Raw genomic sequence first — 57,671 nt, forward strand, 5'->3', positions numbered from 1 at the left:
CCTAAAATATCCCCTGCTCTTAATTTTTGTTTTTTTCCACCATTTATAAATATTGTTCGTAATCCTGAATCAATTTTATAAGATAAATCATCTTCAATTTTATCAATACTTTCATCTTCAATATCTCTAAAAGTATCTTTAATAAGTTCTACCCTATCAAAATCATTTGAAGTATATAATGAAACTGCAAGCCCACCTTTTCCAGCTCTTGCTGTTCTTCCAATTCTATGTGTATGAATTTTTTCATCTAAAGACAAATCATAGTTTATAACTAAATCAACATCATCAATATGTAAACCTCGTGAAGCTACATCAGTTGCAATTAAAATAGAATAAGATTTATTTGAAAATAAGATTATTGTTTCATCTCTTTGTTTTTGTTCCAAATCTGAATGAAGTGTTAGCACATCTAATCCTAAAGCATATAAATCATCAGCTAACTCCTCACATTTTATTTTCATATTACAAAAAATCAAAATTGATTTTGCTTTGTTTGATGAAATAAGTGCAGGAATTAAAGCAGTTTTAGTTCCCTCATTAACTTCATAGAATTTTTGTTTTATATGTATTTTCTCTTCATTTTCAACTTTTACTGTAACTGGATTATTTAATACATTTGAAGCTAATTTTTCAATATTTTTTTCATAAGTAGCTGAAAAAAGAAGTGTTTGTCTCTTTTTTGGTAAAGTATCAATTATTTTCATAATATCATCATAAAATCCCATATCAAGCATTTTATCTGCTTCATCCAAAACTAAAGTATTTAAATTTTCAAGATTTATATTATTTTCTTCTATATGTTTTAACACACGCCCTGGAGTTGCCACAATTATGTGGGCTTCATGACTTAAAGATAAAACTTGAGGTTTATATGGAGTTCCACCACAAAGTGTAAGAACTTTTAGATTGTGTATATGTCTTGATAATTTTCTTAATTCTTGAGCTATTTGATTTGCTAATTCTCTTGTTGGCGCTATTATTAAAGATTGTATTCTAAAATTTTTGATATTTAATTTATTTAGTATTGGAATACAAAAAGCTACAGTTTTTCCAGAACCTGTTTTTGCTTGAGCTATTAAATCACTATTATTTAAACTTAAAGGTAAACTTTTTTGTTGGATTGCTGTTAATTTTGTGTAACCTAAAGAGTCTAAGTTTGTTAAAAAATCTTTTGGAAGATTTAAGTTTGAAAAATTTTCGATTAAAATGGGAAAGCCTTTATAGTTTTTTTATTTATTATATCTAAAACTATAAAGTACTTTTGTGTATGTATTATTTTTTTTCTATTTTTTTAAAAATATAAGTTATTAATAAAAAAATCACAAGAACTATTCCTAATCCTATATATTTAAAATCATCACCTAAACTAAGGATATATTTTCCTGCTGTAAAACTTAAATATCCAACCACACAAGCCCAAAGAATGGTTGCTAGTGAGTTGTAAACTGCAAATTTTGTTGCAGAATATTTTGTAAGTCCCATTGCAAGTGGAATTAATGTTTTTATTCCATAAATATATTTTTGTACAAAAACTACAAAAGAGCCATATTTTCTCATCATTAAATGGGCAAGAGCAATTTTTCTACCATATTTTTTCATCATATCTTTTGCATAATTTTTATTTTTTCTAGCTAAAAAAAATAAAAACTGGTCACCTAAGAAGTTTGAAACGCCAGCTACTAGAATTGAAATATAAATATTTAAATCACCAGAGTATGATAAAACTCCTGCAACAACCAAACCTACAAATCCACCACCAAAAGAGTATAAGAATAGAGCTAAATAACCCCAATCTCGTATAATATCTTCCATTTATTTATGCCTTTATTCCAAAAAATTCTAAGGCATCTATAACATCATCATTTTCAATATCAATTAGTTGCTCTTTTATATTTTGTTTTGCTTTATTTATTATGTACTCTTTAACTTTTTGTTTTACATCACTTAAATCATTAACTATTACAAAACCACTAAATTGTATTTCATTATCATAACAAAGTAAAACACCATCACACGATTTTTCAATAAATTCACTGATTTCTCTATAATTAATCTCTAAAGCGCTTGCATTCCAACCATAATCTTCAAGTTCTTTATCTTCAAATATTTCGACACCATCACTTTGGTGATCAAAATAAAGCATAGTTGTTTTATTCATATCTATAATATTTTGCCAATTTGAAACTGGCTTTATTTTGCAAATTGTTCCTATGATATTTACTTTATAATCTGCAAAAAGATGTGAAGCAATTGCTTTTGCATCAAGCATTGAAGATAATTGTTTTACTTCGTGATTCCGATAAATTACAGCTTTTTTCTTTACTTCTTCCTCTTTTGTAAAAATATTTCCATCTACATCAATAATAATTGGAGTTTTTGAAGCGTATAAATTTAAAATGTATGTAATATCAATATTTAATTCTAAATCTTTAATATTTATTTTTCTCATTTCTATATAATCCTATTTATAAAATGTTCCGATTTTATCCAAAGTTTTATTAAATCTAAAATTTTGCCGATAAATTTGTCACCAAAAGATAATATTTATTCTATATACATTTTTTTCATACTTATTTAAGATAAATAATATATAATTGGGCGCTTATATAAGTTACAAAGGCTTTTGTTGTGTTGCTACAAAAATTATTAAATATTTTTTTCAATAAAAATAATATTAAAACTATTTTTTTAATTGATATTTTATATATGAAAGATTTAAATGCTATTTATAATTTTAAAAATGGTGATTCAATAATAAAGCAACTAGATAACATACTCACTCACAAAACAAAAGCACTAATCAAAAAAGTTTTAAAAAGAAATGTCAAAGTAAGAATAAAAAATATTCACACTGACGTATTTGAAATATTAATCTACGATAATCTTAGTATTGAAGAAATAATAAAAATAAAAAATCTCATTTATGAAAATGTTGTTTCTAATAATTTTCAACTTTTAGATAATTCTTCAACAATAAATATAGATGTTACTATTGGCTGTGCAAAAAGTAGTGATAAAAATCTTAAAATTTATGCAGAAAAAGCACTTCATAATGCAAAAATAAATTATATTCATTACACATATTATGACTCTTTTTTATATCAAAACGACTTTATAAACGAAAATCTTCTTGAAATTTTAAATTATAATATTGATAATAATTTAGTTGAACCATATTTTCAAGCTATTATGGATAATAATACAAATCAAGTAGTTAAATACGAAGCTTTAATGAGAATATTTGATAAAAATGAACATATAATTATGCCTAATATTTTCATTCATAAAGCAAAAAAATGCAGACTTTATAATAAACTTATGGAAATTTTGATTGATAAAATTATCATTTATATTTTAAAATACAAAATTCATGTGAGCATAAATCTTGATTATACAGATATATTAAATCCACAAATAAAAAAGACTCTTCTTTCTAAGATAAAAAGTAATAATATTGGAGAGTATCTCACCCTTGAAATACTTGAAAGTGAGAAAGTAAATAATTTTGATATGGTAAATAATTTCATAAATGAGATAAAAAAACTTGGTGTAAAAATTGCAATTGATGATTTTGGTACAGGTTTTTCTAATTATGAAAATATTTTAAATTTAAATATTGATTATATAAAAATAGATGGTTCACTTATAAAAAAAATAGATGAAGCTATATATTTAAACCTAATAAAAAGTATTGTTTTATTTTCAAAACAACAAAATATAAAAGTAGTTGCTGAATTCGTATGTGACTTAAAAATTCTAAGATATGTAAAAAATGCGCAAATTGACTATTCTCAAGGTTACTATATTGGAAAACCTAAAAGTATTCAAGAATTATTTGGAGAACTAAATTGAAACAAGAATTAAAAAAAATAACAGATTTAACAATAAATGATCTTTTAAATAATAATATTATCCTTCCCTCAACTTATTTTGATAGATTTAACTATCATGCAAAAGAGTTAGAGATAAATTTAGATGATGAAAACTTCAAAACTGAAATTCATCAGTTAATATCAGATGATTTTCAAACCATTGAAAAATATATGGATATTATCGCAAAAAGTACGGTGTTATTGCAAGAAAATACAAAAGATGCAACAAATGCTGTATTAAATAAAGATGTAAGTTCATTAGTTGATATTTATAAAAAAATGCTTGAATTAGAGCATGAAGTAAAAAATCTAAATGACAAACTTTTTTTAGATGATTTAACAAATACTTTTAATAAAAAATGGATTTATAGAAAATTTTTAGATGAAAATGCAAAATTCCAACAATATGGCCTTTGTGTTTTAACTGATGTTATTGATTATTCATATATTCAAAAAGAGTATGGTGAACTATTAGCAAATAACTTACTTATTTTTGCAGTTAAGTTTATGAAACAAAAATTAAAAGATGAAAATATTGATTTCAAAATAGTAAGATACAATGAAAATAGGTTTCTAATTTTTATCGTAATTGAAGAAAAAGAAGATAAAAAAAGTATTATTGATTCTATCCTCAATTTAGAACATTTATTGTCAAATACTACTTTAAAAAGTAATTCAGGACTATTTATAAAAGCTAAATATGAGTTCAAAATTTGCTCATTTGAAAAAGCAGAAGAATCAAAAGAGGTTTTTGAGAAATTATTAACTCATAAAAAAGAGAAATAAAACTCTTTTGACTTTTGAATTGCTTCTGCATAAGATATTTCTTCAAATCTTATTTTAGTATTTACTTTAGCTTGTGATAATTTAAAACAATCTAAATTTAAAACAACTCCAATTTTTGGGTAACCACCAATTGTTTGTCTATCTTTTAATAAAACTATAGGTTGCCCATCACTTGGGATTTGAATACTTCCAAAAGCAATACCTTCTGATATTATTCCATTTATATCACATTTGATTGCTTCGCCACTTAATTTACATGCCATTCTATTAAAATCATTTGTAACTAAATATGTTGAATTTAAAAATTTTTGCTTCTCTTCTTTTGAAAAATGATTTTCTTGATATGAAAAGATTACTCTAAGAGTTAACTCATCTTCATATTTTGGAATAAACTCATTTTTTAGGCGAACAGTATGAGTAGAAACATAATTTTCAAAAGGTAAAATATCACCTTTTTTTAACTTATTCCCATCTATTCCACCAAGATTTTCTTTTATTGTAACACTATTACTTCCAAACTCTTTTTTTATATTAAAGCCACCAAAAACAGCTAAATATACCCTATTTCCAGATAAGATTTTCCCAATTTTTATAATATCACCATTTTTAATATTGTGACTTCTCCAAGAATCTTTGGGAATATCATTTATAAAAAATTCACAACTAGCACCTGTAATTGCTATTTGAGTATTTGAATTTGCTTTAAAAACTACATTTGAAAATGCAATTTCTAAAATATTTGTATCTAAAGAATTTTTCAATAACTGATTTGCACAAAAATAAGCATATTCATCCATTACACCACTTGAAGTTACTCCAATATGGGAATATCCAAATCTTCCTTTATCTTGAATAGTTACAAAAAGAGGATTATTTATAACTTCTAAGCTCATAAAATACCTCCTTTATTTAAAAACTCTTCTTTAGAAATAGGATTGAATTTTACTTTATCTCCCACATTTAAGGGTGATAAATTATCTAGTTTTTTATCAAAAAGCTCAAAAACAGTTTTACCTACAATATTCCAACCTCCTGGACTTTGTTGGGGATAAATTGCAGTTTGTGTATCTGCAATTGCTACACTTCCTTTAGGAACTATTTTTCTAGGAGTTGAAAGTCTTGGCAATGCAATTCTTTCATCCACACTTGCAAGATATGCAAAACCTGGCAAAAATCCAATTGCATAAACATCATAAAGTTTATTTGAGTGAATCTGTATAATTTCTTCAATACTTAGTTTTGTTTTAGAACTCATATCAATTAAATCAAATCCAACTTCAGTTCCATAATAAACATCAACTGTAATAATCTTTTCATCAAAATTCTCTTGTATATCTAAGTTTATATTTTGCTCTATTATATTTTTTAAAGTTTCGAAATCATATTTAAAAATATCAAAAGTAATAAAAATAGAAGTATAAGATGGAATGATTTCTATTAGTCCATCAAGGTTTAACTTTCGTAAACTATGATAAATCTTTTTAATTTTAAGTGCAATATCTTCATCTATTTTATCTCCAAAATAGATAATCAGCGAATCTACATTTACTATTCTAAAAATCATTAGTACAAAGCTTTTCTAAGTAGTTTAATAAATTCTAAGGCTTTATCATTATCCCCATGGACACAAACAGAATCAGTTTTTAAAAATAGTTTTTGACCATTTACACTATATAAATAACCTTTATCTTTTAGATTAACTATTCTATTTACAACTTCTAATTCATCATGAAGTACAGCATTTTCATCCATTCTTGAAACTAAAGTTCCATCATCGTTGTAGTTTCTATCTGCAAATACTTCAAAAAGTAATTTCATGTCATAAAGTTTTGCTGTATATTCATACTCTTCATTTTTTGGACCGGATAAAACCATTAATTTAATATTTTTATTAAATGATGAAACCGCATTTAAAATTGCTTTAAAAATATTCTCATCTCGCATCATATCGTTGTATAAAGCGCCATGAGGCTTCACATAAGAAAGAACTACACCGTTTGCTCTACAAAAAGCATTTAGCGCTCCTAGTTGATATAAAACCATAGATTTTATCTCTTCAAGGGAACATAAAACTGTTCTTCTTCCAAAACCTAATAAATCATTATATGAGGGATGTGCACCAATAGATACATTATATTTTTTTGCTAATATTACAGATCGGCTCATTGTAAGTGCATCACTAGCATGAAAACCACAAGCTAGATTTGCCATATCAATAAGTGGCATAATTTCTTCATCATTTCCCATCTTCCAAATACCAAAACTCTCGCCCATATCACAATTTAATTTTATTTTCATATCATCGCCTTGCATTAATTTACTCCTATTTTATCATATAATTTGGTAAGAAATGCACGATTTGTGGGAAATAAGTTATCAACACAACCGCAACAATCATTAAAATAAAAAATGGTAAGGTAGCTTTTAGTATATATTCTATTCTTTCACCACTAATAGATTGTATTACAAATAAGGAGAATCCAACAGGTGGAGTAATTTGAGATAACTCAACCATAAATACTAAAAATATACCAAACCATAAAGGATCAAATCCAGCAAGAACAATAATTGGCAAAACAATTGGTAAAGTCATAACAACAATAGAAATACCATCAAGTATCATTCCAAGAAAAATATACATAATTCCAATGATTAAAATTAACATCATAGGAGTTAATCCTAACGTTCCAATATATTCACTAATAGCTCTTGCAATTCCTAAAAAGCCTATAACTTGAGATAAAAATCCAGCACCAACAATAATAAAACTTATCATTACAGATGTTTTCATTGTGTTTAATAATGCGTTTTTAAATACTTCTAAAGAGAAACTTTTGAAATAAATTGCTAATATAATTGAACCTAAAACACCCAATGATGCAGCTTCTGTAGGAGTTGCAATTCCTCCATAAATAGAACCTAAAACTACAGTTATTAAAGATAATATTGGGAATAACTCTTCTAAAGATTTTATAAAATCTTTTAATACATACTCATTTTCATCAGTTGGAACTACACTTTTATCTATTTTTGAAACAATCATAATATAAAATGAATATAAAGTTGCAAGCATTAAGCCAGGTAATATTCCTGCCATAAATAACTTTCCAATAGAGACATCAGACAATACACCATAAATAATCATAATTAAAGATGGTGGAATTAAAAAACCAAGTGTCCCACTTCCAGCAAGTGAACCTAATGCCAAAGATTTTGAATAACCTCTTTTTTCAAGCTCATCAAGCGTTATTTTTCCAACTGTTGCAGTTGTTGCTGCACTTGAACCTGAAACTGCTGCAAATAAAGAACAAGCAGCTACATTTATATGTAATAATTTTCCAGGAATAAAATTTAACCAAGGCATCAAACCATTTAAAAGTTTAGTTGAAATTGATGATTTATATAAAATCTCTCCCATTAAAATAAACATAGGTAAAGCAGCTAGTGACCATGAATTTAATGAATCATACATAGATGAAGCCAATAAATCCCCTATCTTATCATATATTGAAATCATAGGTGGTAACTGTGAATCAAAAATCAGCATAGCCACAATTCCAGTTAAAATAAGAGAAACTCCAATCCAAATTGATGACAATAAAAAAACAAACATTACAAATACTATAACTATAGATAAAATTAGTGGATCACTTATCATTTTTTAACCTTCTTAATACAAAAACTAAAACACTTAAAATAAAAATTAATATTCCCAAAGGCATAACTAATTGAGTCAAATATAAGGGAGTTGCTGAAACTGACTCTGAAAGCATATCCATAGAATAAGAGTCATAAGTAAATAATATCGTTCTATAAAATGCAAAAAGTAAAATCACAATCGTAAAACTTCCAGAAACTACATCAATCAATCTATTTGATTTTTCACTCATTTTTGAAGTAATAATATTAATTCTAATATGGGCATCTTCATTAAATGTATAAGCCAAACCTAGAAAAATTGAAGCTAAATATAAATATCCACTATATTCATCTGCAATCATTGTTGACATATTAAAAAAATATCTAATAAAAATTTCTGTTAAGATTAACAATGTTAAAGAAACTAAGGCAATTGCGCCTAAATAAGCTCCCCACAATGAGAGCTTATTTATAAATTTATAAAATATTTGCATTTGCTTACTTTCTATATTCTTTGAAAATTTCTTTTGTTTCATTATCAGCATCTGTCAAATATTCATCTAACATTTTTGAAGCAATTTTATTTAAGTCACTTTTTAATTGCTCACTTGTTTCTGAAATTTTCATTCCATTTTGAGCCATCATATCAAGAGACTCTTTGTCTTCAATTTTTACAGCTTCCCATTGAGTTTTTTCTATTTCTGCTGCTGCTTTTAACATAGCATCTTGTTGAGTTTTGTCCAATGAATTCCAGTAATCAAGATTTATAGTAACTGCTTGTAAAGGATAAGCATAATTTATTTTTGTGTAGTTACTTAATACTTCCCAAAATTTACCATCTTTTCCCGATGATGATGAAGTAATAACAGAATCAACCATTCCTGTTCTTAAAGCTGAATATACTTCTCCCCAAGGTAAAGCAACAGCATTTCCCCCTGCTCCATTTACAAAATCAGCAGAATTTTTATCATATGTTCTTGTTTTTGCGCCTTTAAAATCTTCTATAGATCTCATTTGTTTATTTGAGTAAAAACCAGAAGCTGGCCAAGTTACACTATATAAAAGTTTTTGATTCCATTGTTTTGCAGTTTTTTCATAAGCTGGTTTTGAAATTTGATAAAGTCTATAAGCATCTTCATAAGATGTAGCAATAAAAGGTAAAGCAGATATTCCAAAAACTTTCCCTCCACCTGCTGTAAATGGAATAAACATATCAGTCATGGCAACTGTTCCATCTTTTACAGCTTTTAAAGGATTTCCTTTGATTAAAGAAGAACCTGAGTGAATAGTAATATCAACACTTCCTTTTGTATATTCTTTTACTAAATCAGCATATTTTTGAGCACCCATTGTATGAAAGTTTGTAGCTCCATACTTCGCATTTAAATTCATCTTCACATCAGTTGCGAGTAAAGCACTTGCTAGTGTTGCTATTATTAGACATTTTTTTAACATGTTAAACTCCTTGGTTTTATTATAAAAACATCATAATAATTTCAAGTGAGTAATAGGTGAGTTTTTAAAATTTATTTAAAAGAAGTTAGTTTATATCCCTCAAGTGCTATATTTGTAATTAAATCTTTTGGTAATCGCTGTCTTAACTCTTTAATAAAAGTTTTTAAAGCACTCATACTCATAGTTTTATCTTTCCAAATATACTCTTCAATCATTGCATAAGTTAAAATCCTATTTTTATTTTCATGTAGCAATAATAAAAAATCTTTTTCTCTTTTTCTCAAGCTCACAACCTCATCTTTATAATAAAGTTCTCTATGTTTTAAATTAAAATAAATATCTTCACAAAACTTTATTTTATTTTCTAATCTATTTCCAAAAGCTTTTATTATTCCTTGAAGTAGAGTTTCTGCTGTTACTGGTTTTAAAATATAATGATTAATATTTAGATTTATTAAATTTAAAAGATATTCTTCACTTGAATAGGCAGTTAACATAACAATAATTGTATTTAAATCATCTTTTCTAATATCTTGAACCATTGAAATACCATTTTTTTTGGGCATCTCAATATCTGAAATTATAATTGTTGGTTTATGTTCATAATATAAAATATATCCATCATCTGCATTTGAAGCTTCATAAACTTCTGCAAAGTAGTATTTTAAAGTATTTACTAACCTTTTTCTAATTCCCTCTTCATCTTCTACACACAAAAGAGTATAATTTTTTAATTGTTCAATAATATCATCCATTTTAAGCCTTGATTTTTACTTTAAACATTGCGCCATCACTTGTGTTTTCAACGCTTAATTCTCCACCCATATTTTTTTCTATAATCATTTTTGACATATAAAGTCCAAGTCCTGTACCTTTTAGACTCTCTTTAGTTGTAAAATATGGTTCAAATATCAAATCCATATATTCATTTTCAACTCCACCTGCATTATCTCTTATTATAACTATTGAGTAACCATTTTCATAATCAACTTCTAATTCAATTCTTGGATTTTCTATATTTCTTTGAATTAAAGCATCTTTTGCATTTGACATTAGATTTAATAACACTTGAGCAAATTCTCTTTTATATCCATAAATTTCACAATTGCATCTGATTTTTCTATGTAAAGTTATATTATAGTTTTTAATTGAAGCACTAATTAAAGATATTGCTTCATAACAAGAGTCTTCAATATAAAAATATACTTTTTGTTTATCAGGTTTAAAAAAGTTTCTAAAATCATCTATTGTATATGACATAAATTGAATTAATTTATTTGATTCTTTTACAGATTCTAAAATCATATTATCATCTACTTTTTTAAATTTTGTGGCTGTTTCTAATTCCATCAAAATTCCAGCAACTTCACTTAATGGTTGTCTCCATTGATGAGCTATCATAGAGAGCATTGTTCCCATTCTTGCAAGTCTTGATTGATGAAGCATTGCTTTATCTTTTTTTTGAACTTCTTCAATTGCTCTTTGTACTTTTAACTCTAAGTTTTTATTTATATCTTCAAGTAAAAGCTCTTTTTTCTTAACATTATCTTGATACTTTGCAAAAACTTCAGTAATTTTTTTTGACATAAAGAACGAGATTATTCCAATAAATAAGATGATTAAAGAAGATATAAAAACAACAAGTCTGATATATTTATCAATTCGCTCTTCTAATAACTTTTTATTTTCGTAAATTGATTTTTGAATATCATCAATATAAAGTCCAGCACCAACTACCCAATTATAATTTTTATAAAGTCTGAAAAATCCAAGTTTTTTTGAGAAATGTAACTCTTGTGGTTTTTGCCAATAATACTCTATAAATACACCATCTGTTTTTTTTATAGATTCATCAATAAATTGTTTTGTAATTAAACTTCCCATAGCATCTTTTAAGTCTATATCATAGGTATTAAGGCTCTCTGGTCTAAAAGGGTGTGCTTTTAAATAATAGTTTGTATCATGTATCCAAATATATCCATGTTTACCATATCTAATAGTTTCTGTATATCTTAAAATCTCATTTTGTAGTTCATCTTGAGTTAATTTTGTATTATGATTTACATGGTATTCAATATAATTCACTATATTGTCAACCTCTTTTTTAAGAATATTCTCTTGTCTTTGAATATATTCTTTTTCTACTCTAATACTCTCTTCTTCAAAATAATTATTTTGATTCTGCACAAAAAAGTAGATTGTAAAAAAGGCTACTAATATTACTGTTATTATAGGTGTTAGAATAATAAGTTTTGGTATATTTCTTTCTGAAAACAAAAAAGACTCCATATTTTAAAATTACTCTAACAAATCTGGGTGAGATAAAAGTGAGTTTATATGATATTAATATTGATACATATGATACTTTTTATTTTCTGCTGCTTTTCGCTCTTCAATTTTTTTATAAACATCTACTGCTTTTTGTTTTTGTTCAATATTTACCTCTTTTGTTTTGTACTCTTTTATGATTGAATCTAAAACTAAAATATAAACTATTGAGTTTAATTTTAAAGAGTCTTCATTTCTCATTAATTTATCTAAATCAATAGCATAAACTGCTTCTGAAAAAGTAAAAAATAGTCTTTGCTTAATATCTTCAAGTCTATATGAATATCCTAAAATTATCAAAAAATTCTCTTCAAACTCTTTGTCAAATTCTAAATTTTTCAACTCTTTTGCAAATGAAGAGATTTTTTCTTCATATTCATTTGCAATCACTGGTGCTTCAACTATTTTATTTTTAAAACCATAAATAAAATTAGCAATTTCGTTAATTAGTTCGATTTTGTATCCTTTTTTCACAATCATTACATAGTAGCTATTATATAATGAAATCTATAAAATACAAAACATTAGGGAAAATTATGAAAAAATCAATTATCGTTTCAACATTACTTTTAACTTCAACACTAACTTTTGCTTTTGATTTAGCAAGTATTACAAAAAGTGTAGTAGATTCCGTTTCAAAAGAGAATTCAACAACTTCAACTCCAACAACAGCAACAAAAACTGACCTTTCAGATTCTACAGTTTCAAATGGATTGAAAGAAGCTTTAAAAACAGGAGTTACATTTGCAGTTGAACAATTAGGTTCAAATAATGGTTACTTAAATAATACAACAGCAAAAATTCCCCTTCCTAATAATCTATCAAATGTAGAAAAAGTTATAAGGTCAGCAGGTGGAGGCAAGATGGCAGATGAGTTAATAAACTCAATGAACACAGCAGCCACAAAAGCAGCTCCAAAAACAGCTGAAATTTTCATGGCCGCAATTGATAAAATGACACTTACAGATGCTCAAAAAATCTTATCAGGTGGAAATGATGCTGCAACAAATTATTTTAAAGCTAATACAACAGAATCTTTGAAAAAATCAATAACTCCTATTATTCAAGAAACAATGAAAGAGAACAAAGTAGCAACTTATTATGATGCTGTAAATAACTTATACAAATCAAATGCAAAAGGGTTAGTTGATAATAGTGGAGTTATGGGAATGGCAAAAAGTTTAGGTGTTGATTCTTATATGCCTGGAAATTCTGATGAAAATTTAGATGATTTTGTTACAAATAAAGCAATAGAGGGATTATTTGCAATGATAGCTCAAAAAGAAGCAGCTATTAGAACAAATCCAGTTGAACAAACAAGTTCAATACTAAAACAAGTGTTTGGGAAATAAGATTTTATCTTAATCCCCACTTTGTAAAGTAAAATAACTTTTCATTGCGTTATTTTTTACTAAACTAAGATTTAAACTCTCAAAATCTATTGGTTTTCTCTCAAATTTATATTCATAAGTTTTATGAAAATTTTTCAATAAATTTTCATAAAGCTCACCTTTAGTATCAATAATAAAAATCTCTTTATCTATTTCATAAATATAAATAATATTCAAAATGAAATAGTCATTTATCTTATAAACTAAAAATTCATAATGTGAAAACTCAATTTGTTCTAATAACTCCATTGATTTTGCTTTTATATTATCTTTTAGTAAATCTTTGAAAAAAGATAAGGCTTGACCATTCCATGAAATATCATCTTCTGTATGAATATATTCAATATGTAAGTTATCTGCTTTTAGAGTATAAGCTTCTAAAACATACGAATCATATCTAGTTTTTGTCTCTACATTTTGAATTGGGAATTTATAAAAAGTATCTGTATCAATTTTGAATTTTAAATCATTTTCTTCCAGACTAAAATATGGTCTTGATAATTTTTTAATTGATTTAAAAACTGATGTGAAAGTATCTAGAAACAGACCCATTTTATTCCTTTTAGTTTATTTTAAGAAATGTACTTTAGCAAAATAATTTCTTTATTTCAAGGATAATAGTCATAAATTGTGTAAAAAAAATTAAATTTTATTATTTATTTGCAAAATCTACCAATGCATCGCCCTCAAGTCGATACCCAACCCATTCATTTAAAGCAACAGCACCAAGACTTTCATAAAACTCTCGTGATGGAGTATTCCAATCCAAACAAGACCACTCAAATCGCCCACAATTTTCTTCAATAGCTTTTTGTGCCAAAAATTTTAAAAGAGCTTTTCCCGCACCTCTTTTTCTTTTTGATTCACTAACATATAAATCCTCAAGATAAATACCTTTTTTGCCAAGCCAAGTTGAGTAATTGTAAAAATAAACAGCAAAACCAATAGCAATTCCATCTTCTTCACAAATCAAAGCATATGCTGTTGCATTTGAAGAAAAAAGTGATTCTTCAATCTCTTCTACTGTTGTTTTTACTTCATTTGGTGCTTTTTCGTAAATAGCTAGTTCCATTATAAAATTGAAGATTGTTTGAGAGTCTGTTGGGGTTGCATTTCTTATTTTTAGGGGCATTTTTATTTTCCTTTATTTTGGTAAGAGTCCCATTAATCCATTAGTAATTTGACTTAAATTATTTCCTGTATCAATTAAAGTATTTAATTTTTCTAATATATTAATAAATTTCTCACTAAGATTTGATTCTTTAATATTCTCACTAAATTTTTTATCCATAAAATTATGACCTAATACAATTTCTAATGATTCAACAATTGGAGATATACCCATGATTTTATAATCATCAATTGAATCAATTATTTTTTTTAAATAACTCAATAGATATCTTTTAAAATTTATATCTAATTCTAAACTCATAACTTCTTTAATTAAATCATTTACAGAAATTCTAATTTCATCAAGCTTCATTTCTTCAATAAGATCTGTTTCATATTCATAATCGAGCAATGTTGCGAATAATTTTATATAATTTATTATCTCATCACTAATATGTTGATTAAAAGTTGTCCATTGTCCACTTAAATTTTGATTATATAAAGCATGATTTATTACTGAAATTGATTTATTACATATTTCTAAATGTTCTGGATGATACCTTTTTACATCTTCTAAGATATTACTAGGTAAATTCATAACTTTACTTAATTTACTAAATAATAATTGTTCATCTCTATTTTGAATTTCTAATAAATTAAACCATGAATTCTTAGTATTATCACCATTAGATAATTTTTTACCTTTCTCTAAAATAAATAATAATCTTCTAGCTGGATTATCTTTTGCCATCTTTATTTCCCCATTTTTGATTACATTTTATTATTAAATAGCTTAAATAGTGATAGAAATATATATTATCTAAAAGAGCTAGTTGTATGTAGATTCAAGGCGCAAAGAGTTTTTTTTGATTGAGCGTACATGAAGTACGTGATTGAGAAAAAAACTATTTGCAACGCCGAAGATGCGTGCAAATAGTTCTTTTATTTTATAAAGCTTTAGCAGTAATTCTTGATAATCTTTTCGCAAACGCTACAGTATCAGTAATTTCCATACCTTCAGATAATTTCGCTTGGTCTAGTAAAATCCAAGATACATCTTCGATTGTTGATTCATCAGGGCAACCGTTTAATTTTTTTACGATTTCATGCTCTGGGTTGATTTCTAAGATTGGAGCTGATTCTGGCATTGCTTGTCCCATTGCTCTGAACATATGAGCCATTGCTGCCATTTGTGCATCTGCTGCATCTTTTACCACGCATGATGGAGACTCACTTAATCTATTTGTAACTTTTACATCTTTAACTGCATCACCTAATTTATCTTTGATTTTTTTAGTGATGTCTTGGAATTTCTCTTCAACTTCTTTTTTTGCTTCTTCTGATTGCTCAACTTTTGGAGGTTCACAAGCTGTGATGTCTTTGAATTCCCAATCTTTATAAGCACCAATTGTTGGAGTGATAATATCATCAATTTCTTTATCATCTAAGATTAAAACTTCGATATTGTTTTTGTTATAAGACTCTAAAAGTGGAGAACTTCTTAAGATTTTTTCATTATCTCCAACGATATAGAAAATTGCTTTTTGTTCACTATCAGCTCTTTCTTTATAAGCTTCTAATGAAGTCATTTTTCCAGCTTCAATTTTTGAAGATTTGTATCTTAATAATTCTAAAATTGTCTCTTTATTCATATGGTCTTGATATACACCCTCTTTTAAAGGTCTGATATATTGAGCTACAAACTCAGCATATTTTTCTTCATCTTTTGATAATTTTTTGATTTCAGCAAGGATTTTTTTAACGCTTCCTTGTTTGATATTTGCTAAAATTCTATTTTCTTGTAAAATCTCTCTTGAAACATTTAAAGGTAAATCTTCAGAGTCAATAATACCTCTTACAAATCTTAAATAAGTTGGTAATAACTCTTTTTCATCATCAGTGATAAATACTCTTTTAACATACAGTTTAACACCACTTTGGAAATCTGCTCTATACATATCCATAGGTGCTGTTTTTGGGATGTAGAAAAGTGTTGTATATTCGTTTACACCCTCTGTTTTTGTATGAATTGTAAGCATTGGCTCGCTTGAGTCATGAGAAATTGATTTATAAAATTGATTATAATCATCTTCTTTTAATTTTGATTTTGGCTGCATCCAAAGAGCTGTTGCTTCATTGATTTTTTCGTATTTTCTCTCAGTTGTTTTTGCAGCTTCTTTGCCTGCTTTTTTGTCTTCTTCACTTAAAGTTTCAGTCACTTCTTCGTTGTAATTTAAGAAAATTGGATATGCAATATGATTTGAATATTTTCCAACAATATTTTGAATTCTGTGTTTAGATGCAAACTCAGATACTTCATCATCTTTTAATTTGATATAAATAACTGTACCATTTGACTCTTTTAGAGCTGGTGCTAAATCAAACTCACCTGTTCCATCACTTGACCATTTATACGCAGTTTCTTCACCAGCTTTTTTAGAGATAACATCTACTTTATCTGCTACCATAAATACTGAATAAAAACCAACCCCAAATTGACCGATTAAGTTTGAATCTTTTTTTGCATCACCAGTTAGTGCTTCAACAAATGATTTTGTACCTGATTTTGCGATTGTTCCAATAGAAGCTATTAAATCAGCCTCGTTCATACCAATACCATTGTCTGAAATTGTTAAAGATTTATCAGCTTCATCAAAAGAGATATTAATCTCACCTTTCCAATCTGCGAATGCTTCTTTTAAAGACTCATCAGTTAGTCTCACATAGTTTAGTTTGTCGATTGCATCACTTGAATTTGATACAAGCTCTCTTATAAAAATCTCTTTATTTGAATATAAAGAGTGTGTCATTAAATGTAATAATTGTCCTACTTCTGTCTGAAATTGATGTTTTGCCATTTCTAATTTCTCCTATAATTTATTTAATTTTAGAAGAGAATTTTATCGCAACTTTATAAAAGTAAGCTAAAGTTTTTATTAAAATTAGCACTTTTTACATAAGAGTGCTAAAAATAGTTTTATATCTCTTTTGCCTGAACACTATTTTTTCCAAGAAACTCTTTTTCATTTGCATTTGCAACTATTAATTTTGCTATTGAATCAGTTGCTATTGCTATTTCGTGCGTTTTATTAGAAATAGAAGTATTCTCTTGAGTTTGTTGTTCAAGAATTGTAACTGAATCATTTATTTGTTCAATACTTGAAAGTTGTTCTTTACTTGTACTTTCAATATCTGAGATTAATTGGATGGTTTTTGATATATTATCATTTAATCCTGCGTATCCATTTATCATTTTTTGAGCAATAGTTTTACCAATATCAGCTTTTTGTGTTGCATTTTCTACTAAAGTTTTTATCTCACGGGCAGCTTCGGCACTTCTTGAAGCTAAATTTCGCACTTCAGCAGCAACAACTGCAAATCCTCGTCCTGCTTCACCAGCAGTTGCTGCTTCTACTGCTGCATTTAATGAGAGAATATTTGTTTGAAATGCAATTTGGTCTATAACTGAAATCGCATCGTTAATTGCACTAACTTGCTCATTAATATCGTTCATTGCAACTGTTGTTTCATTTGATAATTTTTGACCATCATTTGCTGAATAATTTAATTCTTTTGCATAAGATGCCATTTTTATTACATTATTTGTATTGTTTTTAATATTATTTGTCATCTCTTCAAGAGCCTGAGTTGTTTCTTCAAGAGCCGTTGCTGAATGACTTGCATTTTTATTTAATATATCTACATTTTTAAGTAAAATATCACTACTTATATCTAGTGCTAACCCATTAGATTTATTATCAAGTAACATACTATTTATTATTTCTGCTAATGAGTTTAATCCATCTACTGTTTTTCCTGTTTGATTTTTTATTCTATATGTAAAATCAAGTTTTTGATAATATGAAAGTGCTGTTGTTATACTATTTAAATCTTCTGCAACATCTTTTGCCATGGCATCTAACATTTCATTAAAAATCATTTTAAGTTCTTCTAATCCAACATTATCAGTAGATATATCAACTTTTTGTTTTATTTTTCCCTCTTTAACAAGAATTGCAACTCTTTTTACATCTTCAATTAAAAAACTATCTTGTTCAATTAATGATTTTGTTTTTAATATATTTTCATTTACAATTTTAGACATACTTCCTATTTCATCTTTTGAATCAATTGGAATTAATTCTGAAATAGTTGATTCTTTATTTAAATATCTAAAGAAATTCATAAGACCTGATTGAAAAGTGTCAATCAATTTTGATATATTTCGTGGAATAATAAATCCTATAACTATTATAAACACCAAAATAGATAATGAGATTAATATAGTTAGGTTACGAATATTTTCATTTAAAGTTGCAACTTCTTGACCAATTTTTTCTTGATCTTTTTTAATAGAAAGTTTTATATCTTCAGCTAATTTCGACATAACGAGCTCTATTTTGCTTATTCCCTCATCTATTACATTATTTCTTTCTGTAATAATATTTTCAATTTGATTTACACCATTTTGATAAATCATAATAAATCTTGTTGCTAATTTTAATTGAGATTTAATTGAAGAATCTTCAATACTATCTTGGATTACTACTAATTGTTTACTTAATAACTCAAATTTACTTTGAACTTCTTTTAAATCTTCAATAGAATAAGAATAAAGATATTTTGTTGTATATAACCTTGCTAAAAGTAATTGATTTATAGCTTCTGCTGTTTTAAGTGATGTTTGAAAATCTGTATTTTCTTTTAAATCATTTAAAATATCCATCAAATATTTTTCAATTCTTTGTGAATTTTGCTCTAAGTTTTGATTTATAATATCATTTCTTTCTTGATTCATTGAGCCAATTAAAAAGAAATTATTTTTGTATATATTTGCATTTTTTTCTAATTCTTTTACTAAAAGAGCTCTAGTTGGCTCTTGAATTTCTACTTTTGCTTGTTCGAGGCTTTTAATCACTTTATTCAAATTCTGAGTAAACTTTTCACTTTGTTCTTCACTTGGATTTGCTAAATAATCTTTTACATTTATACTAACTGTTAGCATATTTGATTGTACTTGTCCAGCTAAAACTGTATTGTTAGTCATTTCTCTATATTGAGTAAAACCATTTGCAACTTTTGTAATACTAAGAATACTATAACTACCTAATATCAAAACTAATATTCCCACTATTAAAAAAGTACAAATTAGTTTAGTTTTTATTGTTAAATTTTTCATTTATTTTCTCCGATTATGAATGAGTAATAAAAAGTTATTTTTATAATTCGAACATTTGTACGAAATACTATCCTTAGAATTTTTAAATTACGCTTAAACGAATCTAAATATAAAGATGAGAAGATTTACCAATAATATCAAACCTTTCTTCATTAAGAATATATTAAATTTACAATTGTATAATTTTGAACATTTGTTCGATTATTTTCAAATAATAGAATGAAAAGTTTATTAACACTGTAATATTTATTGTCTTGAAATTATTTAATACTAATTTTAATATCTAAAATATTTTTATTTACAGTAAGTGACACTAAATGCAAAAATATATTAATAAATCATACTTACTAATATTATTATCAGTTTTATCAGCAATTGCACCTATATCAATAGCAACATATTTACCTGCAATGCCATCAATGGCAGAATATTATAATTTACCAATTTCGTATATAGAATTAAGCTTATCAATTTTTATGTTTGGATTTTCTCTTGGACAATTATTTGGAGGCCCAATTTCAGATAGAAAAGGTAGAAAATTTTGCTCATTATTAGGTTTATTTGGGTTTTCGTTTTTTAGTTTTTTAATAATATTTAGCACAACTGTTTATGAGCTTTGGATATACAGATTTTTAGAAGCTTTTTTTGCTGGTTTTATAGTAATTAATGCAACTGCAATTATTAGAGATTTATATTCAGGGAAAGAAGCTGCAAATTATTTTTCACTTTTAGGAAGTATAAGAAGTATTGTTCCTATGGTTGCTCCAATGATTGGGGCTTTAATACTATTTTTTGCTCCATGGAAAGGTATTTTTGCTTTTTTGACTATTTACTCTTTATTTCTTGCTTTTTTGATAATCAAGGATTTAGAAGAGACTTATACTTATACAAAAAGAAAAATTATTGAATCATATATTAGTGTTTTGACTCATAAAAAAGCAATGATGATGATGTTTGTTTTAGCTTTAGGGTTTTCGAGTATGTTTTCTATTATCACAAAATTATCTTTTATTTATATGGAACATTTTCATGTGGGAGTAAATCTTTTTTCTGTTTATTATGGATTAAATTTTGTATTATTAATGACCTTAGCAACACTAAATACTAAATTCATAAAATATTTTTCACAGCTAAATATATTAAAAACTGCTGTAAGTGTTCAAATATTATTTGCAGCAATATTTACATTTTTTTATGAAGATCTTACTTTATATTCAACAATTATTATTTTGGGAATTTACATTGCTATGAATGGTTTAATTTATGGAAATGCAACTTCTATGGTTTTAGAGAATTTCTCTAAAAATGCAGGTGTTGCATCTGCATTAATTGGAGTAATTCAATTTGGAATGGCTTCTATTATTTCATCAATAATAGTCTCTTTTCATGGACAAACCCTGCTTCCTATTGGAATAGGAATGCTGATGATTTCATTAACTTCAATACTAATATTAAGAAAATACTAAATTTACAAAAAGGATTATTATGGAATATCGATATATTGGAACAAGTGGATTAAGAGTAACTCCAATTTGTTTAGGAACTATGACTTTTGGACAAATGTCTAGCAAAAAAGAGAGCTTTAGAATTATGGATAAAGCCTATGATGCAGGAATAAATTTTTTTGATAATGCAGAAATGTATCCAGTCCCTCCAAGAGCTGACTTGGTTGGTTTATCAGAAGAGATTATGGGTGAATGGATGAAAGACAAAGCTCGTGAATCAATTATTGTAGCAACAAAAGTTGCAGGTGCAGCAAATGGAAGATTCGCAGCTCCTGTTAGACATGGCTTAACTGCAATTGATAGATTTCATATTGAAAGAGGAATTGAGGGAAGTTTAAGAAGATTAAAAACTGATTATATCGACCTTTATCAGGTTCATTGGCCTGATACTGTTATTCCTTTAGAAGAGTCTATGGAAGCTATGGATAGATTGGTAAAAGCTGGAAAAGTAAGATACATTGGAGCTAGTAATGACACAACTTACGGTTTAACAAAAGCCACAGAAATAAGTAGATATAAAAACTTTGCCAGATTTCAATCTATTCAAAATAATTTTTCATTAAATGAGCCAAGATTTTTTGATGAGCTAGCAGAAGTTTGCAGAAAAGAAAAAATATCTTTACTTCCTTATTCACCACTTGCAGGTGGTGTTTTAACTGGGAAATACCAAAATGGGGTTATTCCAAAAGGTTCAAGATTTGAAGAGTATTTAGCTTTAAATTTACCTAGATTAAATGCAATGAAAAATAGATTTATTAATGAAAAGACTCTAAGTGCAACTTCACGATATATGCAAATAGCTCAAGAACATGGTATGAGTGTAACAACACTTGCAGCTGCTTGGAGTAAACATTGGGATTTTGTTGCTAGTACAATTATTGGTGCTAGAACTGCTGAGCAATTAGATGAGAGTTTAAAAGCTTTAGACATAACTTTAAGTGATGAGATTATACAAGCTTGTAAAAAAGTTCAACAAGAGATAATGTATCCTATGGGATAAATTATCTTCTTGATTTTTTAATATTGTTGAAGTAGTTTAATTGCATCAGATGTCTCTTTTGCAGCCTCTAATAATAAAGGTAAAACTTTTTCTTTTAATGTTTTTGTGTTTTTATAACTTAAATGAGAACCTATATTCATAGCTCCTATCATTTTATTATCACGATTATAAATAGGAACTGCAAGAGAGACCAAACCATCTTCTATCTCTTCTTCAACCATTTGATAACCTTGGTTCTTTTCAGAAATTATTTGATCATATAACTTATATGGATCAATAATACTTTTTTCGGTATGGGCTTTTAAAGGTAGATGTAAAATATATTCATATAACTCTTTTTCTTCCATATGAGCCATAAAAAGTCTACCTGTTGCTGTATAAGCAGCTGGTAATCTAGTACCAACATGAATACCCTCATTTAATATTCTTGTAGCTGCTATTCTCATTATACAAATAACATTTAAGCCATCTAAAATAGAAATTGAACAAGATAGTTTGCAAGCGTCAACTACTTTTTTAATATTTTTATATGCCAAATCTGTCCATGGAAGTGAAGCAAAATAACTATAACCTAAATCTATAACTTTTGGTGTTAAAGAAAAATAATTATCATTTTGTGTTACATAACCTAAAGATTCTAAAGTTAATAATAATCTTCTAGCACTTGCTCGCGTAATATCAACTTTTTTTGCAACATCTGATAAAGTCATACTTGTATTCTCATTATCAAAAGCTGTTATAACACTTAAACCTTTTATAAAGGCCGTAACTATCTCTTTGTTGTCTGATTCATTATCAATATTATCATTCATCTTTTTAATTTTTTTCCCTCGCAATTAAGATACCTCCTGAAATAATAGCTAAAATCCCAATAAATCCCAAAATATTTGGTAATGCATCTCCTAAAATTAAACCAATAATTAGTGAAAAAACAATTACTGAATAACCAGTAGCTCCCACAATACCTGCTCTTGTTACTCCATAAGCTTTTGTCATATATACTTGTCCTAAAGATGCAGTAAGTCCCATAGCAAAAATATAAATCCAATCTGATAAATTTGGCATAATAAATTCACCCATCATAAAACTAAAAAAATCACTTTGGTAATAAGCAGATAAAAACATTGAAATAATAGGAACTATTGTTCCTATTCCCATAAAACTTAATACAATTGTACGAGTATCGTAATAACTTCTAAGCTCTCTTATACTGGTAAAAGCAAGAGCCGCACAAACTGCATTCAAAAGTCCAAAAATATGGGCTTTTTCAAAAATTAATCCATTTGGTTGCATTACCATTAACATTCCTACAAAACCAATAAAAATTGCAAACCAACCTTTTATACCAATTTTTTCCCTTAAAAACCACAAAGCAAAAATTGCCGTAAAAATTGGAGACATTCTTGAATATATCACAGCATCAGCAAGGGTAATATTTGCAATATTATAAAAAAAACTCAACATTGCAATTAATCCAACCGTTGCTCTAAAAAACAAAAGTAAAGGTTTCCCGCCACTTTGATTTAATGGTGATTTAAAAAAAGTCATCAAAATAAGAATAATACCTATGAAATTTCTGAAAAAAACGATTTCAATAATAGGTAAATGATTTGATAATATTTTTGCAATTGCACTCATAAATGATAAGCAAATTGAAGATATTAACATGTATAAAACACCTTGATTTATTTTTTTATTCACAAATTCAACTCCATAATTTGTGGGATTATATTTTAATTTTCCTTAATATAGTATCTTATACGAACATAAGTTCGTATATGGTATAATAATATAACAATTTGTTACAAAAAGGAGTAGATTTTGAGTATTTGGAAAAAAGAATTTTCATTAGAATCAATTAATGCAATGTCAAAAGATACAGCAGCTGAAAGTTTAGGAATAACCATTACAAATGTTGGAAATGATTATATTGAGGGGGAGATGCCAGTAGATAAAAGAACTCATCAAGTTCGAGGTCTTTTACATGGAGGTTCATCTGTATTATTTGCAGAAACATTGGGAAGTATTGGAGGAGCACTTGCAGTTGATGATAATCACACAATTGTAGGATTAGAAATAAATGCAAATCATATTGCTGGTGTTTCGGATGGTAATGTAGTTGGAATTGCAAGACCTATTCATATAGGTAAAACAACTCAAGTTTGGGAAATACGAATAAATCATAAACAAACAAATAAAGCAGTTTGTATTTCAAGAATAACTTTGGCTGTGATTGATTTAAAAAAATAGTTTTATAAAATATAAGCATTTAAAAATGCTTATATTTATATTAATCTAATACTATTAGTGCATCTAAAGCTAATACACCATCATATCTTGCAATAAGAGGATTAATTTCAATTTCAGATATTCTGTCATTTGAAACAATTAAATCACTTATTTTCATAACAACTTGTGCAATTGCATTTACATCAACTGCTTTGCTACCTCTAACACCTTTTAATAAAGCTGTAGATTTTAATGAATATATTGATTCAATAATTGCATCAATACCTAAATCAGGAGTGATTAAACAATAATCCTTTAATGTTTCAATCCAAATACCACCCACACCTACTAAGACAACAGTGCCCCATTGTTTATCTCTTCTTGCACCAATTACTATTTCAAGAGCTGGTGTTTCCATTGATTCAATTAAAAGTCCATCTACTTCAACACCAAGTGTTGCCATGTCTTTAGACATTTTAGTAAAAGTAGTTTTTAACTGTCTATCATTTTTAATATTTAATAAAACTCCACCTGAATCTGTTTTATGAGCTAATTTTGCAGCTTGTGCTTTTACAACTACTGGATAAGATATTTCATTTGCAATTGTAATTGCTTCTTCTGCATTTTTAGCCAATCTTCCATTAGGAATGCAAATACCAAGTTCTTTAAGAATCTCTTTACCTTTATACTCAACAACATTTCCACTTGGTAATGTTTTTAATACTTCAAGAGGCTTTTTAACAATTTCTCTTCTTTGTTTATTTCTGTTTATACATAATTTATTCAAATTTGATAATGTTCTAATAGCACTGCTTAAAGATTTACCAAAAACAACACCATTTTCTCTAGCAAGTTTTTCAAACTCTTCTTCAAATTTACCAGATTCATTTAACGCAACATAAATAGAAGGTTTTTGTGGATTTTTCTTAGTATTTTCAATAAATCCTTCCAAATATTTTAATTTAATATCTAAACTTTGGTCAATTGGTAATATAGCTATTGTACTTCCAATTTTTGGTTCACTTGATAATAATTTTAATCCATTTCCCACTAATGATGGATCTTTACTTGTTTCAATACCTAAATCAAGAGGATTTCTTGCTGGTAAATATGTAGGTAAAATCTCTTTTAATTTCTCTTGAACATCTGATGAAAGATTAGCCATAACTAATCCATGGTCTTCAAAATGATCAGAAGCAATTGCACATACAGCACCTGAGTGAGTAAGTAATCCAATCTCACCTAAAACTGGTTCTGGAAATCTTAATAAGAGTTCACTTAAAGTGATTAATTCTTCTAAACTATCCACTATCGCAACACCTGCGTTTACAAGTTTAATTTTCATTAAATCATAATCAGCTGTAAGTGATCCAGTATGAGATTGAGTAATACTTCGTGAAGCTTCACTTCGTCCTGAATGCATTAGAATGATATTTTTATTTTTTTCATTTGCTTTTTTAACTACTTCAAGCAATTTTTTTGGATTTTTAATCTCTTCTGCATAAATAGCAATTGCACTTGTATATTCATCTTCAATAAAAAAATCTAATACATCTGACAATTTTATATCTGCTTGATTTCCAATTGTTACTGAATATGTTGTTGGTACACCTCTTGTTCCCAATGATTGACCAATAAACATACCAATTCCACCACTTTGAGTTACAATTGCAACTCCTTTTGAACCTGATTTATCGAAAGGCACTTGTTTTGGCATATCAATAATAGCTAAATGAAAATCATCAATATAATTAAAATATCCAATACAATTTGGACCAATCATTCTTATATTATTTTCATAGGCAAATGCACCTATTTTTTTTTCTAAGGCAAGACCTTCTTCACCCAATTCTCCAAATCCAGAAGATAAACAAGTAGCAGTTTTCACATCAATTTTTTTCAAATCAACTAATGCGTCATAAACACTATTTGCAGGTATTGCTAATATTCCTAAATCAATACCTTTAGGAAGTAAATTAATATCAGTTAGAATTTTTATTCCATCAATATCACCTTCATTACGACCTAAAAGGTGAATTTCACCTTTATAGCCATTTCGTAATAAATTATTAATTATATTTCTAGCTGAAGAACCCATTTTTTCAGATGCTCCTAATATCACTACTGATTTAGGATTCAATAATGAAGATATAGAATTCACTGTATCTTCATTTGTTAATATATTATTTTTCAATTATCTCTCCTTCATGAAAAATTAAAACGGATAATGTCTATTTCCAGATGCTTCTACAGTAACCCATTTTAATTCTGTCATCTCTTCAATTGAAAAATGTCCACCTTCTCTACCCATACCACTATCTTTTGTTCCACCAAATGGGATATGAGCTTCATCCATAATTGTAGGCCCATTAATATGTACCATTCCAGCTTCAATTTCTTCAGATAATTTCATTGCATTTGCTAAATCTTTTGTAACAACTGCTGAACTTAATCCATAAACTGTATCATTTGCCATAAGAATTGCATGGTCAATATTTTCAGCTTTTAAAACTGTCGCAACTGGTCCAAAAACTTCTTCTTGGAATATTCTCATATTATCAGTAACCCCTGATAAAAGAGTTGGTTGATAGAAACAACCTTCATGTGAATATCCAGTTAATACTTTCGCACCTTTACTAATTGCATCTTCAACTAATCCATCAATAAAAGCACATTGAGCTTCTTCTATTAGTGGTCCAATTATAGTTGTTGGTTCTAGTGGATCTCCAACTTTTAAATTTTTTACTTTTTGAGTGAATTTTTCACAAAACTCATCATAAAGTCCTGCTTCAACAATAATTTTTGAACCAGCCATACAAATTTGACCTTGGTGAATAAATACACCAAAAGCTGCTGTATCAACTGCAAAATCAACATCTGCATCATTTAAAATAATTAAAGGACTTTTCCCACCTAATTCTACTGTACATTTAGTAAGATTTTGTGCAGCTGATCCTGCAATTTTTCTACCAACTTCAGTTGAACCTGTAAAAGTAATCATTTTTACTCTTCTATCTTTTTGGAATGTTTCACCTAAAACTGAACTTGAACAAGGAATAACATTAAATACTCCATCAGGAAGCCCAGCTTCTTTGAAAATTTCTCCAAAAATAAGTCCACAAATAGCTGTGCTACTAGAAGGTTTTAATACAAAAGTATTTCCAGCAGCCATAGCAAAAGCAAACTTTTTAGAAGCTAATCCCATTGGTACATTAAAAGGTGAAATCCCAGCAACAACACCTAAAGGTCTTCTTATACTATAAGATAACATTCCTGGATGATTTGTTGCATGAGTTTGACCAGAAACTCTAATCGCTTCTCCTGCTGCTGTTCTTATAATATCAGCAACTAATCCCATTTCAAACATTGCTTTACCAAAAGCAGAACCAGATTCTGTGGCTAAAATTTCTCTAATTTCATCACTTCTTCTTTCAAAAATATCAGCTGCTTTATTTAAAATAGCTTCTCTTTCTTTTGGCGCTGTTTTTGACCATAATTTGTATGCTTTATTTGCAGCATCAATAGCCGCTTCAATATCTTCAGCACTTGCCATATGAATTTTGGCAAATGCTTTACCTGTTGATGGAGAAATATCATCAATAAGTGTATTTGTTGATGAAGATACATATTCACCATTTATAAATAATTTATATTCTTTCATTTTATCCCTCTTATTTAGAAATAGATTTTCTTACAGCATCAACAATTTTTTGACCATCAATACCTTTAGAATTTACTTCTTTTACCCATCTTTGAACTACTTTGTCACCAGCTTCATCAAACTTTTTAGTTTCAGTTTCATCTAAAGTGATAATTTCACCACCTGATTTTACTTGTAAATCTTTACCTACTACTTCCATATTATCTGCAAGTTTTGCGAATTTTTCAATTAACTCTGTACCTGTACTCTCTTCTAATATAGCTTGTAAATCTTTTGGTAAACTATTAAATTTATCTTTATTCATTAAAAGTAATAATACAGATCCTCCAAAACCTCCACCGCCTTTGATTTCAGTAGTATATTTTGTTAATTGTTGGAACTTAAATGCTGGGAATACATCCATTGGTAATACTGCACCATCAATTGCATTTTTTGAAAGTGATTGAGGAACATCAGGTAATGGCATTCCCACAGGTTCAGCACCTAATTCTTCAATATACCAAGCACCTGTTCTTGATGGTGATCTTAGTTTTAAACCTTTTACATCATCAATTTTTTCAACTTTTTTACTAACCATATCTAATTGATATGGACCAGCTGATGCAATTAAAAGAGGTTTTACATCTTTAAAATCATCTTTAATTAAATCAAAATTCTCTTTTGCAGCCATTGCTGTTCTTAAACTTGAATTCGTATGAATTGTTGGTAATTCAAAAACTTCTGTTCTTGTGAAAAGTCCAGGAGTATATCCAGCGATTGTATATACTATATCTGCTGCTCCATCTTTTGCTTGACCATAAAGTTCATTTGGTTTTCCACCCATACTCATAGATGGGAAAATCTCAATTTTAAGTCTTCCTTTAGACATCTCTTCAACTTTTTTAGCCCAAGGTTCTATCAATTCCACATGTGGAGGTGCTTTTGAACTTAAAAAATGATGTAATGTCAAAGTTATAGGTTTAGCAGAATCTTCTTTTGCCCATAATGAGCCAACTAATAACATAGAACTTGCTAATAAAATAGCACCTTTTTGTATTAAAATTTTCATAACTTTCCCTTTAAATTTAATTTATTATTTATATTTATAAAATAAAACTATCTTTGAATATCTTTATTATAAGCACCTAAACCTGGTTTATAAGTTTTTTCAAAAATGAATTGTTTGATTCCTTCTTTTCTTCCTGTATTATCAAAGAAATTTGCAGCTTCTTGAGCTTTTACTAAATACTCTTCAGCATTTGCATAAGTCATTTCTGATACTTTTCTAACTGCATCTTTTGTAGCTTTTAGGGCAACTGGATTTTTTTGGATTAATACATTACAAACTTCAGTAACTCTTTCTTTTAATTTTGATGCTTCTACAGATTCATTTACTAATCCCCACTCAGCAGCTTTTTTACCACTTACATTTTCACCCATCATTGCATGGTACATTGCATTTCTAAAACTTAATAATTCAACAGCAATTTTTGTAGCTCCTCCACCTGGTAAAATTCCCCAGTTAATTTCACTTAAACCAAATTGTGCATCATCAGAAGCAAAAGCTAAATCACAAGCGAATAATGGACCATAAGCTCCACCAAAGCACCAACCATTTACCATAGCGATTGTAGGTTTATTAAAATCTCTCAATCTTTTCCACCAACCATAAGATTCTCTTTGGGCTTTTCTTGTTCCTGCTAAACCATCTTTTTCAGTTTCAACAAAATACTCTTTTAAATCCATTCCTGCACTAAAAGCTGTTCCCTCACCTGTTAAAACAAAAACACCTACTTCATCGTTGTACTCTAATTCATCAAGAATTTCCATCATTCTTCTGTTTAGAGTTGGACTCATGCAATTTCTTTTTTCTGGTCTGTTAAATTTAACCCACGCTATTTTATTTTCGATTGTATATTCAACTACATTTGTTTCATTTGCCATTTTATTTCCTTTTATTTTTAAATTAATTTTTATGATTCTTTTGAATCTTTATTTTTATTTACTTTGCCAATCATGGGCAAATACCTGAGGTTTAATATCTTTAATTAGAGAACTATTTCCATTTAAAGCATCATCACCAACTTTTATTAAATGTCTTCGTAAAGTTTCAGTTGAAGATAATCCTTTTAATATTTGGATTCCTTCAATTTCAAGCTTCATAATCTCAGATTGAAGCGCTGCAATAGCTTGTTGAGACTCATCTTGTTTTGAAGCATGAGTACAAAGAGCTAACATTGCAACTAATAGCTCTATTTTTTTACCCAATCTTTGAATTGGAACCTGTGCATGTGTTTGTTCTAATTGATAGTACAAACTAATACCAAGGTAAAGCCATTTACATTTTCTTAAATTTCTCTCAGCATAATAAACATATTTTTTTAAATCAGCAGGAACTTCTACATAACGAGTTTTCATCCATAAAGGAACAAATCGTCCCACAATATGAGGTATTTCACATATTGCATTTTTAAGAATCCATCCAATTAATTTATATAAACCTGGTTTTAAAATTAATTTTCCTGTTGCAGTTAAACAACGCATTGGATGTTTAATAAATGTTTTTAAATCAATTTTTAAAATTCGATTTTCTTTTGAAACAGCTTCACCATTTACCATATTTGCTTCTTGAAGAACACTTAACATACTAACCATGTATGATGAAGTAAATTTAGAAGTAATATCTTTTATCATTCCCATTAATATCAAATCATTTTCACCCTCAACTATTCCAAATACATGCATATTTACCCTAGCTTCTGTGATTCTTGATTCTTTATCAAAACTTCGTCCACCAATTACTCTTTCACAAGCTATTAATGAATTTAATGCAGCACTAGCAGCATAAGATTTTGAAATATCCCTAAGTCCTGCTAAATCTACACCTTGCGAATCTTGGCTTAATGAAAGATGCGAAAGAGCTTGAGAAGCTAATGCTCCTCCTAATATTTTTCCAATTCCAAGTCTTGGTAACTCATGTTTAATAATATGGCCACCAACACCTAGTCTTTGTTTTGCATAATTAATAGAATCAACTGCCATCATTTTTTGATAACCAGCACACATAGCAGTTAACATACATCTTCCCATTCTTAAGCAATAAAATAAAACTTCTACACCATCTGCTTTTATCTCATTTTCAGCAGGAATTGGGAAATTTATAAACTCTATTCTGCTGTTATATATTGATTTAAATGCATCAGAATTTCCCTCTGTGATTTTAAATTGGTATTCATCATTATTTACATCTTCTTTTGGAAGTTCAATAATAAATAAACCTATTTTTTTACCACCTTTTCCAATTCTTGCTGCAATTGCCATTAATCCATTATGAATTGCACTTGTAATATAAAGTTTATTTGCAGCACCTTGAGCAAATAATCTAAAACAATTATTAGATTCATCTTTCTCAACATAAGCTTCAATTTTTTTAGCATTTACTCCAACACCTACTTCTGTTAATGCAAAAGATGTAATTCTTCCTTGTGCAATCATTGGTAAAAAAGTAGATTTTTGTTTATCATCACCATAACCAAGAAGTGAGCTTGAACCAATTGTTAATTGTCCTGATAACTCAACAGCTAATGCACCTAAGCCATTTGATGCTAAAGACTCTTCTAAAATTGCTAACTGATTATAGTTTAATCCCAATCCTCCAAATTCAGCTGGAACTGTAAATCCATACGCTGTATTTGTAGAAACTTCTTTTCTTAATTTTGAAGATAATTTTTTATCACTTGTAAATGCTTGACCACTTTCAAGTAAAGATAAAGCAGTATCTAAAATCTTGTCTGCTTCATTAGTTTTTGCTGCATTCATAGCATTTACGCCAGATGTTAGCTCAGAAAGTTCTGGTTGTGGTCCGTAAATTAAACGCTCAACTAAACTAGAATTTGTAAGATTTAATTTTTTAGAAGCACCTGACATTGCTTCATCTAAAGCACCAACATCTTGTGCTTGTAAATGATCACCAGCAGCAGCTAATGCTTCTGTTGCAGCTGATTTTCCATTTGTTCCCATAAATTTTCCTTTCTTTTCTTAACTCTTCTTATTTGTTATTTTAGAAGTCTAACAGAAGAAAACTTAAAAGTATCTTACTGGTATAATACTTTTAAGATATAAATATCTTACTTTTTAAATACAAGTATTATATTAAAGAAATTTTAATATTAGAAATGCTATTCTGTTGCTATGAATAAACAAGAACTAGAAACAAAAATACAAAGAGTACGAGAGCGTTCTCCTGAGACTTATAACGATGTTTTACATGTAGTTGTGCCATTTTATATGTACCACCAAAAATTATATAGAGGTACTACAAAAATACAAGAGGAAAAATATAATATATCAAATAGTGAACTTGATGTTATGCGTTGTTTACTTATGTCAAATAATGCTGATAATGTTTTAAGTCCTACAAAAATATATGAAAAACTAATATTTACTTCAGGAGCAATAACAAAAGTACTTAAAAAGTTAGAAGAAAAAGCTTATGTTATACGTATAAATAATCAATATGATAAAAGAAGTAGTTTAGTTCAATTAACACCTCTTGGTTATGAAGTTTGTAAAAATGCTTTAATAGATGTTTTTGCATTTGAAGAAGAGTGTTTTTCTAAACTTACAAAAGAAGAGATGAAGATTTATGAAGATCTTACATTAAAGCTTTTATCTTAAATTATGAGTTATTAGTTTGTGCTCAAAACTTGCAAAAAATTTGCAAATTTTGACTAATGATAGAGACTCTTTTATTTTAAATCTTCATAAGGAAGTCCAACATATTGCTCTGCAATAATTTTTCTTCCAGCTTCTGATTTTAAGAAATACTCGATTTCTGATGTTTCCATTTTTTTATCAAACTCATCTTTTGTATCATCAAAGTTATGTAATAAATCAGTTAACCACCAAGAAAATCTCACACCATTCCAAATTCTTCTTAATGCAATTGGTGAATATTGTTCAATACATTTTTTATCACCTTCTTTATATACTCTTGTGAAAATTTTATATAATGTTGCAACATCAGAAGCTGCTAAGTTAAGACCTTTTGCACCAGTTGGTGGAACAATATGTCCTGCATCTCCAACTAAAAACATATTTCCATATTGAAGTGGCTCACAAATAAATGATCTAGTTGGAACTATACTTTTTTCAATACTTGGACCTGTAATTAACTTATCTCTTGCACTCTCTGGCATTCTTTTTTTGAACTCTTCCCAAAATTTTTCATCACTCCAATCTTCTATTTTATCAGTTACTGGAACTTGAATATAATATCTTGATCGTGTTTGTGATCTCATAGATGCTAATGCAAATCCTCTATCAGTTTTTGCATAAATCAAATGTGGATTGATAGGTTTTGTATCACTCATAAGTCCTAACCATCCAAATGGATATACTTTTTCATACTCTGTTTTTACATCATCTGGAATTGTTTGTCTTGAAACTCCATGAAAACCATCACAACCAGCAATATAATCGCACTCTAATTTAAACTGCTCTCCATCTTTTTCATAAGTAATATATGGATTATCAGATTTTACATCGTGAGGTTGAACATTTGAAGCTTCATAAATAGTCTCTAAACCTTGTTTTGCTCTCTCTTCCATCATATCTCTTGTAATATCAACTTGTCCATATACAATTACACTTTCACCTGTAAGTTTTGTAAGTTCTATTTCAATTCTTGTATCATTAAAAGCAAATTCAACAGCATCGTGAACTTCACCTTTTGTATCCATATTATGTGCAGCTCCAGCTTCACGAACTAATTTTGCAAAACCTTGTTCTAAAACCCCTGCTCTAATTCTTCCAAGAACATAATCTCCTGTTACTCTTTCTAAAACAACATTATCAATACCTTGTTTATTTAAAAGTAATCCTAATAATAATCCAGATGGTCCAGCACCTATAATTGCAACTTGTGTTTTTTTGATTTTCATAATCTCTCCTTTATGATTTGAAACTATTATAAGTGTTTATTGTTCTATATAAAATACTTATGTTCTTCTATATGGAACAAAATGTCTAAATTTTAATGAAATATGCAATATAATGATAAAAATCAACAAATTTGGAGCTTTTTATGAACAATAGTTCGAATTTATCTTCTGTAGAAAATGCTTTAAAAATACTTGAATGTTTTACTATTGATGAGACAGAAAAAAGAGTCACTCAAATTGCAATTGAGTTAGACTTAGCAAAAAGTACAGTTAGTAGACTTTTAAAAACTTTGTTAAATAAAGGTTATGTTAAAAAAAATCCAGAAACACAAAAATACTCCCTTGGAACAAAAATTTTAACTTTATATAGTTCTTTGATGTCAGAGATGGAAGTTGTAAAAGAAGCACATACAATTTTAGAAGAACTTGCACATGAGACTTCCGAGTCAGTTCAATTAGCAGAATTAGAAGGCTCAAGCGTAATATATATGGAACAAATTAAATCAAGTTATCCAATACAAATCTTTGCACATATAGGAAGAATAAATCCCATTCACTGTACAAGCTCAGGAAAATTACTCTTTGCATATCAAAAAGAGAGCGTAATTGATAAGCTTTTAGAAATGAATTTTCATAGATATACCTCATCAACTGTGACTAATCCTGTTATATTAAAAGAGGAATTAAAAGAAATTAAAAAACTTGGTTATTGTTATATTCAAAATGAGTTTATAGATGGTATTGTTTCCATCGCTGCACCAATAAGGGATTATAATAAAAATATAATAGCAGCGGTTTCTTTAGTTGGCCCAATTCAAAGGATAAATGGAGTAAAAGCTCAACAATTTATAAATAAAGTTGTTGAAGCTAGTAAGAAGATTTCTTTGAAGATGGGGTATAGAACCTAGGAGTTATTTGATTTTTTCTTAATAAACCCAAACTTCATTTTCAATAAAAATATATTCTTCACTTGATAATTCATATCCAATATCATATGAGGCAACTATATTTTCAAGAAATAAAGTCAGATATGAAATGGCATTATTAGCTAATATTTGATACTCAGAATTTGGATTCATAAGTATTATTTCTGCTAAATATAAATTCTTTAATTCTTCAGAATTATTTATATTTAGAACTGTTTCATATAGTATTTTTATTTTATCTTTTGATAAAATCATTCTTGTAAAAATATCAGGCTCTTTATGAATAGCTATTGCTATATCAAAAAGATCTCTGGCATTTCCAACATCACCTCTATAATAAATCTTTTTAGCAATAATCTCTTCAATAGAATCTATTATAACTTCCCTATTCCATAAATGTACCTTTAAATATGGATTGTATGATTTTTTTATTACATCAAAAAATTGTATTTTTGAATTTTCATCTATAATAATTTCTGTATAAATATCATTATGTCTGAAATTTTCGTCATAACCTATTGAGTTCATTTTAGATTTTATTTCTTGACTCCAATTTGAAGGTTTAAGTAAATGTGTTCTATTTTCTTTATCATAAATGAAAATATCAATATCAGTTGAATATCTATGATTCCAATAATATACAGCCAAGGCTGTACCTCCACCTAAAGAAGAGACTTCTTTTAAATTATTTTCTTCTAATAATTGAAAAGCTACATCAAACATTTCTTTTTGTTTAAAAAAATTATACATGACTTAAATTCTTTTTATTTAATATTTTTTGTAATGAAGAGGGTATAACTTTTTTATTTTCAATATTTGTAGAAATATGTTTTAATCTGAATCTTCTATCCCATTTTATTGCAATACCATTTATATTTCTAAAAGAACTTGATATATACAAATTTTTAATATCTCTTTTTGAAACATTAAAAGTTTTTACAAAATCATCTAATTCAGATGGTTCAATCTCCTTAAAAAACTTAGAATAAATAGTTTGTTCTCGTATTGTTGCATTATGGTAATTTTTGTTTGAAAAAGCTTTTTTTATTTCATCATATGAAAATTTAGATGAATTATCTATATTTCTATTTAAAATATGAAAAATCCTATGATTGTTTTTTTTTGATAATATACTTTCTACAAGCTTTAAATCAAGATTTTTAAGTAAGTCAAAAAGTTTGAATCTATTACTATTTTCTTGTTTCCAATCATTTAAAGTTGCAAAGGGTATATCTAAATAATTACTAATTTCTTTTTGTGTCATTACAACTCCTTTTATTACATTATATATGATAATCGTAATTATGTCAACATAAAAGAAAAAAATCATATATCACATTCTCTTACAATACAAAGAATAAATGTAGTAAAAGCTCAACAATTTATAAATAAAGTTGTTGAAGCTAGTAAGAAGATTTCTTTGAAGATGGGGTATCGGGAGTAAAGTGTTGGTTATGGGTTGAAACAAATATTTGAATACAATGAAATCAGGTATCTATTAATAGACTTTGTATATATTTATTCATCATTCTTATTATACGTATTTAAAATATTTTATTATTATTTATTTCTTTTGCATGGTTTATCAATCATTTGTGTGAATTTGTTTACCCAGTATATTTGTATAGTATACTTTAGATAATTCCTTTGCTCGACTTTCAATTTTATCTATTTCCCAGTCATCATTATTGTTTGTAAATTCTTTTATCCAGTTATATGATGACTTCAAGTATATTTTCTTTTTATCTGAATAGTTAAGATTATCAGCCTCATTATTAAGTCTTTGTTCTAAAATAATTAAGTTCCCAATATTACATGAGTTATTTCCACTTGATTCTGAAACAATATGTTCAATACTTCCTAAATCTGAAAATATCTCTTCTTGTTCATAAAAAGAATTCAATTTTTGTATTGCATATTTAGTTTTAACATTACTCGGATTATCTTTCTTTGTAAAAGTTAATTTTATAAAGCCATTAGAAAATTGTTCAAAGTTAGGGAATAATTTGTTTAAAAGAGTAATAAGCATAGTATCAATTAATGTGTTTACTTCAGACTTATTTTTACACTTTCTTATTTCTATTGCAAATTTTGCATAAATTGTTTCAAATCTATTTGCGGCACCACTAACAATTGAATTATATGCAAAGTGAAAGTTTTCTAAGAACTGAATAGTTTCTTTAAACTTTTTAGTATTAATTAATCCTTCATCTTTCACTTTGAATAAAGCGAGTAAAGCAATCCTAACTTGAACTATATTAAAATAATTCATTAAAATATTCAAACTCTGAACTAACCAAAAATATTCTTTTCTATTCTCATAATCCTGTCGACTTGGGTTTAAAATTTTGATATAATTTTTGGCATTATCTTCCATTTCAACTAGAAATTCTTTATATTTATCCCTATTCTGTGGTTTTATTATTTTAATAAAATCATCATATAATTTATTTGCTGAAGATTTTTTATATGTTGAAATCCAAAAATGTCTATAATATGTTGCTAGCCCAACTGATTCGTTACGTGAGACAAGAATTTTTTTGATTGCATCCCATTTTACTTCTGCATAATCAGCAGATCCCTTTTCATCTATAATTTCAAATATTTTATTTTTTATTAAATCAACATGAGATAATTGTTTACCTTTTGCATTGAGTATCTCAAATATTTTATTAGCATTTTTTTTATCTGGTGTAGAAATTGAAATAAAAGTAGTACCCAACACTTGATCTCTTATAGTTTTTAGTATTTCTTTATACTCAAGTTGATTAACATTATCACTACCTAAAGTCTTACTTAAATGTGCTCTTAACTTTTTTTCATCTAATTTATTGTGAAAATATATGAATGATTCTTTTATAACTTCTTCTTCTTCTGTTGACGGTGGTTGTTTATCTTTTTTTTCTCTATCTTGAATATAAAAAGAAAAATAAGGATAATGTGTTTTACTTTCTAAAATTCTAATATCTTCTCCATCATCATTCTGAGTCATTATATACCTAAAAACCTGTTCACTTAATACATCTTCACCAATTTCACGAAACCTATCCGAAAGTGCTGAAAATAATATAGTAATTGATGTAATACGTTGTTGCCCATCTACTACATATATATTGCTATCTAGATTATTTGATTCAGAATAATCTCCAATAAAAAGCATTGTTCCTAAAAAGTAATTATCAGATATTAATTTATTATCTTTTATTGAAAGGCAATTTAGCATATCATCAATGAATTCTTGATAGTTTTTTTTATCCCATGAATACTCTCTTTGAAATCTAGGAATTATAAATTGACTTCCTGATATAAGTAGTGATTTTATAGTTTTATCTTTTGGTTTAATATTCATGGTTTTCTTACCTTATGTAAATTTTATTCCGTTAATATAGTTAACTAAAAATAATTATATATAATTATTTATTCGTAATGCATTTTATATAAAGTAGCCTTAAATTAGTAATATTAATAACAAAATATTGTTTTTAATTCTCTTGAAGAACAAGTTCTTCGCTTTTCTTACTTTTTAGTTGGAAAAAGTAAGACTTGTGATTGCACGCTCTTTGAGAAAAAGTAACCAGACAAATTGTTGAAGGCAAAGCTACCCTACAGTTATATATTTATTTTCAGCCCTGCTTGTGCTTGCACTCTCTTTGAAAAAACTCGCTAAAATGACCATTTAGGTCATTTCTTAACGCTCAAACAGTTTCGGGCGTAACCGAAAATAAATATCTAACTTCCGGCTTCAACAAAGTCTGGAAATCCCTGTAGTTCAAACTATCTTTTTTAAATTGAATTTAGAAAAGTTGCAAGTGCATAAATAAAAAATGTAAATGTCTTTATCCTCATATTCCAACATCTGCAGAAGCTGAACGTTTATTTTTAATTTCGGAAAAAGCTGAGGACTGTTTGAATAAAAAAGAGTGACAAATTCACTCTTTTTTATGAGTTCCGCAAGCTAGAAATTAAAAATAATAAGAGAGGGAACCCAAAGGGCTTCGAAGCCGTTGGTGGTTTTGCTTACTTTGTCCATACAAAGTAAGAAGAAGCAACAACCTTAATATATAATTTTAGTATGAAGTCCAATCGAGGACAAGAGGAACGAGAGAAAAGATATTTATGAGATAAAAGAAAGAGTAAAAACTACTCTTTACTTTTATTTATTATCTATATAGCCCTCTTCCTCAGTTTTAATCATTTGATTTAAAATTCGTCTAGCTTTTCTTCCACCTGCATCTATATCTAAGCTAATTAAACTTTTATCTGGAAATCTTGCTAGGTTTTGTTGTTGGTATTCTAAAATTTCTAAATCTTCTTCAAAAATTCCACCTTGTCCTTTTAAGATATCCTGTGTTAGTTGTTCATTTGTTGGATTAAAATTTCTTGCCATTCCCCAAAAATACCACATTGTTGTTTCACTTTGTGGTGTCATAAAATCAATAACAGTACATCTAACTTTGTCTTCTTTTGGTGCATCTTTTCCACCTTTTCCCTCTAGCGCAACTCCCACATCTATAAATACAGCAGCTGGTGGAACAAATTTTGATTTTTGCCATCTATCAACTCTTTGTGTTGGATCTAGATTATTATTTTTCATACAAAATGCCCAAAAAGGTGGTGCGATTATATTGTGCATATATCTACTTGTAACAATATATCCATCTTCTTCTTCAGTTATAACTGGGCTTTCATCTATTTCTTCTTGACCAATACTTGTTCCATGAACATATTTTTCGTGGGTTAAATCCATCAAGTTATCAATCATAAATCTATAATCACATTTAATATCAAATACTCCACCTGCAAATGCCCATTCTGGATTATTTGCCCATTCAAGTAGTGGAATTAAAGACTCATCAGCTTTATCTTTTTTTCCTGGCCATATCCAAATAAAACCATATTTCTCAACTACTGGAAAATATCCAATACATGGTATTTTTTTAGGATTTTGTTCTGGCATATCAATTACTTGACCTTTACAACCAACTTTTAATCCATGATAACCACAAACAATTCCATCATCTTCTAAATAACCTAAAGATAAAGCAGCACCTCTGTGAGGACAGAAGTCTTCAAGAGCTACAACTGTTCCATCATTTTTTCGATGGAATACCATATTAATATTACATATCTGACGAGCAAAAGGTTTATCTTTTAATTCATCCGAAGTTAGAGCTACATACCATGCATTTTTTGGAAACAATCCATTTTTTTGTGCCATATTAAATCCTTATTTTAGTCCTTTTTATAAAAGGAAATTTATTATTTATTTTCTAACCAATTTCTAATTGCTTTTGATACAGCTATTGGTTGTTCAACTGGTGCCATGTGACTTGCATTTTCAATTATTGCTAGCGTACTATTTTCTATATACTCTTGCATTTGTTCATGCTGAGAAATTGGACTCCATTTATCTTCTGTAGCACTTAATAAAAGTGTTGGAATATTAATTAATGGTAAAAGTATTTGTGCATCTGGTCTATTTATAAGTGCATGAATTTGTTTAAAAAAATCTTCTTGACTATATGAATTTGCCATTTTTTCAAGTTTTTCCATTAAAAGAGTATTTTCTAAACTAGATTTGCTCATCATAGGAGGAAGCCACTGTTTTACAACAGATTTTATCCCCTCATTTTTAGCTAAATCCAGAAGTTTTTGTCGTCCTTGCACTTCTGCTTCACTTTTACTGTGAACTCCTGTATTAAAAAGCCCTATTTTTGTGATTCTGTTTGAAGCTTGATTAAAAACCTCTAAAGCAACTCTGCCACCCATTGAGTGACCTATTAAAACAAACTTTTGAGGAGCTGTATCTAATACTCTTTTTGCCATTTTTTCAATTGAATCACAACCTTGAAATGAGATAATTGAAACATCATAAGTATTTTCTAACTCTTTTGAAACATCTTCCCAAACTGTTTCATTACATAATAATCCAGAAAGAAAAACTATTGATTCTTTAGTTTCCATATCTAAATCCTATTACTTACTATTATTGATTGCTTTTCTTGCTTCATCAACAAGTTTTTGCCCATCAATACCTTTTGCATCTACTTCTTTAATCCATCTTTGAACAACTCTCTGCCCTGCTTCATCAAACTCTTTCATTGCATCTGCACTTAAAGTTGTTACATCTGAATCACTTGATTCTTTTTGCATTTGAATTCCTGGTTTTTCAAAATCCATCCAAAGTTGACCAACTTTTTTTACCATTTCAATATCAAGACTTTTTTCAATAATTTCTTGTAAATCTTTTGGTAAAGAATTAAATTTATCTTTATTCATTAAAAGCATAAATACAGAAGTTCCAAATCTTTCCCCATCATATCCCTCAATTGAATGTTTAGTTAATTGTTGAATTTTAAAAGCTGGGAAAATTTCAAAAGGTACAAAAGCTCCATCAATTGCATTTTTTGATAAAGATTGTGGTAAATCTGGCAAAGGCATTCCAACAGCTTCAGCACCTAATTCTTCAATCAACCAACCACCAGTTCTTGATGGTGTTCTAATTTTTAAACCTTTTAAATCCCCAACAGAAGTAATTGGCTTATTAACTGTATGTAAAGCATTTCCAGCATGTACATAAATCATTAGTGGTTTTACATCTTTATAATCATCTTTAATTAAATCAAAATTTTCTTTTATTGCAACAGATGTTGCAACAGAAGAACCTTTATGAACAGTTGGTAATTCAAAAACTTCAGTTCTTGGGAAAACTCCTGGAGTATAACCTGCTAATGTCCAGATAATATCAACTGTTCCATCCCTTGATTGTTTATAAAGTTCATTTGGTTTTCCACCTAAACTCATTGAGGGGAATACTTCAACTTCAATTCTTCCATTTGACATTTTTTTCAAATTTTCAGCCCATGGCAAAAGAAATTTTGTATGAGTAGGTGCATTTGGACTATGTAAATGATGAAGAATTAATTTTATTGGTTTTTCATCTTTTGCTTGTAAAAATGTACTAAAAACTAACAAACCTATAAATAAACAACTTACTTTTTTTATTAAATTTTTCATTTAAATCTCCTATTTTAATTTTTTCTTAGTAAAAAGCCATCAAAGAACTTTTCCAGTTCTTCATATGCATCAAGTGGTAAAATATGCGCTACATATTGATCTGGTCTGATAATTAAAATACAACCTTTTTCTTTACTTATACCTCTTAAATCAAAAATATCTTCTTGATTTTTAGAATCTATTGAATAAATTTTTTCATAATCTATAAGACCATATTTTCCAACATTAGGTTTTAATAATGGATGCATATCTTCAAATCTTAAATCATAATGTTTTTGTTGAAAAATACCATAAAGACTAATAAGCGAATCAATATCTTCATTTTTTGCTGTATATTTTACAATAGGAGAATTTGGTGATTTTGCTAAATAGTCACATAGTTTATATATAGTAGAGTCAGTACTCATAGGATCAGAACCATCTGCAAATGCAAATAGTCTCCATTTTGCATCAGTTTTAGTAACATGTCCTAAGTGAACTGTTTTTGCATCACCTAATCTTATAACAGTTGCTGAATGAAATCTTTTTCCTATTTCAATCTTAGTTGCTAAATTTTGATATGTAGCTTCACCCGTTAATAAAGATGGAGTATATTGAACAGATAAACCAGCTGTAAAAGTACCACCTTTAAGAAATTGCCCTTTAATTCTCTCAGCAGCATCAGCAAAAGTTTCATTATCATCTAAAGGTGCACCCATAAATCTTGACCATTTATGATCATATTCAACTAATCCTCTAGCTACAGCTAATCTCTCCCCTGAATAAGTATGTAATAATTTTTCATCACTATTACCTAAAAGAACGGAAATTAATTTCCATCCTAAATTGAAAGAATCTCCCATAGATACATTCATTCCTTGTCCAGCTTTTGCGCTATGTGTATGACAAGCATCTCCTGCAATAAAAACATGTGGCATTCGAGAATCCATTTCATCTTCTGGAACATCATCAAATTTATCAGTCACACTATGTCCCACTTCATATACAGTCCACCAAGATACTTCTTTAGATTCAAATTCATATGGATGAAATATTTTTTTTGCTTTTTCAATTAGGAAATCTAAAGTAATAGATTTACTATCTCCTCTTTTTTCAATTTTATCAAGTGAAATATATAAACGTACTAAATGTCCACCCTCTCTAGGAATAATAATAATATTTCCTTCTTCTGACTTTATAATACTTTTATAATGAATATCAGGGAAAGTAGTTAAAGGTAATATATCTACTACTCCCCAAGGTTGATTAGCATAATCACCTATTAGTTCTCTACCAATTGCTTTTCTTACAACACTTCTGGCACTATCACAACCAACAACATATTTTGTATGAACTTTTTTTATTTCTCCATTACATTCTATTGTTGCAATATTAGGATATTCACCTTCTTGGTTTATTTCTAAATTTATAAGTTTATGGCCATAATCAACTTCCAATCTAGAAGCTGATTTAGACATAACTTCCAAATACATATCATGTACACGAGCTTGATTAAGAACAATGTGTGGCATTTCAGAAATACCTTTTTTAACATCATTAACTCTAGCTGTTCTTGTAATATTCGCTACATTTTCTGGATCTGGTACCCAAAATGTAGTTTCATTTACATGATACCCCTCATTCATAATTTTATAAGCAAACCCAAAAGCATTAAACATCTCCAATGAACGGCATGATAACCCATCAGCTTGTCCAAGTATCATTCGAGATTCTTTTTGTTCTATTATACGTGTATTAATTTGTGGGAAAGTTGCAAGTTGTGCAGCCATGTTTAGTCCTGCTGGCCCGCTTCCTACAACTAAAACATCAAGCTTTTCAGGTAAAGTACCTTGTCCTGATTCTCGTCCCTTTGCTGGTTTAAATGTTTCTGGATCTCCTCCATGAAAACCATCTGTATGAAATTGCATTGTATGTCCTTTTTTGTAAATTTATTAAAAACATATTATTAGAATAGTTGTATATACAACTATTTTTATAATAAAAAAGCAACAATAAAATTGTTGCTTTTTTTATTTATTAGAAACTATAAGTTAAATAAAGTTTACCTATTGTCATTTTATCGTCTGTATTAACTTTCTCACTATCAAAATCAATTTGTGCAACTTGTAATCTTGCAGTTAATTCTTTTGTTAAGTTATATTTTAAATCAGCCATAATTTCTACTGCACCATCCATATCAGCGCCTCTTGAAGTATTTATTTTACCTTGCTCAGTTTGAGAATATTTAGAAATTGCAAATAGTGTAAATACATCTGGAATTAATTTAGGAATTAACATAAGAGATGTTGAACTTTGTCCTGCATAAAAGTTATCAGTGAACATTTGTCCACCATTGTATTTAAATAAGTTAGGTACATGCCCTAAATTTCCTATAAAGTCACCATCATCACCTACTTTTGTATATGCAACTTTAAATCCAGTTTCACCTATTTTACCACTTAATTTAACACCATACATATCAGTATCATTTTTATCAAGTAATTTAGTAGCACCTGTTGATACTGTGCTATCATAATCAGCAGCAGAATAGAAACTTCCAATTGATAAAGGCATTCCAACAGGTAATTTATAATCAAATGCACCATAATAAACTTTATATGACCCATTTGTAGCTACAGGTGCGTCATTTGGATTACCTTCATCATCTCTAACACCTAAATATTGTCCTTCTAAAGTTAAACTTTCAATACTTGTGTTTTTTACATATAAAGATAATGTTGGTTTTTTCCAGTGAGTAATTCTATCATCACCCTTAGCATCATCTGACGCAGATGTATCAGCAGAATATCTTTCAATCCAATCTTTTAAAACATACATTTTAATTTCTGTATTTGATAAATCTTTATTTACAACAGACAATCCATTATAAGTATCTACCATTGGATTTACATCTGAATAAGACATTAATGGAGTAGAAATTAATTGTCTACCAACTTTTGCTTCTGTATTTCCTGTTGCATATGAAACATTTGCAAGATAAAGATTTGATCCCTCTTGTGTTACCCTATTTTCTCTTTCATTATAAAATTTAGGTGCATCAGCAGCTGCACTGCTATCTTCAAGGTCTAAACTATGTCCAGCTTGAAAACCAACTTCAGCTTTGAAACCTTTAAAATCAGCTGTTTTATAATTCAACATTAATGCTACAGCAGAAGAATTCGCATTGTTATACGGTCCAGCTTCTGTATTGTCTGAATATGAACTCATAACAGTAACTGATCTAATTTGACCACTTACTTTACCACTTGTTATTGCTTCTTGTAAAGTTGTTGCATTTACACTAATTCCTAGAGCACTAACCGCAGCTAATGCAAAACATGTTTTTCTTAGATTTCTCATTTTTTTCCTTTTTTTTGATTTTCGAACACTTGTGCAAAACTATAACATGCTTATTTTTAAAGTTCGCTTAACGAACATAAGTTCAAATATTGCTTAGAGTAGCATTAAAATAGCATTTTTTATAGAGATGCTTGAATTTTCGTACTTGATTTATTGTTCTTATTATTAAGTTATTATTAAGATATTTTTTTAATTCTAATTTTTTTGTAAAAATTAAGATTTTTTGACAAAAAGAAGAATAATCGAAAAATTTATTGATAGAAATTGGATAGTTTTATATAAGAAAAAGTTGAAATTAGAAATGAATATATAATTAAAGAATATAAACTCTAAAAGAGTTTATATATCTTTTTATTAATTCCCTGCAAGCCAATGAGGCATAAATAATGATAACCATGGAAGGAAGAGTAATACTCCAATTCTTATGATTTCTGCTCCAACAAAAGGAATAACCCCTTTGAATATCTCAATCATAGGAACTTTTTCTGATATTTTTGAAATAATAAATACATTTAATCCAACAGGAGGAGTAATTAAACCTAACTCAACGGATATGAGAGCCAATATACCAAACCAAATTTTTAAATCTTCATTATTCATTCCGAATCCAGCAGTTGCAGCTGTTACATATTCTCCACCATTAATACTTACAAGCACTGGCCAAATAAATGGAATAATTACAAGAATCATGGCCATTGAATCCATAAAGAACCCAAGAATAATAAAAATGATTAAAATCCCAATCAGAACCATCCAAGGATTAACATCAACCGTCATTGCCCACTCTGCAATAGCTTGAGGAAGACCAGAACGTGTAAAAAATCCTTTTAAAACCTCTGCTCCAAATAGAATATAATAAATCATAGCACTTGAAACTGCTGTTTCAACCAAACTATCTTTTAATCTTTTAAAAGTTAATCCCTCGCCTTTACCATATCGTATTCTTTGATAAAGACCATACATCGCTATAATAAATACTCCTGCAGCTGCAGCTGGAGTTGGTGTAAATAAACCTAATCCAAGTCCTAGAATAATTGAACCAAAAGTTAAAACAACTGGTATCAATCCTAAGAATGCCTTATTTCTTTCTTCTTTACTTAAAGGCTCAGATGCAGGCCCTAATTCTGGTTTTATTCTTACTTGAATAATAATAACCATAATAAAAAACAATACAGCTAATAATCCAGGAAGAATAGCTGCTTGAAACATTTCAATAATTGAACCCTCAACAACAATTGCATATAAAATTAATGCAATAGATGGAGGAATTAAAATTCCAAGTGTTCCACCAGCTGCTAATGTTCCAGTTGCTAACCTTGGAGAATAATTTAATTTTTCAAGTTCAGGTAATGCAATTTTTCCCATAGTTGAAGCTGTTGCCAAAGATGAACCAGAAACTGCCCCAAATCCTGCACAAGCACCAATTGCAGTAATTGCAACTCCACCTCTAAATCTTCCAAATATTGCATTCATACCTATAAATAAAGCTTGTGCAAGTTTTGTATGACTCGCTAGATATCCCATAAAAATAAATAAAGGAATAACTGAAAGCTCATAGTTTGCTAGATTTTCCCAAAGCAAACTCTTATATTGCATAATATACGGTTCAAATCTTATATATGGAACATATATAGAAAGAACAAAAGTTCCCACGATTCCAGTAAAAGCCATAGCGAAAGCTACTCTTGCTTTTAATACTAAAAGAAAGAAAAAGAAGATAAGTCCAACTAATCCAATTAACTCTTTATCACCCATCTAATTTTCCCCCTTTATGTAAAAATATTTGAAAAAACAATACAATTGACCATAATCCAAGTGAAATAATCCCTGGAATGTAAAAAGGCCATTGTGCCCAACCTAATGTTGTCGCAACTGAGCCATCACTAAAAGATTCAGTCATTCCCATAAACATCAATATTCCTAAAAATATAACAAATATTAATGTACAACTTAACCATAAAATATCTAGTATTTGTTGAAATTTTGGAGAGAATTTATCAGCAAAAAAATCAACTGCCACATGTCCCCTTTGAGCCTGAGCCCAAGGGAAAAACATTAAAGCAATACAACTTGTCAATAATCTCACCAAATCTTCATAACCAGTTAATCCAGATATATTAAAATCAAATAACCTTGTAACTTTATCTAGACCAAAAGCAGTAATATTAATTACTGTTGTTCCTATAATTATTATCAACATTATTCCTGCTAAATATACCCACCAAAGACAAATTGTTCTTAATCTGTTTTCCATATATATTCTTAATTTTGCTTGCATATATCAGCCTTTTTATTTACTACTAGCAGAAATTGCCTCTCTTGCAGAATCTACAAGTTTTTGACCATCTATACCTTTTGTTTTTGCTTCTTCTACCCATCTTTGAACAACTTGTTCTCCAGCTTTATTAAATTCAGCCATTGCATTAGAATCTAATTTTATGATTTCTCCACCTTTTGAATCTTTTTGCATTTGCATTCCAGGTTTTTCAAAATCCATCCAAAGTTGTCCAACTTCTTTAACAGTATTCATATCAACACTATCTAATAAAACTTTTTGTAACTCTTTTGATAGTGAATTAAATCTATCATTATTCATAAGAAGCATAAATACAGAAGTTCCAAATCTTTCACCTTTTTCACCCTCAATTGAGTATTGAGTTAATTGAGCAAATTTATATGCTGGAAAAACTTCAAATGGAACAAGTGCACCATCAATAGCATTTTTTGATAAAGCTTGTGGTAAATCAGGTAAAGGCATACCAACAGATTCTGCACCCATAGCTTCAATATACCAACCAGCAGTTCTTGAAGGTGCTCTTAATTTTAAACCTTTTAAATCTGACATATTTGTTATTTTTTTATTAACTGTATGAAGTGCATTTCCTGCTGCTGCATAAACTAATAAAGGCTTTACATCTGTAAAATCATCTTTAATTAAATCAAACTTTTCTCTCATAGCAATTGATGTTGCAACAGCATCACCAATATGCACAGTTGGTAATTCAAAAACTTCTGTTCTTGGGAAAACTCCTGGAGTATAACCGGGAAGTGTCCAAACTATGTCAGCTGTACCATTTCTAACTTGTTTATAAAGTTCATCTGGTTTTCCACCCATACTCATTGATGGGAATATCTCAATTTTTAATTTTCCACCCGATGCTTCTTCAATTTTCTTAGCCCATGGCTCAAGAAGTTTTGTTTGTAAAGGTGCTTTTGAACTCATAAAATGATGTACTGTAATTACTTCTACATCATCTTTCGCAAATAATGAATTTGCAGACAAAATAGCTCCTACAAATAAAAATGCACTTTTTGTAATAATATTTTTCATAAACTCTCTCTCCTTAGTTTTGATTAAAATAAGTTCCTTGATTAAATAAGAACCCAACATATATTCTTTAAATTTATTTCATTTTCTTTTCAAGTAAATCAAGTATTTTCATTGCTGATAATGCTTGTTGAACACTTGCATTTGGTTCTCTTTTTTCTTTAATTGCTGATATAAATTCTCTATCTTGAAGTTCAATCCCATTCATCGAAACTGCAACTTTTGAAACATCAATTTGTTCTTCTTTTCCTGTGAATAAATCATCATATCTAGCAATAAAAGTCCCCTTATCACAAATATATCTAAAGAATGTACCTAGTGGCCCATCATTGTTAAATGATAATGATAAAGTACAAAGTTTCCCACTTGCTGTTTTAAGACCAATACTCATATCTAAGGCAATTCCAAGTTCTGGATGAATTGGCCCTTGCATTCCTTGAACTTCAACTATTTCTTCACCAGTTTGATAAGCAAATAAATCAACTGTATGACAAGCGTGGTGCCATAATAAATGATCAGTCCAAGATCTAGGTTCACCTAAAGCATTTGTATTTGTTCTTCTAAAAAAGTATGTTTGTACATCCATTTGTTGAATATTTAATTCACCTGCTTTTATTTTATTATGAATATATTGATGTGATGGATTAAATCTTCTTGTATGTCCAGCCATTGCAACAAGTCTCGTTTTCTTTTGAACATCCACAATTGCTTGTGCATCTTCTAAAGTATCAGCCATTGGAATTTCAATCATTACATGTTTACCAGCATTCATCAAAGCAATTGCTTGCTCTGCATGGATTTGAGTTGGACTTGTGATGATAGCTGCATCAAAATCATATTTTAAAGCATCTTCTAAAGTTAATGTATAATTTGGAACATTGAATTGCTCAGCTACTTTTTTAGTACCCTCTTCTCTTCTTCCAACTAAACATACAACTTCTACATCTTCAATATTTGAAAGTGCATCAAGATGTTTTTTACCAAATGCACCATTTCCTACTACACATATTTTCATTTTTATAATCCTTACTTTTTATTCTCTAATATTGTTAGAGAATAATTAGTATTTGATACAGGAGTGTGCATGAATCTATGAACTTCATTCACTTCTTTATCCATAGCACCTCTCATAACTAACCACATAATAGCTTCTGCACCCTCACTACCTGTTTCTCTAATTAACTCTGTTAGTGAAATATCTTTGATACTTTCAGGATCATTTACTAAACCATCTAACCATTTTCTATCATAATCTTGATTAATGAGACCTGCTCTTGGTCCTTGTAATTGATGAGATAATCCACCCGTTCCAACGATAGCTACAGTAATATCTTCAGGAAATGAATCAATTGCTTCTCTAATTGCTTTACCTAAGTTATAACATCTATTACCTTTTGGTTGTGGATATTGAACAACTCCTACATATAAAGGAATAAATTTACAAGGCCACTCTTGACAATCTTCACCAAACATAATTGATGCGGGAACTGAAAAACCATGATCAACATCTAATTCAAAAGAAAAAGCAACATCAAATTCTTTTTCATTAAAATGCTCTGCAATATGTGCTGATAATGTAGCATCACCTTTAAATGTTGGAACAGGTCTTCTACCATACCCTTCATCAGCAGGTAAATACTCATCAGCAATACCAATACCAAATGGAATTACATTTTTTAAAGAAAAGTTAGAACCATGATCATTGTATACAATAATACAAACATCAGGTTTATTATCTTTCATCCATTTTCTTAATGGTTTAATTCCCTCATTAAATGGTTCCCAATATGGTCCAACATTTGTTTTTTCATCAAAAACGTGCATAATTGTTGGTATGTGTGAGGTACCAATTCCTCCAATAATCTTAGCCATTACTTCTTTCCTTATTCTCTTTTATACTTCTATTACCCTCAATTGGTCGTCCACCGTTTATCATCATTTGTTGAAATTCTGCATGAGTAATAGGAGGTTCATTCATCATTGCGCCTGCTTGTTGCATTACAAGACCCAAAGTTGCTGCTATTTTCCATAAATAATAGATATTTCCACCCATGTCTAATAAACCATTTAAATCTCTTTTTCTAATAGCATCTTTCATCTCCTGCGTCAATTTAGGAAATCTACTCATGTACTCTTCTTCATCTTTTAAAAATGCTTGTCTTGCTTCTTCTTTATTTAAAGTGTCACAAAATTTATTTAACTCATAACCTTTGATACACGTTTGTAAATCAAAAACTATTGTTCCTGGAATATCTTTATAATCTCTATCTTCATAATTAATCATTATTTTTCTCCTTCACTAAAATGTTTTTCGATATGTTGATTAATTCTTGGGAATATTTTTCTTATATTATCTTCGAAAATCATTTTTTTCTTATTATCACTAATTTTCGCAGCATCTATATAGCGTTTTGTATCATCAAAATAGTGACCAGTTAATGGATCAATTCCTCTAACAGCTCCTATCATTTCAGATGCAAATAAAATATTTTCAGTTGGAACTAAATCTAATAATAAATCAATACCTTCTTGATGATATACACAAGTGTCAAAATAGATATTATTTTCAATAATTTTATTTATATTATCAAGTCCTAACATATCAGCTAAACCTCTAAATCTTCCCCAATGATAAGGAACAGCTCCACCACCATGAGGAATAATAAATTTTAATTCAGGAAAATCTTTGAACAATGTTTTACTCATAAAAAGTTGAGTAAAAGCAGTTGTATCAGCTCCTAAATAGTGTGAAGATGTTGTATGAAATGCACAATTACAAGAACCACTCACATGAATCATTGCAGGAGTTTGAAGTTCAACCATTTTTTCATATAATGGATACCAATATTTATTATCCAATGGTGGTGCATCATTCCAATAACCACCTGATGGATCTGGATTTAGATTAAAACCTATAAAATTGTATTCTTTAACACATCTTTCTAACTCTTTTACACTTGCCTCAATTGAAGCACCAGGAGATTGAGGAAGTTGTGCTGCACCTACAAAATTTTTAGGGAAAAGTTCAACAATTCTTGCAATTAAATCATTGCAATGTTCAGTCCAAGTTACACTTGTAGTTAAATTCCCAATATGATGTTCCATCTTACTAGCACGAGGAGAAAAAATTGTTAAATCAGTTCCTCTTTGAGTTTGTAATTTCAATTGATTATTTATAATACTTTCTCGTAATTGGTCATCAGTAATATTAATTTCACCCTTTAAATGATGAATCAATGGATTAAAGTTAAACTCTTTTATTTGTTGATCTCTATAATCAGTTAACTCTTTTGGAGCTGTTGTATAATGTCCATGGCAATCAATAATCATTTTATATTCCTTTCTTTAAATCTTCAAGTGAGTCATAATATTTAAAACCTGCTGCTTCTAAACCTGGTCTCATGTTGTATAAATCCAAACCTAAAACACCATCTTCAAACTTAGCTCTTTTTTCACCTTCAAAAGATTCTCTTTTTTGGGCAGCATCAGCAACTATTTGTGCATTTTCATATGGAACAATACAAATTCCATCATCATCAGCAATAACAATATCACCTGGATTTATTTGTTGACCACCACAAATAATTGGAATATTTACAGAACCTAAAGTATTTTTTACTGTTCCTTTAATGCTAATAGCTTTTGACCAAACAGGGAAATTCATCTCTTTTAAATCTTTAGTATCTCTTACTCCACCATCAATAACTAAACCTTTTACACCTTGCGCAATTGCTGAAGTTGCTAATAAGTCTCCAAAGAAACCATCATCATTTTCAGTAGTGCAACCAGCAATAATAATATCACCTGGTTGTGCTAATTCCATTGCTACATGTAACATCCAGTTATCACCTGGTTGTAGTAAAACTGTTATTGCACTTCCTGCGATTCTAACACCTGAAAAAACAGGTCTTAAATAAGGTTTTAATTGCCCTACTCTTTTTTGTGCTTCATGAACTGTTGCACTTCCTAGTTTTTCTAATCTATCTATTTGTTCTTGAGGTGCTCTGTTAATATTTTTAACTGCTACACCTAATACTTGTTCTCTTAGCATCTTAGTCCTCCCATCCATATAATTTAGCTGGATTGTCAACTAGAATTTTCTTTTGTAATTCTGGATCTGGAACCATTAAAGAGAATAAATCTAAAAGATCCGCATCATTTGGCATAAACTCTTTGATATTTGGATGAGGACAATCTGTTCCCCATAAAACTCTATCAGGTGCAATTGCAACTAACTTTTGCGCATAAGGAATAGCTTCATAAAAAGGAGGTTGTACACCAATTCTTTCAGCTCCTGAGATTTTAACCCACCAGTTTGTTTTTTTCATAAATTCACATAAAATTTTAAATGCTTCTTGCTCAATCCCTTTGCTAGTTGGAACTCTTCCCATATGATCAACAACAATTGTCATATCAAATTTTGCAAAAAAATCTTCATATTTAATAATATCTTCTGCATTAACATGAATTACCAAATGCCATCCAAAAGGAATTACTCTATTTATAACTCTTTCCATCATCTCTAAATCAGGTGCACCACCTAAATGAGTAACAAAATTAAATCTTATACCCTTAACACCATTGTCATTTAAGTATTTGAAATCTTCATCCGTAAATGAATCATCAGCCATACAAACGCCTTTATATCTTTTTGGGTCATTTTTTATTGCATCCATCATCGCAGAATTATCTTTACCATGACAAGAAGCTTGTACTAATACAGCTCTTGAAATACCAATTTTATCGTGCATCTTTCTCAAAAGTGCTTCTGGTGTATCAGGTGGCCAATATGTAGCTTTTTGCGAATAAGGAAATATTTCATGTGGACCAAATACATGACAATGTGCATCACAAGCATTTTTCATTGTTTTGTAAACTGGTGTTTTTGTATTCCTATCTGGTGCTAAACATGTTTTCTTTTCCAAAATTTTTCCTTTATATATTATTAATTATTTCTTGGGGAGGATATGCCTCACCTTTACTTATAAGTCTAGCTGTTCTTAATAGTCCAGCTTTTTTTATTACTAATTCATCATTTATCTCTTCACAAGTTAATTCAACTGAAAATTCACCACTTGGATGTTCAACAGAAATTATTCTATTTGATTTATTACTATTTTCAAATACATTACTTGTGATACAATCTTCATACAAACAAGCACTAGCAACTGAAACAGCACCTAATACACCAATTGATGAGTGACAAACATGAGGTATAAATGTTCGCGTATTTATATTTCCTCCATTTCTTGCTTTTGATACAATTGTCATTTTAGGAACAACTTTGTTTGTAACATCACCTAAATTCATAAGCGGACCAACTTTTAATCTAATATTTTCTAATTTACTTCTAAATATTTGATCATTACTCAACTCTTCACAAGTTTCATATCCAGTTTTCCCTAACTCACTTGCATTAATAAGTACAACAGGCATACCATTATCAATACATGTAATTTCAACTCCATCAATTACATCCTTCTTATTTCCTGTTGGAAATAAAGAACCACATACAGAACCAGCAACATCTATATAATTACAAATTATAGGAGATGAAGTTCCTGGTACACCATCAATTTTTGCATCACCTACGTAAGTTAACTTGCTATTTGGTGTTTGCATAATTAATTCACAAATGCTATTGCTATTTAACATATTTACTTTTATAGCTGTTGTACCATCAGTAGCATTTATCATTTTGCTTTCAATTGCAAAAATACCTACTCCTGACAATATATTTCCGCAGTTGGGAGAACTATCAACTCTATTTTCACCAACAACTACTTGAACAAATAAATAATCAACATCACAATCTTTTTCTTCAGATTTACTGATAATAGCAACTTTACTAGTAAGGGGGTTCGCGCCACCTAATCCATCAATTTGTCTTAAATCACGACCAACAATACTTAATATAATTTCATCACGAAGTTTTGTATCTTTTGGTAAATCTTTTTTATTAAAGAAAATACCCTTAGAGCTACCACCTCTAATTTGCATATATGGTATTGAAAAATAACTCATATTAGACCTTTATTTTAATTTCCGAACATTTGTACAGAAACTATAACATTGGTAAAATTAAAGTTCGCTTAACGAACATAAGTTCTTTTTAAGAAATTGTAGCAATAAGATAGCATCTTTCTAGAAAGATATAAATATTTGGTAAAAGTGTTGTTTTATAGATGATTTTTTTAAGATATTAGTTTAAAAAAAAGAAAAAATGTAAACTAAATTATTCTAAATTTGAAGGATGAATTTACCTTTTTATAACAATAAATATACAACAATTTTATTACTCCATAATTTTAATTGAAATATAATAAGTTATAATACAAACTCAAATTTATTATATGAAAGATAAAAATATGAATAAAGAAAACTTTTTAAATGACCTACAAAAAATATATGACTTTTTAAACGAAGAAAAATCAAAAACAAATGAACTAATTTCACATCTTGAAAATGAAGAGTTTGAAAAATTAACTTTAATAGATGATTTTGCAAAATCTCTAAACCTTGAAATGACAAATGATTTAAGATTTGCACTTGTTACAAGACTTGTAAATTTAAGAGATGATTCACTTGTTCAAGTATTAAAAAAACTTGGAAAAACAGAAATCGAGATTATTGAGCTTCAAGAAAGAGCTTATGATATTGTAAAAGATTACTGGCATGAAAAACATACAAAATTAATAGATTTAATTATACAAGAGAATCTTTTAACTCCATTTTATCAAGAAGTTTTTATTGGTGTTTATAATGTTGGACTTCAAATGTCAGCTTGGCAAACTACTTGGACTTCACATATTATAAATGGTGTAAACAAAGATTTAATGGCTAAATTTGATGGAAAAGAAGAAAAAGTTATGAAATATCTTGAAGATGAAAAACTTCTAGATCTTGGACATAATGCTCAAATTGCTGATAGATGTTATTCAGCCTTAGTAAAAGAAAAAACTAAATATGTATCAAAAGCCTACATCAAAGCTTTCAAAAAAGAGACAACTGAAGTTGTAGATACTCTTGAAGAGTTTGCAGATAAACTAGTTGAACTTGAAGATGAAGTTTATGGACAAAAATGGGATTATATTTTATATATTCAAGCACTTATCAAGGCTTTTAGTGAAGATAGAACAAATGAACTTGTAAGCAAATGGGCAGATGTTGATAGAGCTTGGATGAAAATAAAAACTCCAATTCAAATAGGTCATCCACTTGAATATTATGAAGACCATTTTAGAAAAGCTGTTGCACTTGAATGGGATATTAGACTTACAAATCCAAAATTTGCACAAAATGACCACAGAGTAAATAAAATAAAATCAGCATTTGCAAAAATCTATTCTAGTTTTGAACCAAATAAAACATACAAAAAAACTTATGATTTTTCACTAAAATCACTTGATAAAGTTCAACTTTATGTGGGACGACCAGCGCTATTTTTTGGTGCAGAATTTAGTGGAATGTTTTCAGCTCAAGTTGTACCAAATGATGAAATAGTATCACTTGAAGAGGGTAAAAAAATCTTTGCATTTTCAGATGAGATTTTACAAACAAGTCGTGCTAAACCATTTTTGAAACTTTCACGTGAAATTTTTGGACAAGAACTTCTCACACGTGATAGAACTTTCCTTTTTAATGAAACTGCATCTTGGCATCAAGTTTATGATATAAGCACTGTTGGGCATGAATATGGACATATTTTATGGTGTGATGATGAAACAGAATCAGTTATGAATAAAACTGGAAACTTCAAAAATATAGAAGAGTTCAAAGCAACAACTGGTGGGTTAATCTCTTATTTATTAGATGAGGATACAGATGAATCTCACTTAAAAGAACAAGTTTTAATTGACCTTATAAAAAGAAGTGTTGGATTAATTGGATGGATGGAAGTTGATGAAGTTCAACCTTATTATTGTGAGGGATTAATTCACTTAAATGGACTATTTACTACAGGTGTTTTAGTTTGGGATGAAGAGAATAAAAATTTAAATATTGATATAAGTGATGAAAAATTTGAAAAACTAAAAGCTTGGTATATTGAAAATTACACAGCTTTAGCAAAACACTATTTAGACAAACTTGATGCTACAAAGTTTTTAAATAGATATGCTACAAAAACGCAAAAATATTTTATGCCAAACGATGAAAAAATTAACTCATTTGTAAAATACTATTTCAAAAGATACCAAGAAATTGGGCAAGAGTTAGATACAAGTGATAAAAAAAGTAATTATATTAAATGAGTAAAAAGTAACTATAACTTTATAGTTACTTTTTGAATATACCTTTGATTGTTGAAAATATCTTAGAAACACTCAAATAAAATTTTGATTTAAAACTACTATTTTGCTCATTTAAATATTTTACTATCTCATAATTTCCAAACATAGAAGCAAACATTATAGGTGTTGTTCCCATTCCATTATTTTCATAGATATTTGCACCTGCTTTTACTAAAACTTTTACAATATCTAAATAACCTTTGAAGCAAACACCTGCAAGTGGTGTTTGTCCTCTATCATTTTTTTTATCAACATCAGCTCCAAAAAGAACCAATAATTCAGTTGTTTCAAGATTACCATTATAAGAAGCTAACATTAGCAAGCTATTTCCTTTATGGTCGCATAAATTTACAGGCATTCCTGAACCTAACATCATTCTTAAGTCTTCTGTCATTCCTCGTCTTGCAAAATCTAAAGCCACAATTTGAAGCTCTTCATATCTATTTAATTCATTTATTGTAGCTTCCATCTTAGATTCCTAATGCTTTTTTAACTCCAGCAGCATAATCAGAATGAACTTGTTCAAAAAGTGCAAGTTGTCTATTTACAATATTTTCTGGAACTCCATCCATTGCATCAGCAATATTGCTAAATAGTTGTTCTTTTTGATTCTCACTCATTAAATTAAAAAGTGCTGTTACTTGTGTAAAATCATCATTTCCATCTCTATGATTATATCTGTCTGCCACATCTC

The 57,671-nt window shown here is 28.5% G+C and carries 54 protein-coding genes (2 of these 54 running past the window's edge); 9 read left to right on the forward strand and 45 right to left on the reverse strand.

Annotated features, from left to right (window positions below):
* From dbpA to AVENP_RS10655, 3 genes are all read right to left on the reverse strand, one after another.
* On the reverse strand, window positions 1–1,208 hold the 5' portion of the coding sequence (gene dbpA / locus AVENP_RS10645; RefSeq protein ID WP_346726422.1) for an ATP-dependent RNA helicase DbpA. 166 nt of this gene lie to the left of the window's left edge; 1,208 of the gene's 1,374 nt are visible here — the first part of the coding sequence; it begins with the start codon at window positions 1,206–1,208; its stop codon lies beyond the left edge, outside the window.
* A gap of 64 nt (window positions 1,209–1,272) precedes the next feature.
* Complete coding sequence (locus tag AVENP_RS10650) at window positions 1,273–1,812, reverse strand: DedA family protein (RefSeq protein ID WP_128359446.1); 540 nt, start codon at window positions 1,810–1,812, stop codon at window positions 1,273–1,275.
* Window positions 1,813–1,816: 4 nt separating this feature from the next.
* Complete coding sequence (locus AVENP_RS10655; RefSeq protein WP_128359445.1) at window positions 1,817–2,449, reverse strand: hypothetical protein; 633 nt, start codon at window positions 2,447–2,449, stop codon at window positions 1,817–1,819.
* Between the two features lie 179 nt (window positions 2,450–2,628).
* On the opposite strand from AVENP_RS10655, the gene AVENP_RS10660 reads away from it, so the two are divergent.
* Together AVENP_RS10660 and AVENP_RS10665 are read left to right on the forward strand one after the other, a co-directional pair.
* Window positions 2,629–3,852: an EAL domain-containing protein gene (locus AVENP_RS10660; protein WP_128359444.1), complete on the forward strand. Its 1,224-nt coding sequence runs from the start codon at window positions 2,629–2,631 to the stop codon at window positions 3,850–3,852.
* Entirely contained in the window at window positions 3,849–4,658 is an 810-nt protein-coding gene (locus AVENP_RS10665) for a diguanylate cyclase (protein ID WP_128359443.1), read from the forward strand. The genes AVENP_RS10660 and AVENP_RS10665 overlap by 4 nt, the downstream gene beginning before the upstream one ends.
* Here the strand turns inward: AVENP_RS10665 and AVENP_RS10670 are convergent.
* The 9 genes from AVENP_RS10670 to AVENP_RS10710 form a co-directional block, all read right to left on the reverse strand.
* Window positions 4,640–5,551, reverse strand: a complete 912-nt coding sequence (locus AVENP_RS10670; protein WP_128359442.1) for a 5-oxoprolinase subunit C family protein — start codon at window positions 5,549–5,551, stop codon at window positions 4,640–4,642. The two genes, AVENP_RS10665 and AVENP_RS10670, sit on opposite strands and share 19 nt — an antisense overlap.
* Entirely contained in the window at window positions 5,548–6,222 is a 675-nt protein-coding gene (gene pxpB / locus AVENP_RS10675; RefSeq protein WP_128359441.1) for a 5-oxoprolinase subunit PxpB, read from the reverse strand. The genes AVENP_RS10670 and pxpB overlap by 4 nt, the downstream gene beginning before the upstream one ends.
* The gene (locus AVENP_RS10680; RefSeq protein ID WP_228201888.1) at window positions 6,222–6,956 is read right to left on the reverse strand and encodes a 5-oxoprolinase subunit PxpA; all 735 of its coding nucleotides are present in this window, start codon (window positions 6,954–6,956) and stop codon (window positions 6,222–6,224) included. The genes pxpB and AVENP_RS10680 overlap by 1 nt, the downstream gene beginning before the upstream one ends.
* Before the next feature lie 25 nt (window positions 6,957–6,981).
* On the reverse strand, window positions 6,982–8,316 hold the full coding sequence (locus AVENP_RS10685; RefSeq protein WP_128359439.1) for a TRAP transporter large permease: 1,335 nt from the start codon (window positions 8,314–8,316) through the stop codon (window positions 6,982–6,984).
* A complete protein-coding gene (locus AVENP_RS10690; RefSeq protein ID WP_128359438.1) occupies window positions 8,306–8,791 on the reverse strand; it encodes a TRAP transporter small permease subunit in 486 nt (161 codons plus the stop codon). The genes AVENP_RS10685 and AVENP_RS10690 overlap by 11 nt, the downstream gene beginning before the upstream one ends.
* Before the next feature lie 4 nt (window positions 8,792–8,795).
* Complete coding sequence (locus AVENP_RS10695) at window positions 8,796–9,752, reverse strand: TRAP transporter substrate-binding protein (RefSeq protein WP_128359437.1); 957 nt, start codon at window positions 9,750–9,752, stop codon at window positions 8,796–8,798.
* Between the two features lie 71 nt (window positions 9,753–9,823).
* On the reverse strand, window positions 9,824–10,507 hold the full coding sequence (locus AVENP_RS10700; protein WP_128359436.1) for a response regulator transcription factor: 684 nt from the start codon (window positions 10,505–10,507) through the stop codon (window positions 9,824–9,826).
* Between the two features lies 1 nt (window position 10,508).
* The gene (locus AVENP_RS10705) at window positions 10,509–12,029 is read right to left on the reverse strand and encodes a cache domain-containing protein (protein ID WP_128359435.1); all 1,521 of its coding nucleotides are present in this window, start codon (window positions 12,027–12,029) and stop codon (window positions 10,509–10,511) included.
* A 66-nt stretch (window positions 12,030–12,095) separates the two neighbouring features.
* On the reverse strand, window positions 12,096–12,554 hold the full coding sequence (locus tag AVENP_RS10710) for a hypothetical protein (RefSeq protein WP_153802243.1): 459 nt from the start codon (window positions 12,552–12,554) through the stop codon (window positions 12,096–12,098).
* A gap of 62 nt (window positions 12,555–12,616) precedes the next feature.
* On the opposite strand from AVENP_RS10710, the gene AVENP_RS10715 reads away from it, so the two are divergent.
* Window positions 12,617–13,432 (forward strand): DUF4197 domain-containing protein, encoded by an 816-nt coding sequence (locus AVENP_RS10715; protein ID WP_128359433.1) that lies wholly within the window; start codon window positions 12,617–12,619, stop codon window positions 13,430–13,432.
* A 9-nt stretch (window positions 13,433–13,441) separates the two neighbouring features.
* On the opposite strand, the gene AVENP_RS10720 is transcribed toward AVENP_RS10715, so the two are convergent.
* The 5 genes from AVENP_RS10720 to AVENP_RS10740 all read right to left on the reverse strand — a co-directional run bounded on the left by AVENP_RS10720 (window position 13,442) and on the right by AVENP_RS10740 (window position 19,760).
* Window positions 13,442–14,023, reverse strand: a complete 582-nt coding sequence (locus AVENP_RS10720; protein ID WP_128359432.1) for a hypothetical protein — start codon at window positions 14,021–14,023, stop codon at window positions 13,442–13,444.
* A gap of 100 nt (window positions 14,024–14,123) precedes the next feature.
* Window positions 14,124–14,603 (reverse strand): GNAT family N-acetyltransferase, encoded by a 480-nt coding sequence (locus tag AVENP_RS10725; protein ID WP_128359431.1) that lies wholly within the window; start codon window positions 14,601–14,603, stop codon window positions 14,124–14,126.
* A 12-nt stretch (window positions 14,604–14,615) separates the two neighbouring features.
* Complete coding sequence (locus AVENP_RS10730; RefSeq protein ID WP_128359430.1) at window positions 14,616–15,332, reverse strand: hypothetical protein; 717 nt, start codon at window positions 15,330–15,332, stop codon at window positions 14,616–14,618.
* 196 nt (window positions 15,333–15,528) lie between these two features.
* Window positions 15,529–17,439 carry a molecular chaperone HtpG gene (gene htpG / locus AVENP_RS10735; protein WP_128359429.1) on the reverse strand — a complete coding sequence of 637 codons (1,911 nt, stop codon included), beginning with the start codon at window positions 17,437–17,439 and terminating at the stop codon, window positions 15,529–15,531.
* Between the two features lie 119 nt (window positions 17,440–17,558).
* Complete coding sequence (locus tag AVENP_RS10740; protein WP_128359428.1) at window positions 17,559–19,760, reverse strand: HAMP domain-containing methyl-accepting chemotaxis protein; 2,202 nt, start codon at window positions 19,758–19,760, stop codon at window positions 17,559–17,561.
* Window positions 19,761–20,077: 317 nt separating this feature from the next.
* On the opposite strand from AVENP_RS10740, the gene AVENP_RS10745 reads away from it, so the two are divergent.
* Window positions 20,078–21,226, forward strand: coding sequence for a multidrug effflux MFS transporter (locus AVENP_RS10745; protein ID WP_128359427.1), 1,149 nt, complete (start codon window positions 20,078–20,080; stop codon window positions 21,224–21,226).
* A 19-nt stretch (window positions 21,227–21,245) separates the two neighbouring features.
* The gene (locus AVENP_RS10750) at window positions 21,246–22,265 is read left to right on the forward strand and encodes an aldo/keto reductase (protein WP_128359426.1); all 1,020 of its coding nucleotides are present in this window, start codon (window positions 21,246–21,248) and stop codon (window positions 22,263–22,265) included.
* Window positions 22,266–22,282: 17 nt separating this feature from the next.
* Here the strand turns inward: AVENP_RS10750 and AVENP_RS10755 are convergent, their stop codons facing one another.
* Together AVENP_RS10755 and AVENP_RS10760 are read right to left on the reverse strand one after the other, a co-directional pair.
* The gene (locus AVENP_RS10755; protein WP_128359425.1) at window positions 22,283–23,077 is read right to left on the reverse strand and encodes an IclR family transcriptional regulator domain-containing protein; all 795 of its coding nucleotides are present in this window, start codon (window positions 23,075–23,077) and stop codon (window positions 22,283–22,285) included.
* Between the two features lie 4 nt (window positions 23,078–23,081).
* Window positions 23,082–23,966 (reverse strand): DMT family transporter, encoded by an 885-nt coding sequence (locus tag AVENP_RS10760; protein WP_228201887.1) that lies wholly within the window; start codon window positions 23,964–23,966, stop codon window positions 23,082–23,084.
* Window positions 23,967–24,086: 120 nt separating this feature from the next.
* Between AVENP_RS10760 and AVENP_RS10765 the strand changes: the two genes are divergently transcribed.
* On the forward strand, window positions 24,087–24,515 hold the full coding sequence (locus tag AVENP_RS10765) for a hotdog fold thioesterase (protein WP_128359424.1): 429 nt from the start codon (window positions 24,087–24,089) through the stop codon (window positions 24,513–24,515).
* 40 nt (window positions 24,516–24,555) lie between these two features.
* Here the strand turns inward: AVENP_RS10765 and AVENP_RS10770 are convergent, their stop codons facing one another.
* Genes AVENP_RS10770 through AVENP_RS10790 form a run of 5 tightly spaced genes read right to left on the reverse strand, consistent with a single transcriptional unit; the run spans window position 24,556 to window position 32,154 of the window.
* Window positions 24,556–26,688, reverse strand: coding sequence for an acetate--CoA ligase family protein (locus tag AVENP_RS10770; protein ID WP_128359423.1), 2,133 nt, complete (start codon window positions 26,686–26,688; stop codon window positions 24,556–24,558).
* Window positions 26,689–26,709: 21 nt separating this feature from the next.
* Complete coding sequence (locus tag AVENP_RS10775; protein ID WP_128359422.1) at window positions 26,710–28,155, reverse strand: aldehyde dehydrogenase family protein; 1,446 nt, start codon at window positions 28,153–28,155, stop codon at window positions 26,710–26,712.
* Between the two features lie 10 nt (window positions 28,156–28,165).
* Window positions 28,166–29,203, reverse strand: a complete 1,038-nt coding sequence (locus tag AVENP_RS10780; RefSeq protein WP_128359421.1) for a TRAP transporter substrate-binding protein — start codon at window positions 29,201–29,203, stop codon at window positions 28,166–28,168.
* Window positions 29,204–29,250: 47 nt separating this feature from the next.
* The gene (locus AVENP_RS10785) at window positions 29,251–30,078 is read right to left on the reverse strand and encodes a p-hydroxycinnamoyl CoA hydratase/lyase (RefSeq protein ID WP_128359420.1); all 828 of its coding nucleotides are present in this window, start codon (window positions 30,076–30,078) and stop codon (window positions 29,251–29,253) included.
* Window positions 30,079–30,132: 54 nt separating this feature from the next.
* A complete protein-coding gene (locus tag AVENP_RS10790; protein ID WP_128359419.1) occupies window positions 30,133–32,154 on the reverse strand; it encodes an acyl-CoA dehydrogenase family protein in 2,022 nt (673 codons plus the stop codon).
* A gap of 171 nt (window positions 32,155–32,325) precedes the next feature.
* Here AVENP_RS10790 and AVENP_RS10795 point away from each other — a divergent pair, with 171 nt between their 5' ends.
* On the forward strand, window positions 32,326–32,811 hold the full coding sequence (locus AVENP_RS10795; protein ID WP_128359418.1) for a transcriptional regulator, SarA/Rot family: 486 nt from the start codon (window positions 32,326–32,328) through the stop codon (window positions 32,809–32,811).
* A 71-nt stretch (window positions 32,812–32,882) separates the two neighbouring features.
* On the opposite strand, the gene pobA is transcribed toward AVENP_RS10795, so the two are convergent.
* Window positions 32,883–34,076 carry a 4-hydroxybenzoate 3-monooxygenase gene (pobA, locus tag AVENP_RS10800; protein ID WP_128359417.1) on the reverse strand — a complete coding sequence of 398 codons (1,194 nt, stop codon included), beginning with the start codon at window positions 34,074–34,076 and terminating at the stop codon, window positions 32,883–32,885.
* Between the two features lie 143 nt (window positions 34,077–34,219).
* Here pobA and AVENP_RS10805 point away from each other — a divergent pair, with 143 nt between their 5' ends.
* Window positions 34,220–34,984, forward strand: coding sequence for an IclR family transcriptional regulator (locus AVENP_RS10805; RefSeq protein ID WP_128359416.1), 765 nt, complete (start codon window positions 34,220–34,222; stop codon window positions 34,982–34,984).
* Window positions 34,985–35,002: 18 nt separating this feature from the next.
* Here the strand turns inward: AVENP_RS10805 and AVENP_RS10810 are convergent, their stop codons facing one another.
* The 18 genes from AVENP_RS10810 to AVENP_RS10895 all read right to left on the reverse strand — a co-directional run bounded on the left by AVENP_RS10810 (window position 35,003) and on the right by AVENP_RS10895 (window position 54,710).
* Window positions 35,003–35,752: a nucleotidyl transferase AbiEii/AbiGii toxin family protein gene (locus tag AVENP_RS10810; protein ID WP_128359415.1), complete on the reverse strand. Its 750-nt coding sequence runs from the start codon at window positions 35,750–35,752 to the stop codon at window positions 35,003–35,005.
* On the reverse strand, window positions 35,745–36,266 hold the full coding sequence (locus AVENP_RS10815; protein WP_128359414.1) for a hypothetical protein: 522 nt from the start codon (window positions 36,264–36,266) through the stop codon (window positions 35,745–35,747). The genes AVENP_RS10810 and AVENP_RS10815 overlap by 8 nt, the downstream gene beginning before the upstream one ends.
* Before the next feature lie 321 nt (window positions 36,267–36,587).
* A complete protein-coding gene (locus AVENP_RS10820) occupies window positions 36,588–38,351 on the reverse strand; it encodes a DUF262 domain-containing protein (RefSeq protein ID WP_128359413.1) in 1,764 nt (587 codons plus the stop codon).
* A gap of 804 nt (window positions 38,352–39,155) precedes the next feature.
* The gene (locus AVENP_RS10825; protein ID WP_204514128.1) at window positions 39,156–40,220 is read right to left on the reverse strand and encodes an aromatic ring-hydroxylating dioxygenase subunit alpha; all 1,065 of its coding nucleotides are present in this window, start codon (window positions 40,218–40,220) and stop codon (window positions 39,156–39,158) included.
* A 41-nt stretch (window positions 40,221–40,261) separates the two neighbouring features.
* Window positions 40,262–40,966, reverse strand: coding sequence for an alpha/beta fold hydrolase (locus AVENP_RS10830; protein ID WP_128359412.1), 705 nt, complete (start codon window positions 40,964–40,966; stop codon window positions 40,262–40,264).
* Window positions 40,967–40,978: 12 nt separating this feature from the next.
* A complete protein-coding gene (locus AVENP_RS10835) occupies window positions 40,979–42,019 on the reverse strand; it encodes a TRAP transporter substrate-binding protein (protein WP_128359411.1) in 1,041 nt (346 codons plus the stop codon).
* A 14-nt stretch (window positions 42,020–42,033) separates the two neighbouring features.
* Window positions 42,034–43,926 carry an FAD-dependent monooxygenase gene (locus tag AVENP_RS10840; protein WP_128359410.1) on the reverse strand — a complete coding sequence of 631 codons (1,893 nt, stop codon included), beginning with the start codon at window positions 43,924–43,926 and terminating at the stop codon, window positions 42,034–42,036.
* Window positions 43,927–44,035: 109 nt separating this feature from the next.
* Window positions 44,036–45,358: an OprD family outer membrane porin gene (locus AVENP_RS10845; protein ID WP_128359409.1), complete on the reverse strand. Its 1,323-nt coding sequence runs from the start codon at window positions 45,356–45,358 to the stop codon at window positions 44,036–44,038.
* A gap of 354 nt (window positions 45,359–45,712) precedes the next feature.
* On the reverse strand, window positions 45,713–47,113 hold the full coding sequence (locus AVENP_RS10850) for a TRAP transporter large permease (protein WP_128359408.1): 1,401 nt from the start codon (window positions 47,111–47,113) through the stop codon (window positions 45,713–45,715).
* A complete protein-coding gene (locus AVENP_RS10855; protein ID WP_128359407.1) occupies window positions 47,106–47,636 on the reverse strand; it encodes a TRAP transporter small permease in 531 nt (176 codons plus the stop codon). The genes AVENP_RS10850 and AVENP_RS10855 overlap by 8 nt, the downstream gene beginning before the upstream one ends.
* 12 nt (window positions 47,637–47,648) lie before the next feature.
* Entirely contained in the window at window positions 47,649–48,689 is a 1,041-nt protein-coding gene (locus tag AVENP_RS10860) for a TRAP transporter substrate-binding protein (protein ID WP_172664292.1), read from the reverse strand.
* A gap of 73 nt (window positions 48,690–48,762) precedes the next feature.
* Complete coding sequence (locus AVENP_RS10865) at window positions 48,763–49,701, reverse strand: Gfo/Idh/MocA family oxidoreductase (RefSeq protein ID WP_128359405.1); 939 nt, start codon at window positions 49,699–49,701, stop codon at window positions 48,763–48,765.
* Between the two features lie 11 nt (window positions 49,702–49,712).
* Window positions 49,713–50,558 carry a class III extradiol dioxygenase subunit beta gene (locus AVENP_RS10870; protein WP_128359404.1) on the reverse strand — a complete coding sequence of 282 codons (846 nt, stop codon included), beginning with the start codon at window positions 50,556–50,558 and terminating at the stop codon, window positions 49,713–49,715.
* A complete protein-coding gene (gene ligA, locus AVENP_RS10875; protein ID WP_128359403.1) occupies window positions 50,551–50,970 on the reverse strand; it encodes a protocatechuate 4,5-dioxygenase subunit alpha in 420 nt (139 codons plus the stop codon). Before ligA ends, AVENP_RS10870 begins: the two co-directional genes overlap by 8 nt.
* Complete coding sequence (locus AVENP_RS10880; protein ID WP_128359402.1) at window positions 50,970–52,016, reverse strand: amidohydrolase family protein; 1,047 nt, start codon at window positions 52,014–52,016, stop codon at window positions 50,970–50,972. Before AVENP_RS10880 ends, ligA begins: the two co-directional genes overlap by 1 nt.
* 1 nt (window position 52,017) lies before the next feature.
* On the reverse strand, window positions 52,018–52,737 hold the full coding sequence (ligK, locus tag AVENP_RS10885) for a 4-carboxy-4-hydroxy-2-oxoadipate aldolase/oxaloacetate decarboxylase (RefSeq protein ID WP_128359401.1): 720 nt from the start codon (window positions 52,735–52,737) through the stop codon (window positions 52,018–52,020).
* Window position 52,738: 1 nt separating this feature from the next.
* The gene (locus AVENP_RS10890; protein WP_128359400.1) at window positions 52,739–53,611 is read right to left on the reverse strand and encodes an amidohydrolase family protein; all 873 of its coding nucleotides are present in this window, start codon (window positions 53,609–53,611) and stop codon (window positions 52,739–52,741) included.
* A gap of 10 nt (window positions 53,612–53,621) precedes the next feature.
* The gene (locus AVENP_RS10895) at window positions 53,622–54,710 is read right to left on the reverse strand and encodes a 4-oxalomesaconate tautomerase (RefSeq protein WP_128359399.1); all 1,089 of its coding nucleotides are present in this window, start codon (window positions 54,708–54,710) and stop codon (window positions 53,622–53,624) included.
* Window positions 54,711–55,054: 344 nt separating this feature from the next.
* Here AVENP_RS10895 and ciaB point away from each other — a divergent pair, with 344 nt between their 5' ends.
* Complete coding sequence (gene ciaB / locus AVENP_RS10900; RefSeq protein ID WP_128359398.1) at window positions 55,055–56,938, forward strand: invasion protein CiaB; 1,884 nt, start codon at window positions 55,055–55,057, stop codon at window positions 56,936–56,938.
* A gap of 25 nt (window positions 56,939–56,963) precedes the next feature.
* Here ciaB and AVENP_RS10905 read toward each other — a convergent pair whose 3' ends face one another.
* Window positions 56,964–57,446, reverse strand: a complete 483-nt coding sequence (locus AVENP_RS10905) for an ankyrin repeat domain-containing protein (RefSeq protein WP_128359397.1) — start codon at window positions 57,444–57,446, stop codon at window positions 56,964–56,966.
* Between the two features lies 1 nt (window position 57,447).
* A protein-coding gene (locus AVENP_RS10910) for a catalase (protein WP_128359396.1) crosses the window boundary here: on the reverse strand, window positions 57,448–57,671 show its final stretch. Its footprint extends 1,204 nt past the window's final position; the window shows 224 of its 1,428 coding nt (coding positions 1,205–1,428); its start codon lies off the right edge, out of view; the stop codon is at window positions 57,448–57,450.

It is taken from the genome of Arcobacter venerupis (assembly GCF_013201665.1).
Taxonomy (GTDB): domain Bacteria; phylum Campylobacterota; class Campylobacteria; order Campylobacterales; family Arcobacteraceae; genus Aliarcobacter; species Aliarcobacter venerupis.

Coding starts and splice junctions, on each gene's coding strand:
- AVENP_RS10650 (WP_128359446.1), bottom strand. CDS start 1,812: ATGGAAGATATTATACGAGATTGGGGTTATTTAGCTCTATTCTTATAC.
- AVENP_RS10655 (WP_128359445.1), bottom strand. CDS start 2,449: ATGAGAAAAATAAATATTAAAGATTTAGAATTAAATATTGATATTACA.
- AVENP_RS10670 (WP_128359442.1), bottom strand. CDS start 5,551: ATGAGCTTAGAAGTTATAAATAATCCTCTTTTTGTAACTATTCAAGAT.
- pxpB (WP_128359441.1), bottom strand. CDS start 6,222: ATGATTTTTAGAATAGTAAATGTAGATTCGCTGATTATCTATTTTGGA.
- AVENP_RS10680 (WP_228201888.1), bottom strand. CDS start 6,956: ATGAAAATAAAATTAAATTGTGATATGGGCGAGAGTTTTGGTATTTGG.
- AVENP_RS10685 (WP_128359439.1), bottom strand. CDS start 8,316: ATGATAAGTGATCCACTAATTTTATCTATAGTTATAGTATTTGTAATG.
- AVENP_RS10690 (WP_128359438.1), bottom strand. CDS start 8,791: ATGCAAATATTTTATAAATTTATAAATAAGCTCTCATTGTGGGGAGCT.
- AVENP_RS10695 (WP_128359437.1), bottom strand. CDS start 9,752: ATGTTAAAAAAATGTCTAATAATAGCAACACTAGCAAGTGCTTTACTC.
- AVENP_RS10700 (WP_128359436.1), bottom strand. CDS start 10,507: ATGGATGATATTATTGAACAATTAAAAAATTATACTCTTTTGTGTGTA.
- AVENP_RS10715 (WP_128359433.1), top strand. CDS start 12,617: ATGAAAAAATCAATTATCGTTTCAACATTACTTTTAACTTCAACACTA.
- AVENP_RS10720 (WP_128359432.1), bottom strand. CDS start 14,023: ATGGGTCTGTTTCTAGATACTTTCACATCAGTTTTTAAATCAATTAAA.
- AVENP_RS10725 (WP_128359431.1), bottom strand. CDS start 14,603: ATGCCCCTAAAAATAAGAAATGCAACCCCAACAGACTCTCAAACAATC.
- AVENP_RS10730 (WP_128359430.1), bottom strand. CDS start 15,332: ATGGCAAAAGATAATCCAGCTAGAAGATTATTATTTATTTTAGAGAAA.
- htpG (WP_128359429.1), bottom strand. CDS start 17,439: ATGGCAAAACATCAATTTCAGACAGAAGTAGGACAATTATTACATTTA.
- AVENP_RS10740 (WP_128359428.1), bottom strand. CDS start 19,760: ATGAAAAATTTAACAATAAAAACTAAACTAATTTGTACTTTTTTAATA.
- AVENP_RS10745 (WP_128359427.1), top strand. CDS start 20,078: ATGCAAAAATATATTAATAAATCATACTTACTAATATTATTATCAGTT.
- AVENP_RS10750 (WP_128359426.1), top strand. CDS start 21,246: ATGGAATATCGATATATTGGAACAAGTGGATTAAGAGTAACTCCAATT.
- AVENP_RS10755 (WP_128359425.1), bottom strand. CDS start 23,077: ATGAATGATAATATTGATAATGAATCAGACAACAAAGAGATAGTTACG.
- AVENP_RS10775 (WP_128359422.1), bottom strand. CDS start 28,155: ATGAAAGAATATAAATTATTTATAAATGGTGAATATGTATCTTCATCA.
- AVENP_RS10780 (WP_128359421.1), bottom strand. CDS start 29,203: ATGAAAATTTTAATACAAAAAGGTGCTATTTTATTAGCAAGTTCTATG.
- AVENP_RS10785 (WP_128359420.1), bottom strand. CDS start 30,078: ATGGCAAATGAAACAAATGTAGTTGAATATACAATCGAAAATAAAATA.
- AVENP_RS10790 (WP_128359419.1), bottom strand. CDS start 32,154: ATGGGAACAAATGGAAAATCAGCTGCAACAGAAGCATTAGCTGCTGCT.
- AVENP_RS10795 (WP_128359418.1), top strand. CDS start 32,326: ATGAATAAACAAGAACTAGAAACAAAAATACAAAGAGTACGAGAGCGT.
- pobA (WP_128359417.1), bottom strand. CDS start 34,076: ATGAAAATCAAAAAAACACAAGTTGCAATTATAGGTGCTGGACCATCT.
- AVENP_RS10805 (WP_128359416.1), top strand. CDS start 34,220: ATGAACAATAGTTCGAATTTATCTTCTGTAGAAAATGCTTTAAAAATA.
- AVENP_RS10810 (WP_128359415.1), bottom strand. CDS start 35,752: ATGTATAATTTTTTTAAACAAAAAGAAATGTTTGATGTAGCTTTTCAA.
- AVENP_RS10815 (WP_128359414.1), bottom strand. CDS start 36,266: ATGACACAAAAAGAAATTAGTAATTATTTAGATATACCCTTTGCAACT.
- AVENP_RS10820 (WP_128359413.1), bottom strand. CDS start 38,351: ATGAATATTAAACCAAAAGATAAAACTATAAAATCACTACTTATATCA.
- AVENP_RS10825 (WP_204514128.1), bottom strand. CDS start 40,220: ATGGCACAAAAAAATGGATTGTTTCCAAAAAATGCATGGTATGTAGCT.
- AVENP_RS10830 (WP_128359412.1), bottom strand. CDS start 40,966: ATGGAAACTAAAGAATCAATAGTTTTTCTTTCTGGATTATTATGTAAT.
- AVENP_RS10835 (WP_128359411.1), bottom strand. CDS start 42,019: ATGAAAAATTTAATAAAAAAAGTAAGTTGTTTATTTATAGGTTTGTTA.
- AVENP_RS10840 (WP_128359410.1), bottom strand. CDS start 43,926: ATGCAATTTCATACAGATGGTTTTCATGGAGGAGATCCAGAAACATTT.
- AVENP_RS10845 (WP_128359409.1), bottom strand. CDS start 45,358: ATGAGAAATCTAAGAAAAACATGTTTTGCATTAGCTGCGGTTAGTGCT.
- AVENP_RS10850 (WP_128359408.1), bottom strand. CDS start 47,113: ATGGGTGATAAAGAGTTAATTGGATTAGTTGGACTTATCTTCTTTTTC.
- AVENP_RS10855 (WP_128359407.1), bottom strand. CDS start 47,636: ATGCAAGCAAAATTAAGAATATATATGGAAAACAGATTAAGAACAATT.
- AVENP_RS10860 (WP_172664292.1), bottom strand. CDS start 48,689: ATGAAAAATATTATTACAAAAAGTGCATTTTTATTTGTAGGAGCTATT.
- AVENP_RS10865 (WP_128359405.1), bottom strand. CDS start 49,701: ATGAAAATATGTGTAGTAGGAAATGGTGCATTTGGTAAAAAACATCTT.
- AVENP_RS10870 (WP_128359404.1), bottom strand. CDS start 50,558: ATGGCTAAGATTATTGGAGGAATTGGTACCTCACACATACCAACAATT.
- ligA (WP_128359403.1), bottom strand. CDS start 50,970: ATGATTAATTATGAAGATAGAGATTATAAAGATATTCCAGGAACAATA.
- AVENP_RS10880 (WP_128359402.1), bottom strand. CDS start 52,016: ATGATTATTGATTGCCATGGACATTATACAACAGCTCCAAAAGAGTTA.
- ligK (WP_128359401.1), bottom strand. CDS start 52,737: ATGCTAAGAGAACAAGTATTAGGTGTAGCAGTTAAAAATATTAACAGA.
- AVENP_RS10895 (WP_128359399.1), bottom strand. CDS start 54,710: ATGAGTTATTTTTCAATACCATATATGCAAATTAGAGGTGGTAGCTCT.
- ciaB (WP_128359398.1), top strand. CDS start 55,055: ATGAATAAAGAAAACTTTTTAAATGACCTACAAAAAATATATGACTTT.
- AVENP_RS10905 (WP_128359397.1), bottom strand. CDS start 57,446: ATGGAAGCTACAATAAATGAATTAAATAGATATGAAGAGCTTCAAATT.